This is a genomic window from Streptomyces sp. NPDC092370 (assembly GCF_044755265.1).
Classification (GTDB): domain Bacteria; phylum Actinomycetota; class Actinomycetes; order Streptomycetales; family Streptomycetaceae; genus Streptomyces.
On the sequence record NZ_JBIVQO010000014.1, the window covers coordinates 55,316 to 110,704 of the forward strand.

Annotated in this window: 55 protein-coding genes and 1 pseudogene (2 of these 56 only partly in view); 30 read left to right on the top strand and 26 right to left on the bottom strand. The window is 71.7% G+C overall.

What is annotated here, in order from left to right:
- Window positions 1-570 carry the end of a PH domain-containing protein gene (locus ACIQHQ_RS32140; RefSeq protein WP_402618728.1) on the top strand. 765 nt of this gene lie to the left of the window's left edge, so 570 of the gene's 1,335 nt are visible here — the last part of the coding sequence; its start codon lies off the left edge, out of view; it ends in the stop codon at window positions 568-570.
- A gap of 58 nt (window positions 571-628) precedes the next feature.
- On the opposite strand, the gene ACIQHQ_RS32145 is transcribed toward ACIQHQ_RS32140, so the two are convergent.
- Both ACIQHQ_RS32145 and ACIQHQ_RS32150 read right to left on the bottom strand, forming a co-directional pair.
- Window positions 629-1,930: a hypothetical protein gene (locus ACIQHQ_RS32145; RefSeq protein ID WP_402618730.1), complete on the bottom strand. Its 1,302-nt coding sequence runs from the start codon at window positions 1,928-1,930 to the stop codon at window positions 629-631.
- A 134-nt stretch (window positions 1,931-2,064) separates the two neighbouring features.
- Entirely contained in the window at window positions 2,065-3,183 is a 1,119-nt protein-coding gene (locus tag ACIQHQ_RS32150) for an alpha/beta hydrolase (RefSeq protein WP_402618733.1), read from the bottom strand.
- A gap of 233 nt (window positions 3,184-3,416) precedes the next feature.
- Between ACIQHQ_RS32150 and ACIQHQ_RS32155 the strand changes: the two genes are divergently transcribed.
- The 6 genes from ACIQHQ_RS32155 (at window position 3,417) to ACIQHQ_RS32180 (ending at window position 8,470) form a co-directional block, all read left to right on the top strand.
- The gene (locus ACIQHQ_RS32155; protein ID WP_402618735.1) at window positions 3,417-5,252 is read left to right on the top strand and encodes a phosphatidylglycerol lysyltransferase domain-containing protein; all 1,836 of its coding nucleotides are present in this window, start codon (window positions 3,417-3,419) and stop codon (window positions 5,250-5,252) included.
- Between the two features lie 73 nt (window positions 5,253-5,325).
- Entirely contained in the window at window positions 5,326-6,216 is an 891-nt protein-coding gene (gene folP / locus ACIQHQ_RS32160; RefSeq protein ID WP_402618737.1) for a dihydropteroate synthase, read from the top strand.
- Window positions 6,213-6,719, top strand: a complete 507-nt coding sequence (locus ACIQHQ_RS32165; RefSeq protein WP_402618739.1) for a nuclear transport factor 2 family protein — start codon at window positions 6,213-6,215, stop codon at window positions 6,717-6,719. Before folP ends, ACIQHQ_RS32165 begins: the two co-directional genes overlap by 4 nt.
- 235 nt (window positions 6,720-6,954) lie before the next feature.
- Window positions 6,955-7,314 (top strand): dihydroneopterin aldolase, encoded by a 360-nt coding sequence (folB, locus tag ACIQHQ_RS32170; protein WP_402618741.1) that lies wholly within the window; start codon window positions 6,955-6,957, stop codon window positions 7,312-7,314.
- On the top strand, window positions 7,311-7,922 hold the full coding sequence (gene folK, locus ACIQHQ_RS32175; protein ID WP_402618743.1) for a 2-amino-4-hydroxy-6-hydroxymethyldihydropteridine diphosphokinase: 612 nt from the start codon (window positions 7,311-7,313) through the stop codon (window positions 7,920-7,922). The genes folB and folK overlap by 4 nt, the downstream gene beginning before the upstream one ends.
- Window positions 7,923-7,981: 59 nt before the next feature.
- Window positions 7,982-8,470 carry a DUF3180 domain-containing protein gene (locus ACIQHQ_RS32180; RefSeq protein ID WP_402618745.1) on the top strand — a complete coding sequence of 163 codons (489 nt, stop codon included), beginning with the start codon at window positions 7,982-7,984 and terminating at the stop codon, window positions 8,468-8,470.
- Window positions 8,471-8,479: 9 nt separating this feature from the next.
- On the opposite strand, the gene folE is transcribed toward ACIQHQ_RS32180, so the two are convergent.
- From folE to dacB, 6 genes are all read right to left on the bottom strand, one after another.
- Window positions 8,480-9,085: a GTP cyclohydrolase I FolE gene (folE, locus tag ACIQHQ_RS32185; protein ID WP_402618748.1), complete on the bottom strand. Its 606-nt coding sequence runs from the start codon at window positions 9,083-9,085 to the stop codon at window positions 8,480-8,482.
- 126 nt (window positions 9,086-9,211) lie between these two features.
- Entirely contained in the window at window positions 9,212-11,251 is a 2,040-nt protein-coding gene (ftsH, locus tag ACIQHQ_RS32190; RefSeq protein ID WP_402619119.1) for an ATP-dependent zinc metalloprotease FtsH, read from the bottom strand.
- 187 nt (window positions 11,252-11,438) lie between these two features.
- The gene (hpt, locus tag ACIQHQ_RS32195) at window positions 11,439-11,999 is read right to left on the bottom strand and encodes a hypoxanthine phosphoribosyltransferase (protein ID WP_030845937.1); all 561 of its coding nucleotides are present in this window, start codon (window positions 11,997-11,999) and stop codon (window positions 11,439-11,441) included.
- Between the two features lie 62 nt (window positions 12,000-12,061).
- Window positions 12,062-13,105 carry a tRNA lysidine(34) synthetase TilS gene (gene tilS / locus ACIQHQ_RS32200; RefSeq protein ID WP_402618751.1) on the bottom strand — a complete coding sequence of 348 codons (1,044 nt, stop codon included), beginning with the start codon at window positions 13,103-13,105 and terminating at the stop codon, window positions 12,062-12,064.
- 195 nt (window positions 13,106-13,300) lie between these two features.
- A complete protein-coding gene (locus ACIQHQ_RS32205; protein ID WP_352115571.1) occupies window positions 13,301-14,428 on the bottom strand; it encodes a zinc-dependent metalloprotease in 1,128 nt (375 codons plus the stop codon).
- A gap of 92 nt (window positions 14,429-14,520) precedes the next feature.
- Window positions 14,521-16,107: a D-alanyl-D-alanine carboxypeptidase/D-alanyl-D-alanine-endopeptidase gene (gene dacB / locus ACIQHQ_RS32210; RefSeq protein ID WP_402618754.1), complete on the bottom strand. Its 1,587-nt coding sequence runs from the start codon at window positions 16,105-16,107 to the stop codon at window positions 14,521-14,523.
- 79 nt (window positions 16,108-16,186) lie between these two features.
- On the opposite strand from dacB, the gene ACIQHQ_RS32215 reads away from it, so the two are divergent.
- Together ACIQHQ_RS32215 and ACIQHQ_RS32220 are read left to right on the top strand one after the other, a co-directional pair.
- On the top strand, window positions 16,187-16,678 hold the full coding sequence (locus ACIQHQ_RS32215) for an inorganic diphosphatase (RefSeq protein WP_402619121.1): 492 nt from the start codon (window positions 16,187-16,189) through the stop codon (window positions 16,676-16,678).
- 120 nt (window positions 16,679-16,798) lie between these two features.
- Window positions 16,799-18,496, top strand: coding sequence for a threonine/serine exporter ThrE family protein (locus ACIQHQ_RS32220; RefSeq protein WP_402618756.1), 1,698 nt, complete (start codon window positions 16,799-16,801; stop codon window positions 18,494-18,496).
- A gap of 57 nt (window positions 18,497-18,553) precedes the next feature.
- Here the strand turns inward: ACIQHQ_RS32220 and ACIQHQ_RS32225 are convergent, their stop codons facing one another.
- Window positions 18,554-19,411 carry a VTT domain-containing protein gene (locus tag ACIQHQ_RS32225; protein ID WP_402618759.1) on the bottom strand — a complete coding sequence of 286 codons (858 nt, stop codon included), beginning with the start codon at window positions 19,409-19,411 and terminating at the stop codon, window positions 18,554-18,556.
- 134 nt (window positions 19,412-19,545) lie between these two features.
- On the opposite strand from ACIQHQ_RS32225, the gene ACIQHQ_RS32230 reads away from it, so the two are divergent.
- Complete coding sequence (locus ACIQHQ_RS32230; protein WP_283967952.1) at window positions 19,546-19,911, top strand: YbjQ family protein; 366 nt, start codon at window positions 19,546-19,548, stop codon at window positions 19,909-19,911.
- Window positions 19,912-19,930: 19 nt separating this feature from the next.
- On the opposite strand, the gene ACIQHQ_RS32235 is transcribed toward ACIQHQ_RS32230, so the two are convergent.
- Window positions 19,931-20,692: a MerR family transcriptional regulator gene (locus ACIQHQ_RS32235; protein ID WP_402618761.1), complete on the bottom strand. Its 762-nt coding sequence runs from the start codon at window positions 20,690-20,692 to the stop codon at window positions 19,931-19,933.
- Between the two features lie 102 nt (window positions 20,693-20,794).
- Between ACIQHQ_RS32235 and ACIQHQ_RS32240 the strand changes: the two genes are divergently transcribed.
- Complete coding sequence (locus tag ACIQHQ_RS32240; protein ID WP_402618764.1) at window positions 20,795-22,081, top strand: ion channel protein; 1,287 nt, start codon at window positions 20,795-20,797, stop codon at window positions 22,079-22,081.
- A 44-nt stretch (window positions 22,082-22,125) separates the two neighbouring features.
- The gene (locus ACIQHQ_RS32245) at window positions 22,126-23,532 is read left to right on the top strand and encodes a glutamate decarboxylase (RefSeq protein WP_402618767.1); all 1,407 of its coding nucleotides are present in this window, start codon (window positions 22,126-22,128) and stop codon (window positions 23,530-23,532) included.
- A gap of 16 nt (window positions 23,533-23,548) precedes the next feature.
- Here the strand turns inward: ACIQHQ_RS32245 and ACIQHQ_RS32250 are convergent.
- The 5 genes and pseudogenes from ACIQHQ_RS32250 to ACIQHQ_RS32270 all read right to left on the bottom strand — a co-directional run.
- Window positions 23,549-23,729: pseudogene (locus ACIQHQ_RS32250) on the bottom strand (ABC transporter permease); the annotation flags it as partial.
- A 78-nt stretch (window positions 23,730-23,807) separates the two neighbouring features.
- On the bottom strand, window positions 23,808-24,449 hold the full coding sequence (locus tag ACIQHQ_RS32255; RefSeq protein WP_402618769.1) for a PadR family transcriptional regulator: 642 nt from the start codon (window positions 24,447-24,449) through the stop codon (window positions 23,808-23,810).
- A 10-nt stretch (window positions 24,450-24,459) separates the two neighbouring features.
- Window positions 24,460-25,011, bottom strand: a complete 552-nt coding sequence (locus tag ACIQHQ_RS32260; protein ID WP_402618772.1) for a DinB family protein — start codon at window positions 25,009-25,011, stop codon at window positions 24,460-24,462.
- 104 nt (window positions 25,012-25,115) lie between these two features.
- The gene (locus ACIQHQ_RS32265; protein ID WP_402618774.1) at window positions 25,116-26,579 is read right to left on the bottom strand and encodes an aldehyde dehydrogenase family protein; all 1,464 of its coding nucleotides are present in this window, start codon (window positions 26,577-26,579) and stop codon (window positions 25,116-25,118) included.
- A 114-nt stretch (window positions 26,580-26,693) separates the two neighbouring features.
- Window positions 26,694-27,518, bottom strand: a complete 825-nt coding sequence (locus ACIQHQ_RS32270; protein ID WP_402619124.1) for a helix-turn-helix domain-containing protein — start codon at window positions 27,516-27,518, stop codon at window positions 26,694-26,696.
- A 363-nt stretch (window positions 27,519-27,881) separates the two neighbouring features.
- Here ACIQHQ_RS32270 and ACIQHQ_RS32275 point away from each other — a divergent pair, with 363 nt between their 5' ends.
- Complete coding sequence (locus tag ACIQHQ_RS32275) at window positions 27,882-28,376, top strand: ATP-binding protein (protein WP_402618776.1); 495 nt, start codon at window positions 27,882-27,884, stop codon at window positions 28,374-28,376.
- Window positions 28,377-28,461: 85 nt separating this feature from the next.
- Here the strand turns inward: ACIQHQ_RS32275 and ACIQHQ_RS32280 are convergent, their stop codons facing one another.
- Window positions 28,462-28,701 (bottom strand): DUF397 domain-containing protein, encoded by a 240-nt coding sequence (locus ACIQHQ_RS32280; RefSeq protein WP_402618778.1) that lies wholly within the window; start codon window positions 28,699-28,701, stop codon window positions 28,462-28,464.
- A 709-nt stretch (window positions 28,702-29,410) separates the two neighbouring features.
- On the opposite strand from ACIQHQ_RS32280, the gene ACIQHQ_RS32285 reads away from it, so the two are divergent.
- Window positions 29,411-29,536 carry a hypothetical protein gene (locus ACIQHQ_RS32285; protein ID WP_402619138.1) on the top strand — a complete coding sequence of 42 codons (126 nt, stop codon included), beginning with the start codon at window positions 29,411-29,413 and terminating at the stop codon, window positions 29,534-29,536.
- A 179-nt stretch (window positions 29,537-29,715) separates the two neighbouring features.
- Here ACIQHQ_RS32285 and rpsR read toward each other — a convergent pair whose 3' ends face one another.
- Genes rpsR through rpmG form a run of 4 tightly spaced genes read right to left on the bottom strand, consistent with a single transcriptional unit; the run spans window position 29,716 to window position 31,566 of the window.
- Window positions 29,716-29,949, bottom strand: coding sequence for a 30S ribosomal protein S18 (gene rpsR, locus ACIQHQ_RS32290; RefSeq protein WP_402618781.1), 234 nt, complete (start codon window positions 29,947-29,949; stop codon window positions 29,716-29,718).
- Between the two features lie 3 nt (window positions 29,950-29,952).
- Entirely contained in the window at window positions 29,953-31,146 is a 1,194-nt protein-coding gene (locus ACIQHQ_RS32295) for a CobW family GTP-binding protein (RefSeq protein ID WP_402618784.1), read from the bottom strand.
- A gap of 4 nt (window positions 31,147-31,150) precedes the next feature.
- Entirely contained in the window at window positions 31,151-31,399 is a 249-nt protein-coding gene (locus ACIQHQ_RS32300; protein ID WP_390983467.1) for a type B 50S ribosomal protein L31, read from the bottom strand.
- A 2-nt stretch (window positions 31,400-31,401) separates the two neighbouring features.
- The gene (rpmG, locus tag ACIQHQ_RS32305) at window positions 31,402-31,566 is read right to left on the bottom strand and encodes a 50S ribosomal protein L33 (protein ID WP_003991959.1); all 165 of its coding nucleotides are present in this window, start codon (window positions 31,564-31,566) and stop codon (window positions 31,402-31,404) included.
- A 63-nt stretch (window positions 31,567-31,629) separates the two neighbouring features.
- Here rpmG and rpmB point away from each other — a divergent pair, with 63 nt between their 5' ends.
- The 5 genes from rpmB (at window position 31,630) to ACIQHQ_RS32330 (ending at window position 34,096) form a co-directional block, all read left to right on the top strand.
- Complete coding sequence (rpmB, locus tag ACIQHQ_RS32310; protein ID WP_402619127.1) at window positions 31,630-31,866, top strand: 50S ribosomal protein L28; 237 nt, start codon at window positions 31,630-31,632, stop codon at window positions 31,864-31,866.
- Complete coding sequence (gene rpsN / locus ACIQHQ_RS32315; RefSeq protein ID WP_390983461.1) at window positions 31,866-32,171, top strand: 30S ribosomal protein S14; 306 nt, start codon at window positions 31,866-31,868, stop codon at window positions 32,169-32,171. The genes rpmB and rpsN overlap by 1 nt, the downstream gene beginning before the upstream one ends.
- A 127-nt stretch (window positions 32,172-32,298) precedes the next feature.
- Window positions 32,299-32,805 carry a hypothetical protein gene (locus ACIQHQ_RS32320; RefSeq protein ID WP_402618788.1) on the top strand — a complete coding sequence of 169 codons (507 nt, stop codon included), beginning with the start codon at window positions 32,299-32,301 and terminating at the stop codon, window positions 32,803-32,805.
- A gap of 313 nt (window positions 32,806-33,118) precedes the next feature.
- Window positions 33,119-33,352 (top strand): hypothetical protein, encoded by a 234-nt coding sequence (locus tag ACIQHQ_RS32325; RefSeq protein ID WP_402618790.1) that lies wholly within the window; start codon window positions 33,119-33,121, stop codon window positions 33,350-33,352.
- A 216-nt stretch (window positions 33,353-33,568) separates the two neighbouring features.
- A complete protein-coding gene (locus ACIQHQ_RS32330) occupies window positions 33,569-34,096 on the top strand; it encodes a DUF4232 domain-containing protein (protein WP_402618792.1) in 528 nt (175 codons plus the stop codon).
- Window positions 34,097-34,118: 22 nt separating this feature from the next.
- Here the strand turns inward: ACIQHQ_RS32330 and ACIQHQ_RS32335 are convergent, their stop codons facing one another.
- The gene (locus ACIQHQ_RS32335; protein WP_402618794.1) at window positions 34,119-35,258 is read right to left on the bottom strand and encodes a DUF2786 domain-containing protein; all 1,140 of its coding nucleotides are present in this window, start codon (window positions 35,256-35,258) and stop codon (window positions 34,119-34,121) included.
- A 97-nt stretch (window positions 35,259-35,355) separates the two neighbouring features.
- Here ACIQHQ_RS32335 and ACIQHQ_RS32340 point away from each other — a divergent pair, with 97 nt between their 5' ends.
- On the top strand, window positions 35,356-36,096 hold the full coding sequence (locus ACIQHQ_RS32340) for a Clp protease N-terminal domain-containing protein (RefSeq protein WP_402618796.1): 741 nt from the start codon (window positions 35,356-35,358) through the stop codon (window positions 36,094-36,096).
- 51 nt (window positions 36,097-36,147) lie between these two features.
- On the top strand, window positions 36,148-37,854 hold the full coding sequence (locus ACIQHQ_RS32345; RefSeq protein ID WP_402618799.1) for a bifunctional 3'-5' exonuclease/DNA polymerase: 1,707 nt from the start codon (window positions 36,148-36,150) through the stop codon (window positions 37,852-37,854).
- A 21-nt stretch (window positions 37,855-37,875) separates the two neighbouring features.
- On the opposite strand, the gene ACIQHQ_RS32350 is transcribed toward ACIQHQ_RS32345, so the two are convergent.
- A complete protein-coding gene (locus ACIQHQ_RS32350) occupies window positions 37,876-40,818 on the bottom strand; it encodes a BTAD domain-containing putative transcriptional regulator (RefSeq protein ID WP_402618802.1) in 2,943 nt (980 codons plus the stop codon).
- Between the two features lie 334 nt (window positions 40,819-41,152).
- The gene (locus tag ACIQHQ_RS32355) at window positions 41,153-42,046 is read right to left on the bottom strand and encodes a glycosyltransferase family 2 protein (protein ID WP_402618805.1); all 894 of its coding nucleotides are present in this window, start codon (window positions 42,044-42,046) and stop codon (window positions 41,153-41,155) included.
- A 509-nt stretch (window positions 42,047-42,555) separates the two neighbouring features.
- Here ACIQHQ_RS32355 and ACIQHQ_RS32360 point away from each other — a divergent pair.
- Genes ACIQHQ_RS32360 through ACIQHQ_RS32375 form a run of 4 tightly spaced genes read left to right on the top strand, consistent with a single transcriptional unit; the run spans window position 42,556 to window position 47,757 of the window.
- Window positions 42,556-43,743 carry a LeuA family protein gene (locus ACIQHQ_RS32360; protein ID WP_402618808.1) on the top strand — a complete coding sequence of 396 codons (1,188 nt, stop codon included), beginning with the start codon at window positions 42,556-42,558 and terminating at the stop codon, window positions 43,741-43,743.
- Window positions 43,740-44,606: a prephenate dehydratase gene (pheA, locus tag ACIQHQ_RS32365; protein WP_402618811.1), complete on the top strand. Its 867-nt coding sequence runs from the start codon at window positions 43,740-43,742 to the stop codon at window positions 44,604-44,606. The genes ACIQHQ_RS32360 and pheA overlap by 4 nt, the downstream gene beginning before the upstream one ends.
- Window positions 44,603-46,537 (top strand): FAD/NAD(P)-binding protein, encoded by a 1,935-nt coding sequence (locus ACIQHQ_RS32370; protein WP_402618814.1) that lies wholly within the window; start codon window positions 44,603-44,605, stop codon window positions 46,535-46,537. Before pheA ends, ACIQHQ_RS32370 begins: the two co-directional genes overlap by 4 nt.
- On the top strand, window positions 46,534-47,757 hold the full coding sequence (locus ACIQHQ_RS32375) for a pyridoxal phosphate-dependent aminotransferase (protein WP_402618817.1): 1,224 nt from the start codon (window positions 46,534-46,536) through the stop codon (window positions 47,755-47,757). The genes ACIQHQ_RS32370 and ACIQHQ_RS32375 overlap by 4 nt, the downstream gene beginning before the upstream one ends.
- A 203-nt stretch (window positions 47,758-47,960) precedes the next feature.
- Here the strand turns inward: ACIQHQ_RS32375 and ACIQHQ_RS32380 are convergent, their stop codons facing one another.
- Entirely contained in the window at window positions 47,961-48,689 is a 729-nt protein-coding gene (locus ACIQHQ_RS32380; RefSeq protein ID WP_402618819.1) for a LuxR C-terminal-related transcriptional regulator, read from the bottom strand.
- Window positions 48,690-49,094: 405 nt separating this feature from the next.
- Between ACIQHQ_RS32380 and dhaL the strand changes: the two genes are divergently transcribed.
- The gene (gene dhaL, locus ACIQHQ_RS32385) at window positions 49,095-49,790 is read left to right on the top strand and encodes a dihydroxyacetone kinase subunit DhaL (RefSeq protein WP_402618822.1); all 696 of its coding nucleotides are present in this window, start codon (window positions 49,095-49,097) and stop codon (window positions 49,788-49,790) included.
- 54 nt (window positions 49,791-49,844) lie between these two features.
- Here dhaL and ACIQHQ_RS32390 read toward each other — a convergent pair whose 3' ends face one another.
- Both ACIQHQ_RS32390 and aroH read right to left on the bottom strand, forming a co-directional pair.
- The gene (locus tag ACIQHQ_RS32390; RefSeq protein ID WP_402618825.1) at window positions 49,845-51,041 is read right to left on the bottom strand and encodes a 3-deoxy-7-phosphoheptulonate synthase; all 1,197 of its coding nucleotides are present in this window, start codon (window positions 51,039-51,041) and stop codon (window positions 49,845-49,847) included.
- 26 nt (window positions 51,042-51,067) lie between these two features.
- Window positions 51,068-51,451, bottom strand: coding sequence for a chorismate mutase (gene aroH / locus ACIQHQ_RS32395; protein ID WP_402619130.1), 384 nt, complete (start codon window positions 51,449-51,451; stop codon window positions 51,068-51,070).
- 298 nt (window positions 51,452-51,749) lie between these two features.
- Between aroH and leuC the strand changes: the two genes are divergently transcribed.
- The 4 genes in view from leuC to ACIQHQ_RS32415 are tightly spaced (at most 14 nt apart) and all read left to right on the top strand, a layout consistent with a single transcriptional unit that may run on beyond the window.
- Window positions 51,750-53,153, top strand: a complete 1,404-nt coding sequence (gene leuC / locus ACIQHQ_RS32400) for a 3-isopropylmalate dehydratase large subunit (protein WP_402618828.1) — start codon at window positions 51,750-51,752, stop codon at window positions 53,151-53,153.
- A 14-nt stretch (window positions 53,154-53,167) separates the two neighbouring features.
- Window positions 53,168-53,767 (top strand): 3-isopropylmalate dehydratase small subunit, encoded by a 600-nt coding sequence (gene leuD / locus ACIQHQ_RS32405; RefSeq protein WP_402618832.1) that lies wholly within the window; start codon window positions 53,168-53,170, stop codon window positions 53,765-53,767.
- Window positions 53,764-54,384 carry a cysteine hydrolase family protein gene (locus ACIQHQ_RS32410; RefSeq protein WP_402618834.1) on the top strand — a complete coding sequence of 207 codons (621 nt, stop codon included), beginning with the start codon at window positions 53,764-53,766 and terminating at the stop codon, window positions 54,382-54,384. The genes leuD and ACIQHQ_RS32410 overlap by 4 nt, the downstream gene beginning before the upstream one ends.
- Window positions 54,385-54,389: 5 nt before the next feature.
- A protein-coding gene (locus ACIQHQ_RS32415) for a TauD/TfdA family dioxygenase (protein ID WP_402618837.1) crosses the window boundary here: on the top strand, window positions 54,390-55,389 show its 5' portion. Its footprint extends 5 nt past the window's final position; only the first 1,000 of its 1,005 coding nucleotides appear in the window; its start codon is at window positions 54,390-54,392; its stop codon lies off the right edge, out of view.

The window sequence follows — 55,389 nt, forward strand, 5'->3', positions numbered from 1 at the left end:
CTGCGCATCGACCACGGGCTGCTGGACCGGGCCCACGAGACGGTGCCGCCGGGGCGCGTGCAGACCGTGCGGATCGTGGAACCGCTGCTGTGGCGGCGGCGCGGCTGGGTGCGCGTGGAACTGGACGTGGCGGGCTCGTCCAACTCGGTGCTGGTGCCGGTGGCTCCGCGCGAGATCGCCGAGAACGTGGTCGGGCGCGTGCTGCCCGGGGTGAGCGTGCCGGACGCCGCGGCCCTGTCGCCCGCGCCGCGCAGCGCCCGCTGGTGCGTGCCCCTGTGGTGGCGCGGTTACGGACTGGCCGTCACGGACGCGGTGTTCGCGGCCCGGTCCGGGCTGCTGCGGCGGAGCCTGGCGCTGGTGCCGCACGCCAAGGTGCAGAGCGTGCGGATGACGCAGGGGCCGTGGGAGCGGGCCCGGGGCGTCGCCGACGTGTGTGTGGACACGGGCGCGAACAAGACGGTACGGGCCCGGCTGCGGGAGGCCGGTGAGGCACGCGCGTTGCTGGCGGCGCAGGCGGAGCGGTCCCGGACGGGGCGCCGGGGCGCGCGGCCGGACCGCTGGATGGCCTGATCTCCGCACGCCGAGGGCCCCCCGGCCGTAGCCGAGGGGCCCTCCGTCGCGACGAGCGTCAGGACACCGCGCTGCGCAGTCCCTGCAGGTCGATCTGCTCCGTCTCGTCGTGCGCCGTCAGGTCGATGACCTGGCCGATGCCGCGCGACTCCTCGTCGGCCGGCTTGTACCGGGCCTCGGTCTCCGCCTTGTGCAGGGCGAGCGCCTCCTGGCCGACGACATCGGCGAGGTCCTCGTTCTGCACGGCCTCCAGGGCCGCGCGCGAGGTGCCCGCTTTGGTGCCGAAGAAGTCGAATCCGCCCTCGGTCAGCGGACGCCGTACCGGCGGCTGCGGCGGGACGGCCACGGCGGTCGGCACGGTGTAGTGCCCGGAGAGCCGGCCTCCGGTCTGCTCGGCCCGGGCGGTCTGCTCGGCCCGCGCGGACTCCGGAAGCCGACCGGCCTCACCGCCCGGGACGGAGGTCTCGCCGCCCGGGACGGAGGCCTCGCCGCCCGGCGCGGGCATCTCGGCGCCGGGCGCGGGCATCTCGGCGCGAGGCGCGGGCGTCTTGGCGGTCGCGCGCTCGTGCCCGTCGGCGGCCGTCTCGGACCGCCCCTGCGTCTCGTCCTCCCGCGCCTGCTCCCGCTGCTCCGCCCGCTCCTGCTTCGGCTCCTGCGCGGGCTCCGCGTCCTCGCCCCTCGGCACGCCGTCGCCGTCACCGCCGCCGTCCGGGTCCGGGGCCGGGGCCGTCTCACCGTCGAACCGGGCCAGCGCGGCCGCGGCCCGCAGGAACAGCCGGGAACCCTCGGGCGAGAAGACGGCGGGAACCGCGGGCTCCTCCTCGGCGGCGCGAGCGGCCGGCGCCTCCTCCGGCCCCGGCGCCGCGTCCGCCGTCCCCGCCGGCAGCGCGGCCCGTGCCGGAACCGTCGCCTCTATCTCGAGCACCCGGCGTTCCTCCAGGACGCTCGCGCGCTCGGTCTCCGCCGTGGCGTACCGGCGCAGCAGCGCCGCGTGCTCGTTGCGCAGCCCGGCCAGCTCCGTGCGCTTGGCCCGCAGCCGCTGCTCCAGCTTGCCGCGCAGCTCGCGCGACTCCTCGAGGTCGGCCTCCAGTTCGGCGACCCGCTCCTCGAAGCGCCACTCGTCGCTCGCACGCGCGCGCGTGAGGTCGGCGACGCGCTTGCCCGCCTGGGTGTCCCAACGGCGCAGCACGACCGCGCCGATGACCGCCGTCGCCGCGGCGGCAGCGGCCAGAGCACGGAGCACCATCGGTTCCGTGAACACCCAGGGCCCCAGGGCGCAGACGAGGGAGACGCCTGCGATCGCCGACGGGGGCAGCAGCCTGTGCAGGGGCGGGGAATGGCGGTGACGTCCACGTGGCATGGCCAGAAACTTACCGCGCGTAGGCGAATCATGGTGACCCACCCCGCAAAAACAAAGCCACACCGAAACGTTCACAGAGCATCAGAACTCGCGGAGAAGTGGAATCGGCCGCTCGGGCAATTCCCAAGATCATTTCAGCGGCCGCCCAGCCGCCCGCTCATCCACTCCAGCGCCGCCGGAATCTCGCGCCGCCAGGTGTTGAAGTTGTGCCCACCGCTTTCCAGGATGATCGACGAGATGCGCGTCCGTCCGTTGCCCTCCACCCGTTCGATGAACCTCAACGTGTCCTTGTAGTTGGTCTCTCCCCGCTTACTGCTGCTGACCAGCAGGGACGTATCGGGAGCGGGCATGTGCGCGAGGTACCACCACAGATCGGCGCGATTGCGCAGCCCCTTGTCGCCCTGGAAGAGATCGCCTGTCGTGGCGTCGATCGGCGCCTTGTAGTACGCGGACAAGCCCGCCCCGGCGGCGTACACATCGGGATGATGCAGGGCGATCTTCAACGCGCAGTAGCCGCCGGTGGAGTTGCCGATGATGCCCATACCGCCCGGCTTTTCGGCCACCCTGTAGTGGGTGCGCAACGCGTCGGGGAGATCCTTCGCGAAGAACGACTCCGTCTGCGGTCCGCCCGGGACGTCGACGCACTCCGTGTCCCGGGGCGGCGCCACCGTGGGCCGCAGCATCACGAGGATCATCGGCTCCGCCCGTCCCGCCCGGGCCAGTTCCAGAGCCGTACGCGGATAGTGCAGCTTCTCCACCAGCGCCGACGCCGTTCCCGGGTAACCCGTCAGCACGACGGCCGTCGGGAACCTGTGGGTGCGGTACCGCGGCTGGTAGTACTCCGGCGGCAGATAGACGTACGCGGGCGTGGCGATGCGGGTCGTACGGCCCACGATGTCGACCTGCTGGACCCGGCCGCCGGCCTGGGGCAGCGCCCCGCCCGCCCCGGGCACCCGGCGCGATGCGACCACCTCCAGCGGGCCACCGCCCGGCATGTGGTCGACGACCACACCCTGGTCCTTCTCCTGCCCGAACAGGTCCGCCCAGCTCGCGTAGAACCCGAAGGCCTGGTTGGCGGCGAGGCCCGCCGCGGCGAACAGCGCCACCTGGGTGCCCAGCAGCAGCCCGACACGCCCGCCCACCGCGCGCCAGCTCCGCCGGGCCAGCCGTGGCCACAGCCAGACCGTGCCGGCGAACAGCAGCACCGCGGACAGAACCGCCAGCGTCAGCACCTTGTTGCTCGTCAGACCCATGGGTCGGTCACCTGCGCACGCTCTCCGCCCGGACCCGACCCGCGCCGACACCTTCGCACGAGCTTGTCCCGGACTTTCCTTGGCCTTTGAAACGGCTTTGACGTGAGGAGTGAACCTCTCCCCCCGAGACACCGTCCTAGAGGACGCAATGTCGCCGGATGACCGAAACGGCACCGGATTCAAGGTCTCTCGCAGAACTACAGGATGCGATGTCTGTCAGGACAGATGCGGAAATGTCGGGTGAGGTTCCGAGTCGCGGCAGCGGCACGGCTCGTCCGGGCCGGGTGCACCGGATACTGAGCGGACCACGCCCCGAGGCGGTCCCCCTCCTCGTCGGCAGAGCCTGCGCCCTGGTGGGCGTCCTGGACATCGCCGCCGGCGTCTTCCCCCGCTTCCGGCACAGCCGGATGCACGCCATCGCCGAGGTCCTGCCCGGCGCGCTCGGCCCGTTCGCGGCCGCCCTCTCCCTCAGCACCGGCGTGCTGCTGCTGCTGCTCGCCCACGGCCTCAAGCGCGGCAAGCGCCGGGCCTGGCGGGCCGCGGTGGCGCTCCTGCCCGCCGGTGCCGTCGCGCAGTTCACCTACCGGCACTCGCTGGTGGGCGTGCTGATCTCCCTGGCACTGCTGGCACCCCTGCTGCGCCACCGCGACCAGTTCAACGCCCTGCCCGACCCGCGCAGCCGCTGGCGGGCGCTGGCCAACTTCGTCCTCATGAGCGCCGGTTCGCTGCTGCTCGGCCTGCTCATCGTCAGCGTCCACGGCGAGCGCATCGTCGGCGACCCGAGCCTCGCCGACCGCATCACCCACGTCATCTACGGCCTGTTCGGCTTCGAGGGCCCGGTCGACTACCGGGGCACCACCTCCTGGACCGTCGCCTTCTCCCTCGGCGCCCTCGGCCTGCTCACCGCCGTCACCACCATCTACCTTGCCTTCCGCCCCGAACACCCGGCCGCACAGCTCACCGAGGAGGACGAGGCCCGGCTGCGCGCCCTGCTGGACAAGCACGGCCGCCGCGACTCCCTCGGCCACTTCGCCCTGCGCCGTGACAAAGCCGTCGTCTTCTCCCCCAGCGGCAAGGCCGCGGTCACCTACCGCGTCGTCTCCGGCGTGATGCTCGCCAGCGGCGACCCGATCGGCGACGTCGAGGCCTGGCCCGGCGCCATCGAACGCTTCATGGACGAGGCCAAGGCCCACTCCTGGACCCCCGCCGTCATGGGCTGCTCCGAGACCGGCGGCGAGGTGTGGACCCGCGAGACCGGGCTCGACGCCCTGGAACTGGGCGACGAGGCGGTGGTGGACGTCGCGGATTTCTCCCTCGCCGGCCGCGCGATGCGCAACGTGCGCCAGATGGTCAAGCGCATCGAGCGTGCCGGTTACGAAACCCGGGTACGACGTGTCCGTGACCTCGGCGAGGCCGAACTGGACCGCATCCGCCGGGCCGCTGACGACTGGCGCGGCACCGACACCGAACGCGGCTTCTCCATGGCGCTCGGCCGCGTCGGAGACCCCGCCGACGGCGACTGCCTCATCGCCACCGCCCACAAGCAGGACGAGCACCCCGGCCCCTACGGCGACCTGAAGGCGATCCTGCACTTCGTGCCGTGGGGCACCGACGGCGCCTCCCTGGACCTGATGCGCCGCGACCGCTCGGCCGACCCCGGCATGAACGAACTGCTCATCGTGGCCTCCCTCCAGGCCGCCCCCAAGCTCGGCATCGCGCGCGTCTCGCTCAACTTCGCCATGTTCCGCGCGGCACTGGCCCGCGGCGAGAAGATCGGAGCCGGACCGGTGCTGCGTGCCTGGCGCGGGCTACTGGTCTTCCTCTCCCGCTGGTTCCAGATCGAGTCCCTGTACAAGTTCAACGCCAAGTTCCAGCCGCGCTGGGAGCCGCGCTTCGTCGTCTACCGCGCCTCCGCCGACCTGCCCCGCATCGGTTTCGCCGCCATGCAGGCGGAAGGCTTCGTCAACCTCGCCCTGCCCCTGCCGCGCTTCCTGCGCCGCCGGCGCCCCGCCGTCCACCGTCCGTGCGCCCACGCCACCCCGGCGGAACGCGACGTCCGGGCGGCGTGACCCGTCCCTCGCCGCAGGCCGTTCGCCCGGGCCGCAGCGCCTGACGACCCCCGCCGGGGCCTACGCTGAACATATGAGCAACCAGAGCGGACGCGGGCGCGTGGCGGGCCTACCCGAATGGGACCGCTGCGCGGTCATGGGAGTCGTGAACGTCACCCCCGACTCCTTCTCCGACGGCGGCCGCTTCTTCGACACCACGGCCGCCGTCAAACGCGGCCTCGACCTGGTCACCGGGGGCGCGGACCTGGTCGACGTCGGCGGCGAGTCCACCCGTCCCGGAGCCACCCGGGTCGACGAGGCCGAGGAACTGCGCCGCGTCATCCCCGTCGTCCGCGGCCTGGCCTCCGAGGGGGTCACGGTCTCCGTCGACACCATGCGCGCCTCCGTCGCCGAACGGGCCCTCACGGCCGGTGCCGCCCTCGTCAACGACGTCAGCGGCGGCCTCGCCGACCCCCGCATGATCCCGGCCGTCGCCGACGCCGGCGCCCCCTTCGTCGTCATGCACTGGCGCGGCTTCCTCCAGGGCGGCAACGTCCGGGGCGAGTACGCCGACGTCGTCACCGAAGTCGTCGACGAACTGCACGCGCGGGTCGAGGCCGTCCTGGCCGGCGGCATCACCCCGGACCGCGTCATCGTCGACCCCGGCCTCGGCTTCTCCAAGGACGCTGAGCACGACCTCGCCCTCCTCGCAGGCCTCGACCGGGTCCTCGCCCTCGGCCACCCGCTGCTCGTCGCCGCCTCCCGCAAACGCTTCCTCGGCCGGGTCCTCGCCGCCCCCGACGGCCCGCCACCCCCCGCACGCGAACGCGACGCGGCCACCGCCGCCGTCTCCGCCCTCGCGGCGCACGCCGGCGCGTGGGCGGTCCGCGTCCACGAGGTGCGCGCCACGGCGGACGCAGTCCGGGTCGCTCGCGCCATCAGCGGGGCGCGCGCAACGGGCACCGGCGCAGTAGGCGCCCGGTGAGCGCCCCGCACACCGACGTCGAGCAGGTCGAGGCCGCCAACACCGCCTTCTACGAGGCACTGGAACAGGGCGACTTCGAAGAACTCGCGTCGCTCTGGCTGACCCCCTCCGACCTGGGCGTCGACGAGACCTACCACGACCCGGCCGACACCGGCGTGGTCTCCTGCGTACACCCCGGCTGGCCCGTGCTGACCGGCCGCGGCGAGGTCCTCCGGTCGTACGCGCTGATCATGGCGAACACCGACTACATCCAGTTCTTCCTGACCGACGTGCACGTCTCGGTCACCGGCGACACCGCCCTGGTGAACTGCACCGAGAACATCCTCAGCGGCGGCCCCGCCCCCGAGGGCGCCGACGAGGAGCTCGGCCCTCTCGTCGGGCAGCTCGTGGTCGCCACCAACGTGTTCCGGCGCACGCCCCAGGGGTGGAAACTCTGGTCGCACCACGCATCCCCCGTCCTCGCCGAAACCGACGAGGACGAGCAGGACGACACCCCCGCCTGAGTGGGTACGCGCCCGGTAGGGGTTGGAATCGAGCACCCACGGGTAGGGGCGGCTACCAGTTTGTGAGCCGACGGGTTCCCCCGGGGAAACGCCGGATGAATCCTGCCGGACCCGGCCGCAGCCCCCACCCGTGGCCCGGCCCCGTCCGTGCTCGCGGGTAGATTCGACCGAGGCCGGTGTGCCGACCGCACACGGCACCGCCCGGCCCTGACCGACGATTGCAGGAGTGATTCGCGTGGATCGTGTCGCGCTGCGCGGCCTGAAGGCCCGCGGGCACCACGGGGTGTTCCCGAAGGAACGCGAGGAGGGCCAGACCTTCATCGTGGACCTCGTCCTCGTCCTGGACACCCGTCCGGCCGCGGCCGACGACGACCTGGCGAAGACCGTGCACTACGGCATCGTGGCGGAGGAGGTCGTGGCCGCCGTGCAGGGCGAGCCCGTCGACCTCGTCGAGACCCTCGCCGAGCGCATCGCCCAGGTCTGTCTGAAGCACGAGGTGGTGCAGGAGGTCGAGGTCTGCGTCCACAAGCCGGACGCCCCGATCACCGTCCCCTTCGACGACGTGACCGTCACCATCACCCGGAGCCGAGTATGACCGCGCCCTTCATCAAGGGTCCGACCGACCCGACCGTACAGCCGGTGCCCGCCTCCGTCGTCGAGAAGGTCGACGCCGCCGATACGACCCTGTCCAACCCCAAACGGGCCGTGGTCGCCCTCGGCTCCAACCTCGGCAACCGCCTGGAGACCCTCCAAGGGGCCATCGACGCCCTGGAGGACACGCCCGGCGTCCGCGTCAAGGGCGTCTCCCCGGTCTACGAGACCGAGCCCTGGGGCGTGGACCCCGGCAGCCAGCCCGCCTACTTCAACGCCGTCGTCGTCCTCAAGACGACCCTCCCGCCGTCCTCGCTCCTGGAGCGCGCGCACGCGGTCGAGGAGGCCTTCCACCGCGTCCGGGACGAGCACTGGGGCCCCCGCACCCTCGACGTCGACATCGTCTCCTACGCCGATGTCGTCTCCGACGACCCGAGCCTCACCCTCCCCCACCCCCGCGCCCACGAACGCGCCTTCGTCCTGGCCCCCTGGCACGACCTGGACCCCGAGGCGCGGCTGCCCGGCCACGGCCCCGTCGCCGGGCTGCTGGACGCCGTCACCCGCGACGGCGTGACGCCCCGCGCGGACCTGGAACTCCGGCTGCCCGAGTAGCCGTTAAGGTCGAGACGGCCGCGAACCGGGCCGAAAGCCGGGGGAACCGAAGGGACACCGTGAGAGAGCTGCGTATCCGGGTACTGGCCGGCGTCTTCGTCGTGGCCGCAGTCCTGTCCTGGGCGGGCGCCCGCCTGTGGAACTCGGTCGGAACGCTCCCCAGCGTCCCCCTGGCCGCCCCCGTCGTCCTGGCGGTGATCGCCGTGGTCCTGCTGGCCACGGCGCTCTCGATCCGCGCCCGTCTCAAGGCCCAGCGCGAGCGCCGCCCCGAGGCCAAGGGCGTCGACCCCCTCATGGCGGCCCGCGCGGTCGTCTTCGGCCAGGCCAGTGCCCTGGTCGCCGCCCTCGTCTCCGGCATGTACGGCGGCACCGGCGCCTTCCTCCTGGAGTCCCTCGACATCCCCGCCCGCCGCGACCAGGCCGTCTACGCCGGCCTCTCCGTCCTCGCGGGCATCGGCGTCATAGCGGCAGCGATCTTCCTGGAGCGCGTGTGCAAGCTCCCGGAGGACGACGAGAACGACGGCACAGGGGTGGCGCCGACGGTCTGACACAGACCGTCAGCGCGCCATGATCAGGCTCATGGCCTCATTACGGGTCGCCGGATCACGAAGCTGACCTCGGACCGCCGAAGTGATCGTTTTCGCACCCGGTTTGCGGACCCCGCGCATCGACATGCACATGTGCTCGCACTCGACGACGACGATCACGCCCCGCGGCTCCAGGATCTGCATCAGGGAGTCGGCGATCTGCGTGGTGAGTCGCTCCTGCACCTGTGGGCGCCGGGCATAGACGTCCACGAGGCGAGCCAGCTTCGACAGGCCTGTGATCTTGCCTTCGACGGACGGAATGTAACCCACGTGCGCCACGCCGACGAACGGCACGAGGTGATGCTCGCAGGAGCTCAGGACTTCGATGTCCTTCACGAGCACCATCTCGTCATGCCCGAGGTCGAACGTCGTGGTCAACACGTCCTCCGGCTGCTGCCACAACCCCGCGAATATCTCCCTGTACGCCCGCGCCACCCGCGCCGGCGTCTCCCGGAGGCCCTCGCGGTCCGGATCCTCGCCGACCGCGATCAGGAGTTCGCGTACGGCGTTCTCGGCGCGCTTCTCGTCGAACTCGCCGATCCGGCCGTCGCCGTCCAGCGTCACGGGGTCGGTCATCTGGTGCCTCGTTCCTGTGTCCTTCACGGGGCGGCCTGCGGAAATGGCGAAAAGCCGCGCCCCCCAGGCTAAAACCTGGGGGGCGCGGCATCCATTCCGGGGGCGTGGGCCGCCGGGGGAGCCCGGTCAGCTCTCGGGGCGGTCCTCCGGGGTCAGCTCGGGCGCCGGGGCGGGCTCCGCCGCGGTGCTCTTCGCGGTGGAGATGGCCGGCGACGCGCCGTTCGCCCCGTTCGTCAGGGCCAGCTCCTTGGGGGAGAGGACCGGCGGGCGGGTGGACGGCGTGCGGCGGGAGGAGCCGGTCCAGGCGGGCCTGGGCGGGCGCTTGACGATGGGGGCGAAGATCTCGGCGATCTGCTCCTTGCCCAGCGTCTCCTTCTCCAGCAGCTGCAGCACGAGGTTGTCGAGGACGTCGCGGTTCTCGACCAGGATCTCCCAGGCCTCGTTGTGCGCGGTCTCGATGAGCTTCTTGACCTCTTCGTCCACGAGCGCGGCGACCTCTTCCGAGTAGTCGCGCTGGTGAGACATCTCACGGCCGAGGAAGGGCTCGGTGTTGTCGCCGCCGAACTTGATCGCGCCGAGACGCTCGGTCATGCCGTACTGCGTGACCATCGCGCGGGCCAGGCCGGTGGCCTTCTCGATGTCGTTCGCGGCACCCGTGGTGGGGTCGTGGAAGACGAGCTCCTCGGCCGCGCGACCGCCCAGCATGTAGGCGAGCTGGTCCAGCATCTCGTTGCGCGTGGTCGAGTACTTGTCCTCGTCCGGCAGCACCATCGTGTAGCCGAGGGCACGGCCCCTCGACAGAATCGTGATCTTGTGGACGGGGTCGGAGTTCGGCGAGGCCGCCGCGACCAGGGCGTGTCCGCCCTCGTGGTACGCGGTGATCTTCTTCTCCTTGTCCGACATGATCCGGGTCCGCTTCTGCGGGCCCGCGACCACACGGTCGATCGCCTCGTCCAGCATGTGGTTGTCGATCAGCTTCTGGTCGCTGCGGGCCGTCAGCAGGGCGGCCTCGTTCAGCACGTTGGCCAGATCGGCACCCGTCATACCGGGCGTACGGCGGGCGACGGCCGACAGGTCGACGTCGGGCGCGACCGGCTTGCCCTTCTGGTGGACCTTGAGGATCTCCAGACGGCCCTGCATGTCCGGGCGGTCGACGGCGATCTGCCGGTCGAAGCGGCCGGGGCGCAGCAGCGCAGGGTCGAGGATGTCGGGCCGGTTCGTGGCGGCGATGAGGATCACGCCGCCCTTGACGTCGAAGCCGTCCATCTCGACGAGGAGCTGGTTCAGGGTCTGCTCGCGCTCGTCGTGACCGCCGCCGAGGCCGGCGCCGCGGTGGCGGCCGACCGCGTCGATCTCGTCGACGAAGACGATCGCCGGGGCGTTCGCCTTGGCCTGCTCGAACAGGTCCCGGACTCGGGAGGCACCGACACCGACGAACATCTCGACGAAGTCGGAACCGGAGATCGAGTAGAAGGGGACGCCCGCCTCACCCGCGACGGCACGCGCGAGCAGGGTCTTGCCGGTGCCGGGAGGCCCGTAGAGCAGGACGCCCTTGGGGATCTTGGCACCGACGGCCTGGAACTTGGCCGGCTCCTGGAGGAACTCCTTGATCTCGTGGAGCTCCTCGACGGCCTCGTCGGATCCGGCGACGTCGGAGAAGGTGGTCTTGGGGGTGTCCTTGGTGATGAGCTTCGCCTTGGACTTCCCGAAGTTCATGACCCGGGAGCCGCCGCCCTGCATCTGATTCATCAGGAACAGGAACACGACCACGATCAGCACGAAGGGCAGCAGGGAGAGCAGGATGCCGACGAACGGGTTCTGCTTGGACGGCGAGACCGTGTAGCCGTCCGGGATCTGCTTGTCCTGGTACTTGTTCTGCAGCGTGTTGGCGAGGTCCACGCCTTGGTTGCCGATGTAGCTCGCCTGGATCTTCGAGCTGTCCTCGACCTTGACGCCGTCCTTGAGCGTGACCTTGATGATCGACTCGTCACCGGTGGTCAGCTTGGCCGACTCGACCTTGTTCTGGTTGATCGCCTGGACGACCTGGCCGGTGTCCACCGTCTTGTAGCCGCCGGACGAGCCGACGACCTGCATCAACACGACCACGGCAAGGACGGCCAGCACGATCCACATGACCGGCCCACGGAAGTATCGCTTCACGTCCATCCATACGGAGCGGTGCCGCCCCGTCCCTCCTGCCATCGTGAGTTTGATAAAGACTGTTCTTCGGACGGTACCCCAGCATTGTCACCTGAAGCCGCGTGGGACGGCTGGCGATCCGCCTACGCCTGCTCCAACGGCGGGAAGTCCGCTGGGGTTCCCGATCACCCTCACGGGCACACCGGCCGGGGTTTCAGCCGCCGTACACGTGGGGCGCGAGCGTACCGACGAACGGGAGGTTGCGGTACTTCTCGGCGTAGTCGAGGCCGTAGCCCACGACGAATTCGTTGGGGATGTCGAAACCGACCCATTCCACGTCGATGGCCACCTTCGCGGCCTCGGGCTTGCGCAGCAGCGTGCACACCTTGAGGGAGGCGGGCTCGCGCGAGCCGAGGTTGGAGAGCAGCCAGGACAGGGTCAGGCCGGAGTCGATGATGTCCTCGACGATCAGGACGTGCTTGCCCTTGATGTCGGTGTCGAGGTCCTTGAGGATCCGCACCACACCGGAGGACTGGGTGCCCGCCCCGTACGAGGATACGGCCATCCAGTCCATGGTGACGGGGGTGGACAGCGCCCGCGCGAGGTCGGCCATGACCATCACCGCGCCCTTGAGGACTCCGACGATCAGAAGGTCCTTGCCCGCGTACTCCGCGTCGATCTTCGCTGCCAGCTCGGCCAGCTTGGCGTCGATCTCTTCCTTGGTGATGAGCACCTTCTCGAGGTCGGCACCCATGTCTTTCGCGTCCACCCGCATCACTTTCGGTCGTCCCACCGGCCGAGCGGCCCCTCCTGGCGACTGCGGGGAGGGGTCGTGGTTCAGCCTTGCCGAATCACCAGTCTGCCACCCTGCCGCTGTGCCACGACCTTGCCGGGGAGGTTGATGGCTCCCTGACCGCGCCAGCCGGTGATCAGCCGGTCGACTTCCTCGATGTGGCGGGCGAACAGCGACCCGGCGGGCGCACCGGCCGCGATGGCGGCCCGGCGCAGGATGCGGCGGCGTACGGCGGGCGGCAGGGCGTAGAGCTTGGCGCACTCCAGGAGCCCGGCGTCGTCGCGGACGGTGGCCTCGGCCTGGCCGGCCCAGGAGTCGAGGGCGTCGGCGTCGTCGCGGGAGAGCCGGGCCGTACGGGCGAGGGCTTCGACGACGCCTTTGCCGAGGGCCTTCTCCAGGGCGGGCAGGCCCTCGTGGCGCAGCCGGGAGCGGGTGTAGGCCGGGTCGGCGTTGTGGGGGTCGTCCCAGACGGGCAGGGACTGGACCATGCAGGCCTTGCGGGCGGTCTGCCGGTCGAGTTCCAGGAAGGGGCGGCGGTAGCGGCCGCCGGCCCCCGAGACCGCGGCCATGCCGGACAGGGAGCGGATGCCGGAGCCCCGGGCGAGGCCGAGCAGGACGGTTTCAGCCTGGTCGTCGCGGGTGTGGCCGAGCAGGACCGCGGCGGCGCCGTGGCGTTCGGCGGCGGTGTCGAGCGCGGCGTAGCGGGCGTCGCGGGCGGCGGCTTCCGGTCCGCCGGCGCGGCCGACGGTGACGGCGACGGAGTCGACCGGGTCGAGGCCGAGTTCGCGCAGGCGCTGGACGACCTCAGCGGCGCGGGCGTCGGAGCCGGGCTGGAGTCCGTGGTCGACGGTGACGCCGCCGGCCCTGACGCCGAGCTTGGGGGACTCGAAGGCGAGGGCGGAGGCGAGGGCCATCGAGTCGGCGCCGCCGGAGCATGCCACGAGCACGAGCGGCCGAGAGCTCGGGGGATGCTCCGGCGGGGAGGCGTGCGGGACCGCGGCGGGGCCGCGGTGGTGTTCGGTGAGGAGGTCGTGGAGGACGCGGCGGACCGCCAGGCGTATCGCCGCGACCGCAGGATGGGGACCCATGTCCGGTTCCCTTCATGAAGTTTTCGGGGGGTGAGCCCGCGTGCCGGTCACGCAGAGTGTGTAGATGGTGACAGAACCGGGCCGTTCCCCGAGCATTGCACGCCTACCCGTGCCTCACGGTCCCTCGGACGGGTGATTGAAGGGGCGTTCGTCTGCCGTCGGCCGGTTTCCTTTCACGGCCTTCCGCGATGTTCACTACTCGGCCCTGCGATGCACCCGCGCGACCCAGTCCGCCGGTTTGGCGATCTCCGACTTGGTGGGGAGGGTGTTGGGCGAGGTCCACACGCGGTTGAAGCCGTCCATGCCGACCTCGTCGACGACGGCCCGCACGAAGCGTTCGCCGTCCCGGTACTGGCGGAGTTTGGCGTCCAGGCCGAGCAGCTTACGCAGGGCCAGGTCCAGGCGGGAGGCGCCCTTGGCGCGGCGCTGCTGGAACTTCTCGCGGATTTCGCCCACGGACGGCACGACGGACGGGCCGACGCCGTCCATCACGAAGTCGGCGTGGCCCTCCAGCAGGGACATCACGGCCGTGAGGCGGCCGAGGATCTCGCGCTGGGCGGGGGTCTGGACGATCTCGACGAGGGAGCGGCCGCCGTCGTCCTCCTCGGCCTCGGGGCGGCCCCCGGCGAGGGTCTGGGCCGCCTCCCGGACGCGTTCCAGGACGGTCATGGGGTCGACGTCGGTCTCCGTGAGGAACGACTGGATTTCACCCTCAAGGTGGTCCCGCAGCCAGGGCACGGCGGTGAACTGGGTGCGGTGCGTCTCCTCGTGCAGGCACACCCAGAGCCTGAAGTCGTGCGGGTCGACGTCGAGTTCGCGCTCCACGTGCACGATGTTCGGGGCGACGAGCAGAAGCCGGCCGCCGCCGTTCTCGCCGGAGGGGAGTTCGCGGGTGGCCGGGGCGAAGGTCTCGTACTGGCCGAGGACGCGGGAGGCCAGGAAGGACAGCAGCATGCCGAGTTCGACGCCGGTGACCTTGCCGCCGACGGCGCTCATGACGGAGCCGCCGGGGGTGTCGCCGCGCCGTTCCTGCATCTTGTCGAGCAGGGGCCTGAGGATTTCCCGGAACCCGGCGACGTTGGCCCGGATCCAGCCTGCCCGGTCGACGACGAGGACGGGGGTGTCGTGCCCCTCCTCGGTGCCCAGCCGGGTGAATCCGCGGACGTGTTCCTCCGAGGCCTTGGCATGCCGGCGCAATTCCGCGACGACGGCCCGGGCCTCGTCGCGACTGACCTCGGGGCCCGGCCGTACGAGCCGGGTCGCGGTCGCGACCGCGAGGTTCCAGTCGACCATGCCGGTTGAAGCACCACCGATGCTCGTCATGCGTCAACCGTACGTGAGGGCCGCGCGCTGGGGCAGGGCGGCGGGGGCCGGGTGACGCCGGTCCGTCTTCCGGTGCCCGGCGCCGGTGGCCGTCACCTGCAGCCGCACGCCGCCAGGGCGCTGGCCACTCGGTCCAGGGCCTGCTGGGTCGCCGCCGGCCGGCCGGGGTCCGTGTCCGCGGCCATGAACGCGAAGGCCAGCAGGCGGCCGTCCTCGTCGACGAGGGTGCCCGCGAGGGCGTGGACGCCCGAGAGGGTGCCGGTCTTGGCGCGCACGACGCCGGCCGCGCCGTCCGTGTAGCGGCTGGTCAGGGTGCCGGTGAAGCCGGCGACGGGGAGGCCGGTGAGGGCCGGGCGGAGTTCGGGGTGGGCGGGGTCGGCCGCCTTGGCGAGCAGCGCGGTGAGGAGGCCGGGGGTCAGCCGGTCGGCGCGGTTGAGGCCGCTGCCGTCCTTGAAGGCGGCGCCTTTGAGGGGGAGGCCGAGCTCACGCAGCCGGGAGCTGACGGCCTTGCCGACGCCGGCGAAGTCGGCCCGGTCGCCCGTGGCGATCGCCGTCTGGCGGGCGAGGGCCTCGGCGATGTCGTTGTCGCTGTTGGTCAGCATGCGTTCGACGAGGGCGGAGAGCGGGGGCGAGGAGACCGCGGCGAGGGTTTCGGCGCGGGTCGTGGCCTTGGACGGGCCGGGGGCCGTGGTCTTGACGCCGTGAGCCTTCAGGAAGCCCCCGAACCGGCGGGCCGCGTCCGCCGCCGGGTCCTGCACGCGTTCGGCCGGGCCGCTGGTCGAGTCGTTCGTGCGGCCCTCGTCGGCCATCAGGGGGGTGACGGGGGCGAGGTTGCCGTCGACCCCGATCGGGTGGGTTTCGTCGCCCGCGTAGAGGGTCGTGTCGTAGGACAGGGTGACCTCGCGGACGCCCCGGTCGGCGAGGGCGGTGGCCGTTTCGGTGGCCAGGGTGCGCAGACTCGCCGAGCCGCCGGCCTTCTCGCGGGCGGTGAGCGTGGGGTCGCCGCCGCCGACCAGGACGACTTCCTTCGTGTCGGGTTCCAGCGCTGCGCGGGTGGTGAGGCGGTGGTCGGGGCCCAAGGCGGACAGCGCGGCGACGGCTGTGGCGATCTTCGTGGTGGAGGCGGGGGTGAGCCCGGTGTCCGGGGTCTTGCCGTACAGGCGCCTGCCGGTGGTCACGTCGATGACCGAGGCGGCGGGCCGAGGCCCGAGGGCCGGGTCCTCCAGCAGGGGCGTGAGGGCACCGGCGAGAGCCTTGCCGTCCGGGGCGGACTTCACGGTGCTGACGCCTCCGAGGCCGGTGAGCACCGGTCCGGCGCTGGGGGCGGGCCGGGGCCGGCCGGGCGTGCCGGGGGCGCTGCCGTGATCTGTGCCACCCGTGCGGCCCAGGGCCACTGCCCGGTCCCGCTCGGCCGTACGCTGACCCGAGGAGTCCCAGGGACCGGCGGCGGTCACGGCACCGGCGGCCAGTGCGAGCCCGGCGGTGGCGGCGCCCGCGGTGTACTGCCAGGACTTCGGCCGCGTGACCTGCGCGACCTGCGGTTTCCCGGCTCGCGCGAGCCGTGCGAGGTGTGGTTTCGTGGCCGCTGCGGCCCGGGCCAGGCCCGGTCGTACGGCGTCCGCGAGCCGCACCACATGCGGTCTCGCGGCCCGCCAAGGCCTCAGCTCTGGCACGACCACCAGCCCCTTTCGCGATCACACACCTGCGTGAGGGACACTTAACCACCAGAACTATGTGTTGATCATGGAGGAGCCACCGGTGGAGTTCGACGTCACGATCGAGATTCCGAAGGGTTCGCGCAACAAGTACGAGGTGGACCACGAGACCGGTCGGATCCGCCTGGACCGTCGCCTCTTCACCTCGACCAGCTACCCGGCCGACTACGGCTTCGTCGAGAACACGCTCGGCGAGGACGGCGACCCGCTGGACGCGCTGGTCATCCTGGACGAGCCGACCTTCCCGGGCTGCCTCATCCAGTGCCGGGCGATCGGCATGTTCCGGATGACGGACGAGGCCGGTGGCGACGACAAGCTGCTGTGCGTGCCCGCGCACGACCCGCGCGTGGAGCACCTGCGGGACATTCACCACGTGTCGGAGTTCGACCGTCTGGAGATCCAGCACTTCTTCGAGGTCTACAAGGACCTGGAGCCCGGCAAGTCGGTCGAGGGCGCCAACTGGGTGGGCCGTACGGACGCCGAGATCGAGATCGAGCGTTCCTACAAGCGTTTCAAGGAGAGCGGCGGTCACTGACCCCCTGCTCCTGATGCTCACGGGCCGCACGCCTGCGCGTGCGGCCCGTTCCTCCGTCTGTGCGCATACTGAGCCTGTGGGGGGTACGAGCCTCCCGTGTCGTACAGGGAGCGCCAGGCAGTGACGGACGCGGAGGACCGCAAGCCGAGGTCGGACGAGGTGCGGAGCGCGTTTCTGGCTCCGGCCGGGACCGGCGTCGACGGTGACATGTCGACGACGTCGGAGTTCGCGATCCCCGAGGGTCTGGCCCTGCACAGAGCGGCCGGTACGGAGTCCGAGGCGACGTCCGAGTTCGCCCTGCCGCAGGGGCTGGACGTCCAGGCGGTGCCCTCGGTGGAGCAGGAGGGGTCGGCGTTCACCCCGCCGAGCACCTACAGCGCGAAGCACCCCCCGACGGCTTTCACCCCGCCGAGCGGGATCCCCGTGGTCAGTCTGACCAAGGACGTGCCCTGGCAGGACCGGATGCGCACCATGCTGCGCATGCCGGTGGCGGAGCGGCCGGCACCGGAGGCGATCCAGCGCGGCAGCGACGAGAGCGGGCCCGCGGTGCCGCGCGTGCTCGACCTGACGTTGCGTATCGGCGAGTTGCTGCTGGCGGGCGGTGAGGGCGCCGAGGACGTGGAGGCGGCGATGTTCGCCGTCTGCCGGTCGTACGGCCTGGACCGCTGCGAGCCCAACGTCACCTTCACGCTGCTGGCGATCTCGTACCAGCCGTCCCTCGTCGACGACCCGATCACGGCGTCCCGGACCGTGCGCCGCCGGGGCACCGACTACACGCGGCTGGCGGCCGTGTACCAGCTGGTGGACGATCTCAGCGACCACGAGACCGCGGTCTCCCTGGAGGAGGCCTACCGGCGGCTGGCGGAGATCCGCCGCAACCGGCACCCGTACCCCGGCTGGGCGCTCACCGGTGCGAGCGGGCTGCTGGCCGGTGCGGCCTCGGTGCTCGTGGGCGGTGACCTGATCGTGTTCGTCGCGGCGGCGCTGGGCGCGATGCTCGGTGACCGGCTCGCGTGGTTGTGCGCGGGGCGGGGGCTGCCGGAGTTCTACCAGTTCACGGTGGCCGCGATGCCGCCGGCCGCGATCGGGGTCGCGCTGACGCTGGGCCACGTGGACGTGAAGGCGTCCGCGGTCATCACCGGTGGGCTGTTCGCGCTGCTGCCCGGGCGGGCGCTGGTTGCGGGTGTGCAGGACGGGCTGACGGGCTTCTACATCACCGCGTCCGCGCGGCTGCTGGAGGTCCTGTACTTCTTCGTGGGCATCGTCGCGGGTGTGCTGCTGATCCTGTACTTCGGCGTGCAGCTGGGAGCGCGGCTCAACCCCGACCAGGCGCTCGGGGCCTCCGACGACCCGGTGATGATGATCGGGGCGTCGATGCTGCTGTCCCTGGCGTTCGCGGTGCTGCTCCAGCAGGAACGATCCACCGTGGTGTGGGTGACGCTGAACGGCGGTGTCGCGTGGGTCGTGTACGGCGCCATGCACTACGTGGGGGGCATCTCGCCGGTGGCGTCCACGGCGGCGGCCGCGGGGCTGGTGGGGCTGTTCGGGCAGTTGCTGTCCCGGTACCAGTTCGCCTCCGCCCTGCCTTACACGACGGCGGCGATCGGGCCCCTGCTGCCGGGTTCGGCGACGTACTTCGGGCTGCTGGCGATCGCCCAGAACGAGATCGACGAAGGGCTGGTGTCGCTGTCGAAGGCGGTGGCGCTCGCCATGGCCATCGCCATCGGGGTGAACCTCGGGTCGGAGATCTCCCGGATGTTCCTGCGCATCGGGTCCGCGGAGAAGCGGCGGGCCGCCAAGCGGACCAGGGGTTTCTAGCCGTCGGCGGCCGTGGGCCGTGGGAGGTGAAGCGGTTCAGTAGCCGTTGTTGTACGGCTACTGGTGGCCGCCGCCCTGCTGCTGGTGGCCGCCGCCCTGCTGCTGGTGGCCGTAGCCCGGGGCCTGCGGGTACTGGCTGTAGTACTGCTGGTCGTCGTAGCCGTTCTGGTGGCCGTACGGCTGCTGCGGCTGGTGGTGGGACGGCTGGTCCTGCGGGGTGATGCGGCGGAGCTGGGTCGTGGCGTCGTCCATCACGGGGGGCTGCTGCCGCCCCGCGGGCGCCTGGGCCGCCTCGCGCTTCTTCTTCGAGCGGTCCCGCAGGTACTCGATGATGATCGGCACGACGGAGAGCACGACGATCAGGATGAGGATCGACTCGACGTTCTTCTTGATGAAGGCGATCTGGCCGAGCCAGTAACCCGCGAGGGTGACACCGGTGCCCCAGGCGATGCCGCCGATGACGTTGTACGTGAGGAACGTGCGGTACTGCATGCGGCCGGCGCCGGCCACGATGGGCGCGAAGGTGCGCACGATGGGCACGAAGCGGGCCAGGACGATCGCCTTGGGGCCGTACTTCTCCATGAACTCGTGGGCCTTGTCCAGGTTCTCCTGCTTGAAGAGCTTGGAGTTGGGACGGTTGAAGAGCTTCGGGCCCAGGAACTTGCCGATCATGTAGCCCACTTGGTCGCCGATGACGGCGGCGAGCACGATCAGCGTGCAGACCAGCCACAGCGGCTGGGTGATGTAGGTGCCCTCGGCCACGAAGAGGCCGGCTGTGAACAGCAGGGAGTCGCCGGGCAGGAAGGCGAAGAGTCCGGATTCGGCGAAGACGATGAGCAGGATGCCGGGCAGGCTGAACGTCGAGATCAGGTAGTCCGGGCTGAGCCACTCGGGGCCGAGCGCAAGCGTGGTCACGGGTTGTGGCTCCTGCTGCTGTGGGGGTACGGGTGGGACTGGCTGCCTCAAAGTATCAACGCAGCCGTCATGGCCCAGGTTCCATGGGCGTACTCAGGATGCACTGTGCGTGGTCCCGGGCAAAGCTGTGCACCATGGGCATCGATGAATACGGCGGCGGACAGGGCCCGGAGCCCGACGTCCTCGTCGTCACCACGAACGACATTCCCGGCTACCACGTGCGCGAGGTGATCGGCGAGGTCTTCGGCCTGACCGTGCGCTCCCGGCACCTGGGGAGCCAGATCGGCGCCGGGTTGAAGTCGATGGTCGGCGGCGAACTGCGCGGGCTCACCAAGACGCTCGTACAGACCCGCAACCAGGCCATGGAGCGGCTCGTCGAACAGGCACGCGCGCGGGGCGCCAACGGCGTGCTCGCCTTCCGCTTCGACGTGACGGAGGCGGCGGACGTGGGCACTGAGGTGTGCGCGTACGGCACGGCGGTGGTCCTGACCCGGGAGTGAGACACCCCCGGGCCGGGGATCAGGAGGTGTGCCGCGCGGCGTTCGCGGCGATCGCGTCCTTCAGGTGCTCGGCGAGGCCCGGGCGCAGCGCGTCGTAGAACGCCTTGAAGCGCTCGTCCGAGACGTACATCTCGCCGAGGCAGCGGTGGAGTTCGTGGGAGCACTCGTAGAACCACGTGCAGATGTGCTGCCGGTGCTCCTCCGCCAGGGCCATGGCCGCCTCGCCGGTGGGCGGCTCGTCCGCCGACATCAGGGCGCCGTAACGCTCACCCCAGTCGGCGGCCTCGGCCTGGATGCGCTTCCAGTCCTCCTTGGTGTAGCTCGCGGTGCGGCGCTGCGACTCGGCGTACTCGTCCGTGTCGCCCCAGCGCTCCTCCACCTCGTCTGCGTACTGCTCCGGGTCCTTGCCCCCGAAGACCTCGAACTTCTCCTCGGGCGTGAGGTTGAGTCCCACTTTGCGTGCCTCCATGGCGTGCTCCACGGCCGCCGCCATCTTGCGCAGCTTCTCGATCCGGGCGGTCAGCAGCTCGTGCTGCCGGCGCAGGTGCGCGCGCGGATCCGCGTCCGGGTCGTCCAGCAGGGCGGCGACCTCGTCGAGCGGGAAGCCGAGCTCCCGGTAGAACAGGATCTGCTGCAGCCGGTCGAGGTCGGCGTCGTTGTAGCGCCGGTGACCCGCACGGCTGCGCTCGCTCGGGAGAAGCAGGCCGATGTCGTCGTAGTGGTGCAGTGTGCGCACCGTGACGCCGGCGAAGCCCGCGACCTGTCCCACGGAGTAGCTCACTTCCGCTCCCTTCTTCTTCCGTGCTCCACGGTCGGGCCTCACGCCACGTGAGGTGCAAGCGTGTTCCCCGTTTGTCCCCTTTATGCCGTTTAGGGTGTGCGCGTGGTCCAGGATCCCGCGCAGCAGGCGCCCTCCGTCACCCCCGCGACTCCCGCCCGCGCCCTGGTGCCGACGATCCTGCCCGCTCTGGCCGTGGGGATCCTGTCGAGCCTGGTCCTGGTGGGGGTGGAGGTCGCCGCGGGGGAACTCCAGCACGTGCTCTGGGGGCCGCTGCCGGACGCGCTGGGCATCGGCCGCTACTCCGTGGCGTGGATGTTCGTCATGCTCTTCGCCACGGGGGTCGCGGTCGGGCTGGTGGTGTGGAAGGCGCCGGGGCACGCCGGTCCGGATCCGGCGACCGTCGGACTGGACGCCCCTGTGCTGCCGCCCGTGGTGCTGCCGGGACTGCTGCTGGTGACCGCGCTGATGCTGGCCGGCGGGCCCAGCCTCGGCCCGGAGAATCCCCTCATCACCGTGAACGTCGCCCTGGCGGCCTGGCTGGGCGCCCGGCTCGTGCCGCGGGCGCCGGGCCGGGTCTGGCCGGCGCTCGCCGAGGCGGCGACGATCGGCGCCCTGTTCGGCACGCCGGTCGCGGCGGCCCTGGTGATCTCAGAGGCGCTGGCCGTGCGGGAGACCCGCGGGCTGCTGTGGGACAACGTCTTCGCGCCGCTGACCGCCGGCACGGCCGGTGCCCTCACCGCCACCCTCATCGACCATCCGAGCTTCGACCTGGACCTGCCCTCCTTCGGCCGGCCCGGCTGGGGCGACCTGCTGTCCGCGATCCTGGTCGCCTCGGTGGGCGCCCTGCTCGGCATGGCCATCGTGCGGGCCTTCCCGTACGTACACGCGGTCTTCCGCCGGCTGCGCCACCCGATGCTGATGCTCCCGGCGGGCGGCCTCGTGCTGGGCGCCCTCGCGGCCCTGGGCGGTCATCTGACCCTGTTCAAGGGACTGGACGAGATCGCCGAGCTCGCGCGGGACCCGGGCAGCCGGTCGGCCGGGGAGTACGCCCTGCTGACGGTCGTGAAGCTGGCCGCGCTGCTGGTCGCGGCGTCCTGCGGCTTCCGGGGCGGGCGCATCTTCCCGGCGGTGTTCGTCGGCACCGCCCTCGGTCTGGGCGCCCACGCCCTGGTGTCCGCGGTGCACCCTTCGATCGGGGTCTCCGCCGCCGTGCTCGGAGTGCTGCTGGCCATCACCCGGCAGGGCTGGGTGAGCCTGTTCGTCGCCGCGGTCCTGGTCGACTCGCCGGGGATCATCGCCGTGCTCTGCATCGCCTCACTGCCGGCCTGGCTGCTGGTGACGGGCCGGCCGCAGATGCAGCTGCGCGACGACGGCACCTCCGTCCGCTGAAGCCCTCTCCTCCCCCCTTCCCCCTTCAACTCCTGGAGGCATTCATGCCGTTCACCGAAGGCTCCCCCCGGCCCGGCGACCGCCGCCTGTCCGTCAACCCCTTCTACGGCCCCGCCAACCCGCTCGGCGACATGGCCGAGGCCCCGCCCACGCACCGGCTTCCGGACCAGCCCATGGCCCCGGCGACCGCCCACCAGCTGGTGCGCGACGAGCTGATGCTCGACGGCAACGCGCGGCTGAACCTCGCCACCTTCGTCACCACCTGGATGGAGCCGGAGGCGGGAGTGCTGATGGCGGAGTGCCGGGACAAGAACATGATCGACAAGGACGAGTACCCGCGCACCGCCGAACTGGAGCGGCGCTGCGTGGCGATGCTCGCCGACCTGTGGCACGCGCCCGACCCGGCGAGTGCCGTGGGATGCTCGACGACCGGGTCGAGCGAGGCGTGCATGCTCGCCGGGATGGCGCTCAAGCGGCGCTGGACCACGCGCAACGCCGACCGCTACCCCGGGGCCCGGCCCAACCTGGTGATGGGCGTGAACGTGCAGGTGTGCTGGGAGAAGTTCTGCAACTTCTGGGAGGTCGAGGCCCGGCTGGTGCCCATGGAGGGCGAGCGCTTCCACCTGGACCCGCAGGCCGCCGCCGAGCTCTGCGACGAGAACACCATCGGGGTCGTCGGGATCCTGGGCTCCACCTTCGACGGCTCCTACGAGCCGATCGCCGAGCTCTGCGCGGCGCTGGACGCTGTGCAGGAGCGCACCGGGCTCGACATCCCCGTACATGTCGACGGGGCATCAGGCGCCATGGTCGCGCCGTTCCTCGACGAGGACCTGGTGTGGGACTTCCGGCTGCCGAGGGTGGCGTCGATCAACACCTCGGGGCACAAGTACGGGCTGGTCTACCCGGGCGTCGGCTGGGCGCTGTGGCGGGACGCGGAGGCCCTGCCGGAGGAGCTGGTGTTCCGGGTGAACTACCTGGGCGGCGACATGCCGACGTTCGCGCTCAACTTCTCCCGGCCGGGCGCGCAGGTCGTGGCCCAGTACTACACGTTCCTGCGGCTGGGCAGGCAGGGCTACCGGGCCGTCCAGCAGGCCGCGCGGGACGTGGCCACGGAGCTGGCCCGACGAGTCGAGGCGCTCGGCGACTTCCGGCTGCTCACCCGGGGCGACCAGTTGCCGGTGTTCGCCTTCACGACGGCGCCGGACGTCACGGCGTACGACGTCTTCGACGTCTCCCGGCGGCTGCGCGAGAGCGGCTGGCTGGTGCCCGCGTACACCTTCCCGGAGAACCGGGAGGACCTGTCCGTGCTGCGGGTGGTGTGCCGCAACGGCTTCTCGGCCGACCTCGCGGAGCTGCTCGCGCAGGACCTGGAGCGACTCCTGCCCGACCTGCGCCGGCAGCCGCGCCCGCTGACCGAGGACAAGGGTGCGGCGACCAGCTTCCACCACTAGGGGGTGTCCGCGGGCTTCAGCGGCTCAGGCGGCCGAACCGGCGTACGGCCGGCGGGAAGAACACCGCGAGCAGGGCCGGGGGCCAGACGACCGCCTCCACGCGTGCCCGGGCTCCGTGCCGGGCACGCCGAACAGTCCCGTACGGCCGTGGCGGTGTGGGACATCGGGTTCCACTCGACGACCGTGCCCGGCCGGCCGGCGATCGCCGACCGCATCCGGTCGTCGACGCCTTGACCACACGCTCGGAGGCAACCCCGTCCGAGCTATTCGTCGTATCAGTGGGCGTCCCCGGGATGCGGCTCCCCCGTCGCGTACGGGTTCTCCTCGCCCGGGGCCAGGACCCCGACGAACGGATCGCCCTCGTCGGCGAAGGTGTAGGCGCCGCCCTCGATGCGCTCGACGAGACCGCGGGTCCACTCGGCCTCCGAGTCGGCCGTGTGGACCCACATGTTCATGATCTCGCCGATGTGCCCGAGCTGCTCGGGACCCCCGTCGGGCACGTAGTGCTCCAGGACGGAGGCCCGCCACTGCTCGATCCTGAGGGTCCGCTCCTTCAGCAGCGCGACCGCCTCGGCCCGCGGCAGGTCGACGACGAAGCCGACGGCGGCCGTCTTCACGTCCCCGCGCTGGTCGTAGGTGACCAACGCGTCCCGCAGCAGCCGGAAGTACTCCTCGGTGCCCGGCCCGGTGATCTCGTACTCCGTGCGCGGCGGGCCGCCGGCCGTGGAAGGGGCGATCTCGTGCGCGTGCAGCAGCCCCTGCTTCGCCATCTGCTTCAGGGCGTGGTAGATCGAGCCGGGCTTGGCGCTGGACCACTCGTGCGCGCCCCAGTACTCCAGGTCGTTGCGCACCTGGTAGCCGTGGGCCCGCCCGTGCATACGAACCGCGCCGAGCACGAGGAGACGGATCGCTGACATGCGGCCAAGTTTATGACCCGGCCATCGCCTGCTGCTCCTCGGCCACCAGCTCAAAAGCGGTCCTGCCGTCCAGGGACTCGCGGACGATGTCGGCGTGACCGGCGTGCCGGGCCGTCTCGCGGATGAGGTGGAGACACAGCCAGCGATGGGAGACCCGGCCGTCCGGCGGGAACCAGGGCTGGGCCGGCAGCGCGAACGTGTCGTCGAGGCTCGGGACCGAGTGGATGTACGCCTCCGTCTCGGCGGCGACCTTCTCCCAGTAGGCCAGTTGCGACGCGACGGTCTCGCCCTCGACCAGCCGGAAGCACTCGTGCCAGTTGCTCTGGTCCCGCACGACGGCCGGCGGCTCGCCCTTGGCCAGGGAGATCCACATCTGCTCGACCTCGGCGACGTGTTTGACCAGCCCGGCGAGGGACAGCTCGCTGGCACTGGGAGTGCTCGCGGCCTGCTCGTCGGTCAGCCCCAGCACCGCCCGCCGGATACCGCCGCGCTGCTCCTCGATGAAGGAGAGCAGCGCCCCGCGCTCGTCGCCGTGTGCCTCAGCCGGAACGTGAGTGACCATGACCGCCGCCTTTCAACAGGCCCGGGGGCCTCCCCCTGACACCGACCACGCTACGGACCCTTGCGGTCAGGTTCTGTCCGCAAGGGACCGGGCGCCGGAAGGCTCTAGAAGGGGAACCCGCTGCGGCCGTGCTGCACCGAGATCCACTTGGTCGTGGTGAAGGAATCCAGCATCGTGTCGCCGTTGAGCCGGCCGATGCCCGAGTGCTTCTCGCCGCCGAACGGGACGATCGGCTCGTCGTGGACCGTGCCGTCGTTCACGTGGAACATGCCCGTGTCGATCCGCTTGGCGAAGGCGACCCCGCGCTCGATGTTCCCGGTGTGCACGGCGCCACTCAGCCCGTACGGGGTGTCGTTGACGAGACGTACGGCCTCCTCCTCGCCGTCGAACGGGACGAGGAACGCGACCGGCCCGAAGACCTCCTGCCTGAGCAGCGCCGAGTCGGCCGGGACTCCGGTCAGCACGGACGGCTCGACGAGGTTGTCGGTCCGCCCGCCGCGCACCAGGGCCGTGGCACCCTCGGCGAGGGCCTGCTCGACCACACCGGAGACGGCGTCGGCCTGCGAGGAGTTGATGACCGGGCCGATGACGGTCTCCGGGTCGCGCGGGTCGCCCGCCTTGAGGGTCCTCACCTTGGCGACGAACTTCTCGGTGAACTCGTCCGCGACCGCACGGTCCACGAGGATCCGGTTGGCGGCCATGCACACCTGGCCCTGATGGACGTACCGGCTGAAGACGGCCGCGTCGACCGCGTAGTCGACATCGGCGTCGTCGAGGACCACCAGCGCGCTGTTGCCGCCCAGTTCGAGGACCGAGCGCTTGAACAGCCGGGCGCAGACCGTCGCCACGTGCCGGCCGACCTGGTCGGAGCCGGTGAAGGAGATGACCTTGGGGACCGGGTGCTCGATGAACGCGTCGCCGATCTCCGCGATGTCGGTGATGACGACGTTCAGCAGACCGCCGGGCAGCCCCGCGTCCTCGAAGAGCTTCGCGACCAGGGAGCCCCCGACGATGGGCGTGTTCTGGTGCGGCTTGAGCACCACGGCGTTGCCGAGCGCGAGCGCCGGAGCGACGGACTTGATCGACAGCAGGAACGGGAAGTTGAAGGGGCTGATCACGCCCACGACACCGACCGGCACGCGGTAGACGCGGTTCTCCTTGCCGTCCACCGGCGAGGGGATGATCCGGCCCTCGGGGGCCAGCGCCAGATGGACCGCCTCGCGCAGGAACTCCTTGGCGAGGTGCAGCTCGAAGGCGGCCTTCAGGCGGGTTCCCCCGAGCTCGGCGATGATGGCCTCGGAGATCTCGGCCTCGCGCTCCTCGATCAGGCGCAGCGCCTTCTCGAAGACCGCCCGGCGGGCGTAGGGGTTGGTCGCGGCCCACTGCTTCTGGGCACGGGCGGCGGCCCGGTACGCCTGATCGACCTCGTCGGCCGTGGCTATCGTGATCGACGCGAGCTTCTCGTCGTCGTACGGGTTGAAGTCGATGATGTCCCAGGAACCGGTACCCGGGCGCCACTCACCGTCGATGTACTGCTGTGCAAGGCCGGTGAAGCAGGACGACGACAATGTGATCCCTCGATCCCTAAGCAGACCCCTGATCGCGCCTCACGATCTGATCACACGTCATCGTACTTGCGTTTGAGGCGAGTTGGCGGGGTCCTTCGGGACAGGAGGGGCCCTTCAGGAGAGCTGGAGGAGCCCTCGCAGGAGGTCCCGGCTCTCCGAGGGTCCCGGGCTCTCGCTCTGGAGCTCCTTGAGGGCCTTCTCGTACTGGGCGACGTCCTCGGCCTTGTCCAGGTACAGCGCGCTGGTGAGCTGCTCCAGGTAGACGACGTCCGACAGGTCCGACTCCGGGAAGCTGAGGATCGTGAACGCGCCACTTTCGCCGGAGTGGCCACCGAGGCTGAACGGCACCACCTGGAGCCGTACGTTGGGCCGCTCGGAGATGTCGATGAGGTGCTGGAGCTGGCCGCGCATCACCTCGCGGTCGCCGTACGGGCGGCGCAGGGCGGCCTCGTCCAGGATGATGTGGAAGTCGGGCGCGCGCTCGTCCACGAGGTGCTTCTGGCGCTCCAGACGCAGCGCCACGCGGCGCTCGACGTCGGCCTCGCTCGCCCCCTGCATGCCCCGCCGGACCACCGCGTGGGCGTACGCCTCGGTCTGCAGCAGTCCGTGCACGAACTGCACCTCGTAGGCCCGGATCGACGACGCGGCGCCCTCCAGGCCGACGTAGGTCGGGAACCAGCTGGGCAGCACGTCCGAGTAACTGTGCCACCACCCCGCGACGTTGGCCTCTTTCGCCAGGGACAGCAGGGAGGCGCGCTCCTGCTCGTCCGTGATGCCGTACAGGGTCAGCAGGTCCTCGACGTCTCTGGTCTTGAAGCTCACCCGGCCCAACTCCATCCGGCTGATCTTCGACTCGGAGGCGCGGATCGAGTAGCCCGCCGCCTCGCGCGTGATGCCCCGAGCCTCACGCAGTCGCCTGAGTTGTGATCCGAGCAGCATGCGCCGCACCACCGATCCCGGCTCTCCCGCGCTCACGTTCGCCAGCCTCCCCAACGTCTTCAACGGCCGCAGTCTGCCACTAAAACACTCCGAGCAGTACTCGTCCGGTTACGGAAACGGAATCAAGTCGGTCGACGCTCGCGCGCGGAGCGAGAAGAAGGCAAGCGAACGGCCAAAGAGAGACGCGGAGATGACGGAAAAATTGACCAACAAGCGGTACGGGACGTCGCATTCCGGTCACGTGCACGTGCATCTGCCCTTGCATCTGCTGTACGCATCCGAAACCATGGTGCCGCACCACCGCCGCATCGCACCGACCGCGAATTCCCGGGAGTGCCTCGCATGGGGACGAATGGATCGACCATGCTCGAGCCGTTACGGCAGGGCCTTCCACCACTGGACCCCGCGGCCGTGTCGGACGCCGCCTCCTGCGCTCTGCCCGCCCGCTACGAAGCGGTGCGCGAGGCGCGGCGGTTCACCCGCAGAACCCTCGACCAGTGGGACATGGGCGACCGGTTCGACGACGTCTGCCTGGTGGTCTCGGAACTCGTCACCAACGCCCTGCGGCACGGCCTGCCGGCGAACAACGCGTGTCTCAACGGGCGGGAACCTCCCGTGCGGCTGCACCTGATGCGCTGGGCCGAGCGGCTGGTGTGCGCGGTGCGTGACCCCAGTCACGACAGCCCGGTCGCCCGGGAGACCGACGACTTCTCGGCCGAGTCGGGCCGCGGACTGTTCCTCGTCGACTCCTTCAGCGACAGCTGGGGCTGGCACCCGCTGGCGGGCGCGCTCGACGGCAAGCTGGTCTGGGCGCTGTTCCGGCTGCCCCGGGCCGATTCACGGTCGAACGGGGAATGAGAAACCGCGGCGCTTCATCGCGCCGCGGTTCTACGCGCGTCACTGCGCAGTGGCCATCGAGTCCGCCCCGCCGGAGTCAGGGCGGTCATCCCACCAGGTGGTCGAACTCGCCGTCCTTCACACCCAGGAGCATCGCCTCGATCTCCGCACGGGTGTAGACCAGTGCGGGACCGTCGGGAAAGCGGGAGTTGCGGACAGCCACCTCCCCGCCCGGCAGCCGGGCGAACTCCACGCACGACCCCTGCGAGTTGCTGTGCCGGCTCTTCTGCCAGGCCACACCGTGCAGCCCGGCGGCCGCCATACCGTTGTACACGTCATGGTCCACAGGTCGCTCCCCGATGGTGCACTGGCTGGTGTGGCCATTGATGCAGTGGTCAACTGACCCGGATCATAGCCCTGTTCACGTGCAGGTGCATGGGCAGATGCACGTGCACGTGGGGTGGTCCTGCGGTTACAGCTTTGACGACCGCTTTACCGAAGTCCTTGACTGTTTGACGGCTCGACCCCGCCTCTCGTTCCCGAAGGCCCGCGACGGAGTCGGTGGGTTCGGCGGAGGTCCCGTGGAGGCGGAGCATCCGCTCGGCGGCCGGACGCGGGGCCGCGCGGGGTCCCCCACCGGAGAAGCGGGAGCTGGGGCGCGGGCCCGGAAAGAGCCGTTCGGTCGGCCGAACCGCATCCGGAAGACGGCCGCGGCCTGCGAAGACGGGGAGAAATGGGCCAGTCGCAGGAGGGCGGGGTCCTCTGCGCGTCGGGTGCGGTGCTCAGCACACCGCCGGACACGCACCCGGCTCCCGTCCCCGCCCGACCACGCGGCACGCCTCCCGGCTCACCCCGGCGGACGACCTCCGTGAGGCCGCTCCGACCGGCCGAGCTCCCGGTCCGGCCACCCGCCACACGCTCCGTCGCCGACCGGCCGGCGTCCATGTCCGGCCCCGTCGCCGCATGGCCCGGAGACCCCCCAGCCGTCAAGCGTGGGGAACCTCACCTGGGCCGGACGGTCTCAGGGGGGCGGCGGGGCGGCAGGGTGCTCGCCCATGACTGACAGCTGCGACCGGTTGCTGGCCGAACCCGGCGACACCCTCAGCGTGCCCGGCACCGCCCGCGAGCTGACCGTCGTGGGCCTCGCCGACAGCGCCGAGCCGCGCTACCGGCCCGGCTGACCGGGACCCCGGCGCGCACTCGCCGGTCGCCACGGCCGACGCGGACCCCGGCATAGACCGACAGCCGACGCGGACCCCCGCGCAGACCGACAGCCGACGCGGCGTCCGGCCGGACGCATGCATGCACAGGAGACCCCCCGGCCGTCAGGCGTGGGGTGCCTCACCGGGGCCGGGCGGGCTCAGCGGGTGGTGTAGGGCAGCAGGGCCATCTCGCGTGCGTTCTTGATGGCCTTGGCCAGTTGCCGCTGCTGCTGGGACGACACCCGGGTGACGCGGCGGCTGCGGATCTTGCCGCGGTCGGAGATGAACTTCCGCAGCAGCTCGGTGTCCTTGTAGTCGATGTAGGTGATCCCGGCCTGATCCAGGGGATTGGGCCGGTCCTTGACGGGTTTGCGGTCGGGCTTGCGCGGCATGGGTCAGACCTCCAGGAGGGTGTCGAAGGCGTGCGGCAGTCGCTGCCAGGCATCGCGCCCGGCGGCGTACTCGGCATCGGTGAGCAGGCAGGACTCCAGCAGCCGCTCCAGGCCGTCCCGGTCGAGGCCGGGCGAGGTGAAGACGAGGTGCTGGCCGCGGTCACCGTGCTCGGGGTGCCAGTCCAGTGCGGCGGCGGCGCGGCGCACCGGCGGGACCATCTCCCAGGCCGCGTCCGGCAGGGAGGCCAGCCACGGGCCCGCGCTCTCCACGCACAGGGCCCCGCCCGCCGCGTCCCAGTGGAACAGCGTGTCGGGCTTGTCGGCGAGCCAGAACCGGCCGCGGCTGCGGGCGGCCGCGCAGGTCAGGTCCTCCAGTGCGGCGTAGAGCCGCTCCGGATGGAACGGGCGGCGCCGGCTCCAGACCAGGGTGGAGACGCCGTGCGCGTCGGCCTCGGCGGGCAGCAGGGCGCAGGCCGGGTGCTGGGCGGCGGCGGCCGCCTCGACGTCGAAGCCGGCCAGGGCGGCCTGGGCCAGGGACGAGAGCGGGCGCCGGCGTGGGGTCGGCACCGTCAGACCGTCGTCGGAGGGGCCCGCGGGTGCCTCTTGCCCGATCGGGGCCTGGCGGGCCGTCGGATGCAGTTGCGCGAGCAGCTCGCGGTCCTCGTCGTCGGCCTCCGGGGAATCGGCGACCGCGAGGACGGGGGCGTACTCCAGTTGGCGTGCGAAGGTGTCGGCGACCGTGCGCTGGTCGGTCGCGGCGGCGGCGAGACCACCGTCGGCCAGGTCGTCGCCGTTGCCGAGGTACGGCAGGACCAGGGCCGGGTCGACGGCGGTGATCACGCCGCTGACGGTGAGCCCGCCGGCCGTGACGACCTCGGCCATGGCCTTGGGCTCGACGGAGTCCCACAGCTCGACGACCGCGAGCCGGGTGGCTCCGGCGTCCCGCAGCCGCTCCAGCTCCGGCACCAGGTCCTCGCGCAGGGCGCAGCACGCGCAGTCGTTGACGAGCGGCGCCTCCCCCGCGTCGAGGAGTCCGGAGGCGTCCCTGACGGTCCGTACGACCGTGCCCGCGGCGGCCGTCGACAGGTCGTGGTGGAGGACCACACTGCCGGGCACGTCGGCGAGCAGCCGCGCGACGGCCGCCCTGCGGGCGTCGGCGTGCAGCCCGCCGACGATCACGACGGGAAGCTCGGGCACCGGGTCAGCCCTTCTTTCCGTACCGGCGCTCGAAGCGCTCCACGCGGCCGGCGGTGTCCAGGACGCGGGCCGTGCCGGTGTAGAAGGGGTGGCTGACGTCGGAGATCTCGACGTCCACGACCGGGTAGGTCCGGCCGTCCTCCCACTCGATCGTCTTCTCGCTCGTCATGGTCGAGCGGGTGAGGAAGGCGTAGTTCGCGGCACGGTCGCGGAAGACGACGGGACCGTACTCCGGGTGGATTCCCTGGCGCATGGTCAGCGCTCCTCTCGGAAGTCGACGTGGCGGCCGGCGACGGGATCGAACTTGCGCAGGGTCAGTCGGTCCGGGTCGTTGCGGCGATTCTTGCGGGTCACGTAGGTGAAGCCGGTCCCGGCGGTGGACCGGAGCTTGATGACCGGCCGGAGTTCGTTGCGTGCCATGCCGCTATGATACTGAAAATGAAATCCATTTCCATCACTTGGCCAGAGAGGTACGTCACCACCATGTCCGCGCACTGCATGCTGACCGGCACCCGGCCCGGCTTCGGCAACCGCATCTCGCACTCCCACCGGCGCACGTCGCGCCGGTTCGACCCCAACATCCAGTCCAAGCGCTACTGGCTGCCGAGCGAGGGCCGTTACGTCCGGCTCCGGCTGAGCGCCAGGGGGATCAAAACCGTCGACACGATCGGGGTCGAGGCGGCCGTCGCCCGGATCCGCGCCCGGGGAGTGAGGGTCTGATGGCCAAGAAGAGCAAGATCGCGAAGAACGACCGGCGGCAGGAGATCGTCGCGCGTTACGCCGCCCGGCGGGCCGAACTCAAGGAGATCATCCGGCGGCCCTCGTCGACGGAGGCCGACCGGCTCGCCGCGCAGGCGGAGTTGCGCAGGCAGCCGCGCGACGCGAGTGCCACGCGCGTGCGCAACCGCGACCAGGTGGACGGCCGGCCGCGCGGCTACTTCCGGGCGTTCGGGCTGTCCCGGGTGAGTCTGAGGGAGCAGGCGCACGCGGGGTATCTGCCCGGCGTGCGCAAGTCGTCCTGGTAGGAGGCGTTCCCGAAAGCTCTTGACGTGCCCTGGTAGCTTGCTGCGATCGTTCCGGCCAGGAGGCCGGCCGGTGCCGTCAGAACCGGCCGGCCGGCCGGCTACAGCTTGGGGGCTTGCAGTGTCATCGGTGATCTTCTCGCGCCGCTCCGGCGCCGTGCGTGTCGCGGCGGCCGTCGCCGGGCTGGCGGGCGCGCTCGCGCTGACCGCGTGCAGCAGCGGCGACGACTCGGGCGGCGACTCGGCCTCCAGCCCGGCCCCGTCCCTGTCGGCGTCCGCCGGACCGGTCGGCGGCTCGGGCGACACCGGCTCCGGTGGGCCGGCCGGCGAGCTGGAGGGCAGCTGGCTCGCGACGACCGGGGGCAAGGCCGTGGCGCTGGTGATCACCGGCAAGCAGGCCGCGCTGTTCGCCACCGGCGGGAGCGTGTGCAGCGGCACGGCGGGTGAGGAGTCCGGGATGCGGATGATCCGCCTGAAGTGCACGGACGGTTCCAAGGACCGGGCGTCCGGCACGGTCGGCTCCGTGAACGGGAGCAGCCTGAAGGTCACCTGGGAGGGCGGCCTCGGCGCGGAGACGTACACGAAGGCGGAGGGCGGCAAACTCCCCACTGGCCTGCCGACGGCGAGCCTCGGCTGACACCTGACCTCATACGGACGGGCCGCGACCGCCTGCGGGCACTGCGGCCCGTCCGGTGTTGGAGGAGGATTGGCGGGGCCTGGCGGTCGGCGGGGCGACACGGTCCGGGCGGTGGCCCGGCGGCCAGTCGCTCGCCGAGCCCGGCGGGGCGCGCTTCCGCCTGGTGCCGGGCGGCCACCGGGGACGCGTGACCGCCCGGCGTCCGGTGTCCGGGGCAACCGGCAGCGTGCCGGGAAACCGGCCAGGCAGCACCGGCTCAAGGCCGAGGGCATAGGTTCGTGTGGTCGAGGCAGGCCGAGCCGTAGGGGTGTGCATGAGTGGGAGCCAGGTCACGATCGAGCTCACGAGTGACGAGGCGCTGGTGCTGTCGCACTGGCTGGAGAAGCTCCAGATGACGGATCTCAGCGAGGTCGTCGACGATCCGGCGGTCTGGGCGCCGATTCACAGGATCGCCGGAACGCTCGACAAGACGCTTCCTGAGCTGTTCGCTTCCGACTATGACGAGCGGCTTGAGGCGGCTCGGCAGAGGCTTCGGCCGGAGGACTGATGGAGCGGTCCGGACCGCTCAGCCGACCGCGGCGGGCCGGGGTTTCACAGACGGCTCCGTCGCGGAGCCACGCAAAGGAAAACGGGTGGGGCGTGCGCGGTGTCCGCTCGTCCGGCGTTCGGGGGAATCGTAGGGGGTGCGTGCCCCTGCGGCAGGCGCGTGCGTGATGATCCAGGGGCCCGAAGCCGCTTTCGCTCGACACGCCCAGAGGACCCCATGCGCACCTACCCCCTCACCCTGGCCGCCGCCCTCGCCGCGACGGTCCTGCTGACCGGCTGCAGCGACGACAAGGCCGGTGGCGACGACGTCAAGAACGCGGACCGGCCGAGCGACTCGGCCTGCGCGATCGGCGACATGGGCGTGGAGGTGGGCGCCGGTGCCGCCCCGGCCGCCGGCGACACCGGCACCGTCACCGTCACGCTCACCAACAAGGACGCTCAGTGCACGCTGAAGGGCTTCCCCGGCGTGGACCTGTGGTTCGAGGGCGGCACGACGTCCGTCTCCCCCGACGAGGGCGCGAAGGCACAGTCGCTGACCCTCGTGAAGGGCGGCACCACGTCCTTCACGATCACCTACGTCCGGGGCGAGGCGGGCTCCGCGGAGAGCCTCGACGTGCACAAGGCGTCCTTCACGCTGCCCGGCGACACCAGGACGGCGCACGAGCTGGAGTGGACGTACGGCGAGGTCGCCCGGACGGATGGAACGGAGGCCTCGGTGAGCGGCTTCGAGACCTCGGGCGACTGACGGGAGATCGGCGCGGAGGGGATCAGCGCAGCGGCGGCCGGTGCCGGACCTGGGCCCGGTCCGCCGCCTGCGCGCCCTCCGTCCAGCCCGCCGCGTCGCTCGCCCCGCGCAGCCGGGTCGTGGTCGTCTGCGGGAACATCCGGTCCAGCCGCCCGGTGACCGCCACCTCGCGGGAGGCGAGGACCGGGAGCAGGTCGTCGGTCACCTCGGTCTCCGCGGCCGCTGTCAGGCGGGTGCCGATGCGGTGGGCATAGGCCGCGAGGAAGGACTGCCGGAACGTCTTGGTGCGCTTGCGGCCGCCCGCCCTCCCCCGAGCTCTCGGCTGCGCTCGGGCAGGGGGCGCCCCCAGCGCGGTCTCCGCCTTGGTCATCGCGGCTGTGGCCTGCACGAGGAGTGAGGTGTAGAGGAGTTCGACCGCCTCCAGGTCGGTTTCGAAGCCGACGACGGTCGAGAAGCCGAGGGGCTCGTTCCACACCGTCCGGCAGTGGTTGGCACGGGCGACGGCGTCCAGCAGCACCGCCTTGGCCTGCTCGTACGGCGGCTCGACGCCGATCCGGCAGGCCCCGGGCGTGTCCGGCGAGGGCGCCCGCGCCGCGAGCAGCGCCTCGTCGACACTGTGCCGGGCCATCAGCTCCTGTGCCTTGGCACTGAGCGCCTCGGCCTCCTGCGGGAAGCCGGTCGCCTCCGCCTTGGCGAGCAGCGCGCGGATGCGGGTGAGCATGCGGGACTCGGTGCGCGCCTCCCCGGTGGCCTCGTCGAGCGCCTCCAGCGTCGGCAGCCGCAGCAGCAGGCGGTACAGCTCCAGCACGGCCGTGGCGTGCGAGAAGCGGTCGGTGCGGGGCGGGGCGTCGGCGGGAAGGTCCGCGAGCTGCGCGTTCCAGCGGCGGCCCCGGGGGCCGTCGGCGGGTGCCTGTGCGCGTATCAGCGCTGCGGCGAGGAGCACGTGCACGTCGTCCAGCTCGCGCCGGACGATCCGTACGACGTCCGCCGGCTGCCAGCCGCGACGCCAGGCCGCCTCCACGAACTCCTCTCCGCGCAGGGCGAGTTCGGCGTCCGCCGCCGGGTCGGAGGCGAGCAGGGACGCGCCGGTGTCGAGGGCCGTCTCGCCGGTCGCGTAGAGGGCCGCCGCGAAGGCGCGGTCGACGGTGCTGGACGTACTCACGGGCCGATGGTGCCACGCCGTCGGGGAAGGGCCGGCACCCCCGGCAGGTGTCAACCCAAGGTTGACACCGAGGGGGGGCGCAACCTACGGTTGACACATGACGAACCCCGACACCACGTCATCCGTCCGCCTCGACGACCTGATCGCGGCCATCAAGAAGGTGCACGAGGAACCGCTGGACCAGCTCCAGGACGCGGTGATCGCCGCCGACCACCTGGGCGACGTGGCCGACCACCTGATCGGCCACTTCGTCGACCAGGCCCGTCGGTCCGGCGCGTCCTGGACCGACATCGGCAAGAGCATGGGCGTCACCCGGCAGGCCGCTCAGAAGCGGTTCGTGCCGAAGGAGTCGGCCGACCTCGATCCCAGCCAGGGCTTCAGCCGCTACACCGTGCGCGCGCGGAACGTGGTCATGACCGCCCACAACGAGTCCAAGGCCGCGCGCAACGCTGAGGGCGTGCCCGAGCACCTCGTCCTCGGACTGCTGGCGGAGCCCGAGGGCCTCGCCGCGAAGGCGATCGTCGATCAGGGCGTCTCCCTCGACGCGGTGCGCGAGGCGGCGACGGCGGCTCTCCCGCCCGCCGTCGACGAGGTCCCGGAGCTGGTGCCGTACGGCCAGGCCGCCAAGAAGGTCCTGGAGCTCACCTTCCGCGAGGCCCTGCGCCTGGGCCACAACTACATCGGCACCGAACACATCCTCCTCGCCCTGCTGGAGCACGAGAACGGCGAGGGCGTCCTCAGCGGCCTCGGCGTCGACAAGGAGCGGACCGAGCGGTACGTCGCGGCGGTGCTGGAGAAGATCGTGCAGGCGCAGAAGCAGGTGCTGGAGGAGTCCTGACGGGGCCTGCGCCGGCAGGGCGTTGTCAGACCCCCCTGGCACACTCGCGGCATGGCCGACCGGTGGGCGCTCGCTCCGGCCGAGGACGGCGGCGTGGACATCGCCCCCCTCGGCCCGGACGGGCTGCCCTCCGGCCCGGTGCGGCGGGAGGCGGATCCCGCCGAGGCCGTCCGGAGCCGTCCCGGCGTCTCACGCTGGGTGTGGCGGTCCACCGCCGAGGTCTACCCGCGCCTGCTCGCCGCGGGGGTGCGAGCCGAGCGGTGCTACGACATCGAGGCCGCCGAGACCCTCCTCCTCGGCCACGAGGGGCGGTACGGGGAACCACGCTCGGCCGCGGCCGCCCTGGCCCGGCTGCGCGGCGGCCCCGTACCACCCGATCCGCTGCAGCGGTCCGCCGAGCCCGGCTCCCAGTCCTCCCTGTTCGAACCCCAGGGTCTCCACCTGTCCCTGCCGGACCTCCTCGCGGTCTACGCCGAGCAGCAGCGGCGGCACGAGAGCGCCGAGCACCCCGACCGCATGCGGCTGCTGACGGCCGCCGAGTCGGCGGGCATGCTGGTGGCCGCCGAGATGAACCGCTCCGGGCTGCCCTGGAGCGCCGAGGTGCACCGCGCGCTGCTGCACGACCTGCTGGGCGAGCGGTACGCGGGCGGCGGTGAGCCACGCCGGCTGGCCGAGCTGGCCGACGAGGTGTCCGCCGCGTTCGGCAGACGGGTCCGGCCCGACCTGCCCGCCGACGTGGTCAAGGCCTTTGCCCAGGCCGGTGTCAAGGTCTCCTCGACCCGCCGCTGGGAGCTCGAGTCGGTCGACCACCCTGCCGTGAAGCCCTTGATCGAGTACAAGAAGCTGTACCGCATCTGGGTCGCCCACGGCTGGTCCTGGCTCCAGGACTGGGTCCGCGAGGGCCGCTTCCGACCCGAGTTCCTCGCGGGTGGCACGGTGACGGGGCGCTGGGTCACCAACGGCGGGGGCGGCCTCCAGATCCCCAAGGTGATCCGGCGGGCGGTGGTCGCCGACCCCGGCTGGCGGCTCGTCGTCGCCGACGCCGACCAGATGGAACCGCGCGTCCTCGCGGCGATCTCCCGCGACCCGGGCCTGATGGAGGTGGCCGGCCGGGAGAGCGACCTGTACCAGTCCGTCTCCGACCGCGCCTTCTCCGGTGACCGCGCCCAGGCCAAACTCGCCGTGCTCGGCGCGGTCTACGGCCAGACCTCCGGCGACGGCCTGAAGAACCTCGCCGCACTCAGACGCCGCTTCCCCCAAGCGGTCGCCTACGTCGACGATGCGGCCCGGGCCGGTGAGGAGGGCCGGCTCGTGCGGACCTGGCTCGGCCGGACCTGCCCGCCCGCGGCCCGGGGGACGGACGACGCGACCGAGGAAGCCGGCATCCCCTCCGACTCCGTCGCCCCCGAGGACGGCGGCCAGCCCGGCACCGGCGCCGCGTGGGTGCCCGGTTACGCCTCCACCAACGCCCGCGCCCGCGGTCGCTTCGCCCGCAACTTCGTCGTCCAGGGCAGCGCCGCCGACTGGGCGCTGCTGCTGCTCGCCGCGCTGCGCAAGAGCTGCGCGGGCATGGCGGCCGAACTGGTCTTCTTCCAGCACGACGAGGTGATCGTGCACTGCCCCGAGGAGGAGACGGAGGCGGTCGTCGCGGCGATCCGCGAGGCGGCGGCCCTGGCCGGGCGGCTGACCTTCGGTGAGACGCCGGTCAGGTTCCCGTTCACCACGGCGGTGGTGGAGTGCTACGCGGACGCCAAGTGATCAGACGAGGGATCAGAGGGATCAGACGAGGGAAGCCAGCAGCTCCCGCAGTTCGGTGACCACCGCCCGTTCGTCCGTCCCCTCCAGCGCCGCGAGAGCCGAGCACCACTCCTCGCGTGCCTGGCCGAGGTGCCCGCGCTCGCGCAGCAGCAGTCCGTGCTGGTGGCGGGCGAGAGCGCCGGTGTAGTGGTCGGCGCGGGCCTCGGCCCGTCGGAGCAGCTCGGCGCACTCGCGGGCGGCCCGGCGGCTGCGGCCCAGCAGCCGCAGAGCGCGAACCAGGCCGAGCCGGGTCCGGGACTCGCCGTGCCAGTCGCCGTGGCCGCCGAGGAGGCGCAGGCTCTCCTCGAAGTGCGGGAGCGCGGCGGCCGGTTCCCCGAGCCGCAGATGCGCGTACCCGATGTTGCAGTGCGCGCCGTGCCGCACGATGACGGCGCCGATCTCGTCCCCGAGGGCGAGCGAACGCCGGTGCCGCTCGATCGCGGCCCGCGGATCGGTGTGCTCGATGAGGTTGCCGAGGTGGCTGTGGGTGACGGCCTCGCCGTACGGGTCGTTCAGCCGGCGTGCGTACTCCAGGCTCCGCGTCAGCGCCTCGCCCGCCTCGACGCGCCGGCCGAGCCCGCCCAGCAGCAGGCCCCGGTTGTTGAGGCAGCGGCGGATCCGGGAGGGGTGGTCCAGCCGGCGCCAGATGGCGAGCGCGAGGTCGTTGAGGGCGAGGGCCTCGTTTCGCCGACCGGTGAGGAAGTGCAGTCCGGCGAGGTCGACCAGCGCGTACGCCTCCGCCGCAGCGTCACCGAGCCGTCGCGCCACACGGAGGCCGGCCTGCCCGAGCACCTCCATCTCGGCGACGCGGCCTCGTCTATGCGCGTAGGGGGCGATCAGCCGGACGAGCGTGCAGACCAGGCCCGCCCGCCGCGCGCAGGGGTCGTCCGCGTACCGCTGGACCAGGGTGACGACGTTCTCCAGCTCCCTGTCACCCCAGGCGAAGGCCTCCTCGGGGGCGGCGAAGGGGGCGACGGTGCCGAGGTGGGCGGCGTGGCCGCCCGGCCGGCTCGCGGTGGGGCGACGGCGGTCGTCCTGGTCGGGGCCGGGCTCGACGATGGCGACGAGGACGCGCTCGGCGACGGCGGCGTACCAGTGCAGTGCCGTGTCGGCGGTGTCGTCGGTGTCCCGTTCTCCGGTCAGTTCGCGGGCGAAGTCGCGCACCAGGTCGTGCGGTGCCCAGTGGCCGTACGTGGTCTCCTCCAGCAGGGCCACGTCGAGGAGGCGGTCCAGAGCGGCCTCGGTGCGGGGTTCGCCGATACCGGTGAGGCGGGCGAGCAGAGGGGCGCCGTACGCGGGCAGGTCGAGCGCGCCGATGCGGCGCAGGGTGCGGGCCGCGTCCCGGTCGGCCTCGCGCTCGGAGGCGGAGAGCGCGTCGTAGGCGACGGCCAGGGAGCGCCGAACGCTCAGGTCGTCGTAGTCCAGGTGGTGCAACCGTCCGTCGGCGGCGGCCAGTTGCCCGGCGAGGACGTCGGGGGTCAGGGCCCGGCGGGCGGCGAGCCGCGCGGCGACGACGCGCAGGGCCAGCGGGAGACGGCCGGTGAGTTGGACGAGGAGGCGGGCGGCGTCCGTGCCGTCCAGCCCGTCGCGGCCCGAGGCGGCGCGCAAAAGCTCGGCGCTTTCCTCGTCCGACAGCGGGACGAGCGGGAACCGGGCCGCGCCGTCGAGGGCGGTCAGCGGCGAACGGCTGGTGACGATCACCCCGCATCCGGGGCCACCCGGCAGCAGCGGCCGTACCTGTGCGGCGCTCGCGGCGTCGTCCAGCACCAGCAGCGTCCGGGTCGGCGCGAGCAGCGAGCGCAGCAACGCGGAGGCCGCATCCACCTGTTCCGGGATGCGGCAGGGTTCGGTGCCGAGGTCGCGCAGCAGGGCGGTGAGCGCCTGACCGGGGGCGAGGGGGGTCATGCCCGGGGTGGCGCCGTGCAGGTCGAGGTGGAGCTGCCCGTCAGGGAAACGTTTCGCCAGCCGATGGGCGACATGCAGCGCGAGCGCGCTCTTGCCGACACCGGCCATACCGCTGATGACGACGGTGGGGTGCGGATCGGGTGCCGTGAGAACGCGGCACAGGGAAGCGCGCACGGCGGTGCGTCCGACGAAGTGAAGCGGCGGTGGAGGCAGTTGGGCGGGCGAAGGTCCCGGTTCACACGGCTGCGCCGCACCGCCCTCCCCCACAGCTCCCCGCAGCACTTCCACATGCGCCTCCCGCACCCCCGGCCCGGGCTCGACGCCGAGCTGGCCGACGAGGCGGGTGCGCAGGTCGCGGTGGACGGCCAGGGCCTCGGCCTGCCGGCCGGTGCGGTACAGGGCGAGCATCAGATGCCGGTGGAACACCTCCCGAAGCGGATACTCCCCGGTCAACGCGACGAGCTCCGGCACCAGTTCGTGCACCCGTGGTCCACCCAGTGCCAACTCGGCGTCGTAGCGCCACTCCAGAAGCAGCAGCCGGGCCTCGCACAGCCGCTGCGCGAAGGCGTACCCGCCCACCTCGGACGGCACTCCGGCCAGCGGCGCGCCCCGCCACAACTCGAGCGCGGCCTCGCACTCGCGCACGACCCGCTCCCAGTCCCGGCCGGTGTGCGCGGTACGCGCCGCGGTGAGGTGGGCGTCGAAGACGTGGACGTCGAGCTCACCCTCCTCGAGCCGCAGTACGTACCCGGACGGCACGGTGCGCAACCGCTCGGGATCGTCGAGCAGCCGCCGCACCCGGGCGATGTGATTGTGCAGCGAGGCCTGGGCGGAAACGGGCGGTGCCCCGCCCCACAGGGCGTCCTTGAGTACGTCGACGGAGACGACCCGCCCGGCGTCGAGGAGCAACGCGGCCAGCAGGACACGGGACTTGGGGCTCGCGACGACCCGGGCTTCACCACGTCCGCCGCCCCGGACGTCGTAGATCAGCGCCGGCGGCCCCAGCAGCCCGAACCGCATACCCCCGTGCCCCCCGCCTTGACGCGTTTCCACCCCCGGGCGGCGGATTCCCGCCACCTCGACCTTGATCTGCTCCACCGGGATCGGCTGCCGTCCCGGCCCTCCCGGAATCCGGTTCGGCGGCTTCAGGCCAATCGGCGGACGACGCAACGGCGAACCGTGGGCCACATGTTAGCGATCGGTTGGCAAAGCCTGATGTGATCACTACATCGGATCTGGCCCCGGCGGTACGCGCGTCTGGACGCGCAACTCGGGGGAGTGTCGCCGCCGCGGCCGGGTCCGGGTCCCGGTCGGCGGAGGTGAACGGCCGGGGCCTCTCACTCTCTCCGGCACGTCAGATGACGGGCGGCCGCCCCAGCCGGGTGAGCCGCCACACCGTCCGCCACCGCATGGGCCGCCGCTCCCCCGCCGGCTCCCGTACGCCTTCCACGAATCCGCCGCACCACGCACGCAGCCCGGCGCCCGACCGGTTCCGGGCCAGGGTGAGCAGCACCCACACACCCAGATGGACCGGGACGAGCGGGAGCGGAAGCCGGCGACGGGCCAGCCAGACCCGGTTGCGGGCGTTCACCCGGTAGTAGATGGCGTGCCGGGCGGGCGAGGTCTTCGGATGCCGCAGCAGCAGCTCCGGCGCGTACAGGATCCGCCACCCGGCGTCCACCGCGCGCCACGCGAGGTCGGTCTCCTCGTGCGCGAAGAAGAACTCGGCGGGCCAGTCGCCGATCTCGTCGAGCATCGCCATGCGCAGTGCGTGCCCGCCGCCGAGGAAGCCGGTGACGTAACCACCCCGGCCCGGCTCCGCGTTGCCGATCCGCGGCACGTGCCGCTGCTGCGTCTCACCGAGCTCGTCGACGATACGGAAGCCGACGATGCCGAGCCGCTCGTCGGCGGCGTAGAGGTCGCGTACCCGGCGCAGCACATCGGGGTCGACGAGCAGACCGTCGTCGTCCAGGTCCACCACGACGTCGATGTCGCCGAACTCCCGCAGCCGCGCCAGGGCCACGTTGCGCCCGCCGGGGCAGCCGACGTTCTCGTCGAGCTCGACGGCGGTGACCTCGCCGGGCAGCGACAGCCGCCGGGCGAAGTCGGGCAGCGGGCAGCCGTTGCCGACGATGACGATCCGCTCGGGCGGCACATCCTGCTTGGCCACGGACTCCAGCAGGGCGTCGACCTCTTCGGGCCGGTTGCCCATCGTCACCACGGCGACGGCGATCCTGGGTGCCCCCATGTCCTCACCTCATCCGGTCGGCAGCTGACGGGTCGACGGGCGATGTTAGCCGTTCACGGCGAGGACGACTCGCGTACGCCTGACCGACGGCGGTTCGTCCTGCGCCGATCAGCGCAGGCGGCACCCGACCGGAGCGGGCACAGGATGTCGGGTGCGGCGGGACCCGCGCTGCCCAGCGTGAGGGCACGAATGGACAGCACACCGTGTACCGCGCCGTCCGCTCACGCAACGCTCACGCGCTGAGTAGCCGTGTCCGGCCCTGGCCGCATACCTGCCCGAAGTCCGCCCCTTCGCCTTCCGAGGGCGGGCATCGGCCTGGGGAGGAGGCGATGTGCGGACCACGTCCTTTGGTGGAATCCCGCTGCACCAAAGGGGCGGATGTCATGCGGAGTGTGCGGTGCCACGCCCGGTGCTCCTCCATCGGTGGATGACGCCAAGCCGCCGGTTCCCAAGGATCGGTGACCGTTCGGCTGAGGAATCCGAGCGCATCCCAGGCCCTTGGGGGAGAAGTGAACGAGCACGCAACACCCCGTCGTATAACCGTTTTCGACACCACGCTCCGCGACGGCGAACAGGCGCCGGGCAATGCGATGAACCCGGAGCAGAAGCTCGAACTGGCCCAGCTGATCGCCGGTTTGGGCGTGGACACCATCGAGGCCGGCTTTCCCGCCTCCTCGCCCAGCGACTTCGAGGCGACCCGGCTGATCGCGCGGCATCTGTCCGGCACCAAGTTCGCCACGTTCTCCCGCACCACCCACCGGGACGTCGAGCTCGCCGTCGAGGCCGGCGGCACCGCCAACCACCAGGTGCAGATGGTGGCCACCGGCAGCCAGATCCACCTGACCCACAAGCGCGGCATCACTCACCACGCGGCGGTGCGGGAGGTCGTGGACACGGTGAAATTCGCCGTCTCCCTGGGCGTCACCGACATCGCCGTCGGAATCGAGGACGCCAGCCGCGGCGACGACGACCTGCTGCGCGCGCTGACCGAGGCGGCCGTGGACGCGGGCGCGACCTGCATCATCCTGGCCGACACGACCGGGTGCCACACGCCCGAGGAGTTCGGCACCCTCATCGGCAAGATCCGCCGGTGGGCGCCGCCGCCCATCGTGGTCTCCACCCACTGCCACAACGACTTCGGCCTGGCCACCGCCAACACACTGGCCGGCCTCGCGGCCGGTGCGGACGAGGTCCAGGTCGCCCTCGGCGGCATCGGCGAGCGGGCCGGCAACACCTCGCTGGAGGAGGTCGCCGCGGTCCTCGCGTACAAGACCGATCTGCTCGGGATGACCACCGGTGTCCGGCTGGAGCCGATGTACGCGGCGTACAACCGGCTGCGCGAGATCATCCGGCTGGAGGAGCCCCGCAACAAGCCCCTCTTCGGCAAGTACGTATTCGGCACCGCGGCCGGCATCCACCAGCAGGGCATGCTCAGCGACCCGAGCACCTACGAGTACGTGGAACCCGCGCGTTTCGGCCGTGAACGCTCGCTGCTCATCGGGCGCCACTCCGGGCGGAGCGTGCTGCGCCACCTCATCGAGCAGCTCGACGTGAAGGTCGACGAGGCCGAGCTGGACGAGCTGTACCGCGTCCACATCGCCGAGCGTGAGCGGGGCGACTGCGAGGACCTGTCGGACGTCCGTGAGCGGCTCGCCCGTGAACTGGGCACGCGCGTGGCGGTGGCAGCGGCGCGATGAGGTACTCGTATCTGGGCCCGGAGGGCACGTTCACCGAATCCGCCGTCCGGCGGCTCGCGCCCTCCGCCCGGCAGGCCGCCCCCTACCCCACTGTCCCGGCGGCGGTGGGGGCCCTGCTCTCCGGCCGGTCCGGCCGGGCGGTGGTACCGCTGGAGAACTCCGTCAGCGGCGTGGTGCCGCCCACGCTCGGGGAGCTCGTCGCGCACGCCGGGGAGCTCAGGATCGACGCCCAGGTGGCGATCACCGTCACCTTCGCCCTGATGGCCGCCGAGGGCACGCGGCTTCGCGACGTACGGCGGGTGGTGAGCCATCCGCACGCGCACAGCCAGTGCCGGCAGTGGCTGGAACGGCACGTTCCGCACGCGGAGCCCGCCCTCGCCGACTCCACCGCGGCAGCCGCCCGCGCCCTGGCGGAGGGCGGGCCGGGCACCGACGCCGCGATCGCCGCACCCGAGACCGCCGCACGCTACGGGCTGACCGTGCTGGCCCGCGACATCGGCACACGGCACGACGCCATGACCCGGTTCGTGTCGCTGTGCCGCACCGGCCCGCAGGGGCCGCCCACGGGCCATGACCGCACCTCGTTGCTGATCACCCCCGACCGCTCGGCACCGGGCGTGCTCACCGGTGTGCTCGGCGAACTGAGTCGGCGGCAGGTGTCCATCACCTGGATTCAGTCCTGGCCCCGGCAGACCGAGCGGGGACGCCACCACTTCCTGATCGAGGTCGACCAGCACATCCAGTACCCGGGTCTCGCTGAGGCGGTCGCCGCGATGCGCCGCGGCGTCGACTCGCTGAGCCTGCTCGGAAGTTATCCGTACATCGTCGATCGTGAGGTCGAGGGGGAGAGGGCCGCCGCATGAGTGCGACGCGCATCGCTGTGATCGGCAGCGGGCCCAGAGGAATGATGGTGCTCGAGCGGCTGGCCGCCCGCCTCGCGCAGGAGCCGGGGCCCCTGGACGTCCAGCTGTTCCTGGTGGACGAGGTGGAGCCGGGGGCCGGCCGGATCTACCGGACCGACCAGCCCGACTGGTTCCTGATGAACACCGTGGCGGGCCAGTGCTCCGCCTACTCCGGCGAGCCCGACGGCGGCCCGGCGCGGGCCGGGGCCGGTCCGTCGTTCGGCGAGTGGTGGGAATCCGTCGGGAACTACCCCGGCCCGGACAGCTACGCACCACGCGGGCAGTACGGCCGCTACCTGTGCTCGGTGCTCAGCGCGGTGGAGAAGACCCTGCCGACCGGTGTACGGCTGCGGTGCATCAAGGAACGCGCCGAGGAAGTCGTCAAAGCCGGCGGCCGCTACCTGATCACCCTGTCCGGTGGTGAGCGGCTGGACGCCGACCGGGTCGTCCTGACCACCGGGCACTCCCGCAACCAGCTCACCGGCCGGGAGGGTGCCTTCGCCGACTTCGCGCGGCAGCGCCCGGAACTTGGCTACATCCAGGGTGATTCGGCGGCCGACATGCCTCTGGACGAGATCACGCCAGGCTCCGGCGTCGGCGTGATCGGGCTCGGCCTCTCCTTCTACGACGTGATGGCCGCCCTCACCATCGGCCGGGGTGGGCGTTTCGCCCCGGGCGAGGACGGCAGGCTCGTCTACCACCCCAGCGGCGAGGAACCTCTGATCGTGGCCGGCTCCCGCAGCGGGATGCCCTTGCCGGCCCGGGGCCGCAACCAGAAGCCTCCCCGGTACTCCTACCGCCCGCTGCTGTTCACCCCCGAACGCGTCCGTGCCCATCAGCCCCGGGGGCCACTCGACTTCACGAGCCACGTCTTCCCCTGGCTGCTGGCCGAGATCGAATGGGTGTACTACGGAACGGCCCTGCGGCGTGCCTTCGGCGGCAAGGTCGCCGCACGGTTCCGTACCCAGGTGGAGCTCGCCGCCGAGCAGGGGGTGCCGCCGACGGCGGCCATCGCCGGGCGGCTGGGGCTGCGGGACGTTCCTCCGGTGGACATCGACGCGCTCGCCCGGCCGTTCGCGCACCGTACCTTCGCCGGTCCGCAGGAATTCGCTCGCGTGCTCCGAGAGGAGATCGAACAGGACCTCGCGCACGCCGCCGAGGGAAACGTCGACTCCCCGATCAAGGCCGCGCTCGACGTCATGCGCGACACCCGCTGGGTCATCCGCGAACTGGTCGACTTCTCCGGACTGACGGGTCGCTCGCAGCGGGAGGACTTCCTCGGCTGGTACGTGCCCAGGGCCTCGTTCCTCGCGGCCGGCCCGCCGAGGGAGCGGCTCCACCAGGTACTCGCCCTGATGGACCAGGGGCTGCTGCGCATCGTCGGGCCGCGGACCCGCTTCGACACCGACCCGGGCGAGGGCCGCTTCGTGGTGTCCTCGCCCCAGGTCCCCGGCTCCGCCGTCCCGGTCACCACGGTGGTCGACGCGCGGATCCCCGACCCCGATCTACGCCGGGACCTCAGCCCGCTCACCGTGCGGCTGCGCGAGTCAGGCGTGTGGACGAGCTATGTCAATCGCAGCGGCGGCACGGGCTACGACACCGGCGGGGTCGCCGTCACCGGCAGGCCGTTCCACCCGGTGGACAGGGACGGCGGCGCCGACGAGGGCATGTACGTCCTCGGCATCCCCACCGAGCACACCCGGTGGTTCATGCAGGTCGGCAGCAGCCGGCCGGGCATGTGGAGCGACTTCGTCCATGACGCCGACGCCATCGCGGCGCACGCGCTGCTCCCGGTGACCCGGACGGAGGTGCCCCGGGCGCGCACCCCTGAGCTGTTCGGCCCGGCAACGAAGACGGCGGGCGAGCGATCGCCGGAGAGGAAGGCGGGATGAGCATGCGCGTCGCACAGCGTTTCTCGGCTGTCGAGCGGTCCGCGACCGTCGCCCTGCTGGAGACGGTACAGCGACTGCGGGCCGCCGGTGTCGAGGTGCTGGACCTCAGCGGTGGCGAACCGGACTTCATCACGCCGCGGACAGTCGTCGCGGAGGCCGTCTCAGCACTGGAAGGCGGGGACACCCACTACACCGCGAGCCGGGGCGTCCCCGAACTCCGGCGAGCCGTCGCGGACAAGCTGGCCGCCGAGAACGGCATCCACGTAGATCCGGCCACCGGCGTCATCGTCACCCCCTCGGCCAAGCAGGCGCTGTTCACCGCGCTGATGACCATGCTGGATCCGGGTGACGAGGTCATCGTGCCCACTCCGGCGTGGGTGAGCTACCCGGCGATGGCGGGCCTGCTGGGTGCCCGCCCGGTGTCGGCCGAGCTCAGCGCGGAGGACGGGTTCCGGCTGTCCCGGCGGCTTCTGGAGGACCGGGTCACGGGCCGTACCCGGGCGCTGGTCGTCAACACACCGGCCAACCCGACGGGGCACGTACTGGACCGCGAGGAGGCCGAGGAGATCGTGGCATTCGCGGTCGAGCACGACCTCGTACTCATCGTGGACGAGATCTACGAGAAGATCGTCTACGACGGCCACGGTCACCTCAGCCTGGCGAGCCTGCCCGGCGCGGCGGAGCGCACGCTCACGGTCAACGGTTTCTCCAAGGCGTACGCGATGACGGGCTGGCGGCTCGGCTATCTGGCGGGGCCCGAGCCACTGATCTCACAAGCCCTCAAGGTTCAAGAGCACACGGTGAGTTGTGCCGCGTCCTTCGTACAGCGCGGTGGTGTGGCGGCGTTGATCCGGACGGCCGACGACGTCGCCGCGATGCTGAAGGAGTACGCGGTGCGACGGGAGATGACGGTCTCCGCGCTGAACGCGCTGCCCGGCGTGACCTGCGCCTCCCCCGAAGGCGCGTTCTACGCGTTCGCCGATATCCGGGGCACGGGGCTCACGTCGGCCGCCTTCGCCCAGCGGCTGCTCGACGAGGCCGCGGTCACGGTGGCTCCGGGCTCGGCGTTCGGGGAGGGTGGCGAGGGGTACGTGCGGCTGTCGTTCGCGGCGTCCCGCGAGGTCCTGCAGGGGGCGGTGGAGCGGTTGTCGCGACTGGCCGCCCAGTGGGCGGGGAACAGGGCGTTCTCCACCAGTACGCCCGCGCCCGGGGGCGGTTAGCAGCGAGGGGCGGGCCACCTGCCCGCCCTGATGCGCGCGATGCGCAACGTGGCCGGGGTGTACGACGTCAGCCGGGCGCAGTCCCAGCCGCAGCCGCAGAGCGCCTGACCGGGCCGCAGCCGGTGATCGCGAGAGACAGGAACGAAGGAGACCGGCCGCCCCGTTCGGGGCGGCCGGTCTCCTTCTCGTCCGTCGGGCCCTTTTCAGGCCACCTCAGCCGACCGGCGGGGGGCGGGCACGGCCTCCCCCTCGGCGGGCCAGGACTGCTGGAACAGCAGCACGGCCTCCAGTCGGTTGCGGGCGCCGAGCTTGGTGAGCGCGTGCGAGACATGGCTCTTGACGGTGGCAGGCGACACCCTGAGCCGAACCGCCGTCTCGGCCGTCGACATGCCTTCCGCCAGGTTCCGCAGCACTTCCTGTTCGCGGGACGTCAACGTGTGCAGGAGGCTCTTGGAACCGGCGGGGGCCGGCACCGGCGGGACGGACGTCTGCCGGGTGTACAGGGCGCGCAGTTCCGGGGAGAGCACCGTGTGGCCGGAAGCCACCGCGCGGATGGCAGCAGCGATCTTGGCGACCTTGATGTTCTTCACCAGGCAGCCGGTGGCGCCGGCCGCGAAGACCGCGTCGAGGCGCCGCTGGGTCCAGCCGGTGCCGACGACCAGCACCCGCACCCGCCGCAGGTCCAGCTGCCGGATCAGGCCCGTGGCGTCTTCGCGCGGGGCGACCGCCAGGACGGCCACGTCGACGCGGTCGAGTGGCCACTGCCGCAGGGGCTGCTGGTTGTTCACGCCGCCCACCACGTCGAGGTGGGCCGAGGTTGCCAGGACGCTTGTCAGGACGTGGCGGGAGATGGGGTCGTGGTCCGCGACCAGCACGCGAGCTCTGTCATCCTCGGCCTGTTCGGCGCCGAAGAGATCTCGCTCCAGAGACATGATGTGCACCCCTCATGAGAATGTGCGATCGACCCCGGCACGAAGAAGCTTAATTCCTGGAACATAATTCAGCAATACTGAACAGGGTTTGCCGAATCTTGATGGCCGGATTTTGCACTTCCCTCCGCACCTCCAGCCTGTGAAGTCCCTGCGTATGCCCATCGTGCGGGGTGAACTCCCGGTGCGCGGGCGGAGCCTGCACTCCGTGCGGTTGAGAGTTTGAACTTCCTTTATGTTGCCGTTTGTTGACGGTCGGTGAGGCTGCCGTTACGGTCTGGCTCCTGTGGGGAAGACCGGTCCTGTCGCGTGAGCACACAACAGCTCATCGAGGGCCTCTCCAACGGGCTCGCTCGACAACGCCGTCGAGGGTCGGTGTCCGGGTGTCGCTGCAGCGGAGGGGGAAGCGTGGACAAAGCGCTGGCCAGGGCTTGGCTTTGGGCGTTCGCAATGGCAGTCGAGGAAGGGGAGGCACGACTCACCGCCCTGGATTCCGCGATCGGGGATGGGGACCACGGCGTCAACATGCGTCGTGGCATGCTTCACGTCCGCCGGCTGCTGCTGAAGGACGAGCCCCCGGGCACCGTGGGTGAACTGCTCGGCATGACGGGACTGTTACTGCGGGACCATGTGGGCGGAGCCGCCGGGGTGTTGTACGGGAGCACCTTCCAGGCGATGGGCGCCGCGCTGCCGGTCCACCGGGCCGGGGTCGCCCAGCTCACCGCCGCCCTGGAGGCGGGACTCGCCACCGTGGTCCGGCTCGGAGCAGCGGTCCCGGGCGACAAGACCATATTCGACGCCTTCGCACCCGCTGTGGCGGCCTTCCGCGACGCGAGCACGGCAGGCGGGGACCTGAGGGCCGCGGTGACGGCGGCCGCCGAGGCCGCCGAGGCGGGCGCCCGGTCCACGGTCCCGATGCAGGCGCGCAAGGGCCGCGCCTCCTACCTCGGCTACCGCAGCATCGGCCACTTGGACCCGGGGGCCGCCTCCACCGAGATGCTCTTCAGGTCACTCGCCGATGAGGTGACGCAGGGCCCACTTCGCCCCGCGGACGGAAGGGACCTGCCGGACGTGGTGAACGAGAGCTCGTCGGCCGGAAAGTGACGAGGGCCGCTCCCGCCGGACCCCGCCAACGCTCCGCGGCCACGGCATGACGTCCTACTGAGGAGCCCTCCACGCGCCCGCCACGGTGCACGCCTGCTGGGGATTGAGTCGTGGACCGCACAGTGCGGTGGAGCACTCCGCCGCGTCCACGTCGACGGCTGTCCAGGCGCACTCCGTCACCGGGTCGGGCGTGGTCTCCAGCAGCAGTCCCGCGGCCACCGCGCCGGACTCGGTGACGGCCTGCCGGAAGGCCACGGTCTCCTCGATCAGCATCGACACCAGCCGTGTCCGGCGGCCCGAGGAGGCGGTGAGCGTGTTCCCGTGCATCGGATCGCACAGCCAGGCCACCGGGTGCCCGGCCTCCCGTACCGCGGTGACGAGGCGGGGCAGCTCCGACGCCACGCGGGAGGCGCCCATGCGGGAGACGAGGGTGAGGCGGCCCGGCTCGCGGTCGGGGTCCAGCACGGCGCACAGACGGAGCAGGTCGCCTGGGGCGGTGCCGGGGCCGACCTCACAGGCCACCGGGTTGGCGATGCCGGCGAGCAGCCGGACGTGCGCCCCGTCCGGCCGGCACGTGTGTGCGCCGAGCCACGGCAGATGCGTGGAGGCCAGCAGGGTCCGGCCCGTGGGCATGCGCCGCAGGAAGGGCAGCTCGTAGTCGAGGACCAGGGCCTCGTGACTCGTCCACACGGGCGCCGCGGTGACCGGGTTCCGGTCGTCCGCCCGCACCCGCAGGAACTCGGTGGCTCGCCGCGCCGCGGCGTAGCAGTCCAGCATGTGCTCGGCGCGCGCCCTCCGGGCGTCGGCGTCCGGCTCCGGGCGGTTCACCAGGTGGCCCCGGTACACCGGGATCTCGACACCGTCGACCTGTTCGGTCGGCGAGCTGTGGGGCGTGGCGAACTGGCCGGCGAAGCGGCCGATCCGGACGACCGGCCTGCCGGTATTCACCTTCATGATCCCGGCCAGTGTGTCGAGGAGCCCCGTCTTGCGAGCGACGGCGGCGGGGTCGCATTCGGCGGGGTCCTCGGTGCAGTCGCCGGCCTGAAGCACCTGGTACTCCCCGGCGGCGGCCCGGGCCAGCAGCCGCCGCAGGGCCCACGTCTCCTCCCAGCCGACCAGGCCGGGCAGCCCGGCCAGTTCGGCGCGCACGACGGCGGCCCGGACCGGATCACTCCACACGGGCTGCTGGGGCGCGGGGGCCGGCGGCCACGCCTTTGCCCGCGCCGCCTGTGACGCCGCCGAGTCGTTCACCGGGGGAGGGTACGGCGAGGACACGGTCAGGTTTCCTCGGGCCGGGCGGCGGGTGCGCCCGCGACCAGGTCCGGGCGCAGTGTGGCCGCGCCGTACAGGTACACGTGCGCGGCCTCGGACCGGGGCCGGGTGGAGTGGGTGTGGATCAGCACGCGTACCGTGCGGGGGCTGCCGCCCGCTACGTCGATCTCGCTCGCGCACATCAACGGCACGTCGACGAACCCCATCTCGCGGGCGGCGCGGGCCGGATAGGCGGCGGTCAGGTCCGGGCTGGCGGTGAACCAGATGCTGATCAGGTCCGCCGGGTCGAGCGCGTTGCGGATGATCATCTCGCGGAGCAGCTCGGTGGTGGCCCGCACGATGTGGAGCGGATCGTTCGAGGCGACCTGGGTGGCACCGCGCAGCGCCATGACCCGGGACGCGGCCGGTGCGTCCGTGGTGTGCGTGCGCCCATGGGCGAGTTGTCCGTTCACTTCTTCTCCGAAGGTGCTGACGGCGGGTCGAACAGGTGCGGAACGCGCGAACCGAACAGCAGCGGAACGCGCGCTCATCCTGAACGGCTCCGCGCCGCCGCGTCATCCACCGACGGAGGACGTGACCGGCCCCGATGGCCCCGGTGCGCCGAAGGAGGAGTGCTGTGCGTCGGTGGAGGAGGCTTCCACCATCGGCCGATGCCCTGGCGCATCCCGTGCGACGAGCCTTGCGGCCATGGGTTCAACGCTTGCGCAGAAGGTCTGGGCCGATCACACGGTCCGTAGGGGCGAGGCGGGGGGCGACGACCTCCTCTACGTCGACCTGCACCTGCTCCACGAGGTGAACACTCCTCGGGCGTTCGACGGCCTGCGGGCCGCCGGACGCACCGTGCGGCGCCCCGAGCTGACGCTGGGCACGGAGGACCACAACGTGCCCACCACGTCCCCCCTCGAGGGGTTCGACGACCCGGCGGGCCGTCGGCAGGCCGCACAACTCAGGGACAACTGTGGCGCCTTCGGCATCCCCGTGCACCGGCGCGGTGACAAGGGTCACGGCATCGTGCATGTCATCGGACCGGAGCAGGGCCTGGTCCGGCCAGGGATGACGGTCGTGTGCTGCGACTCGCACACCACCACCCTCGGCGCGTTCGGCGCAATCGCCTTCGGCATCGGTACCAGCCAGGTCGAGCACGTGCTGGCCACCCAGACACTGTGGACGCGCCGGCCGCAGGACATGGCGGTCACCGTCACGGGGCAGCTCCCGGCGGACGCCACGCCCAAGGACCTGGTGATGGCCCTGATCGCGCTCATCGGCACCGGCGGCGGCCAGGGGCACATCATCGAGTACCGGGGCCCGGCCGTCGAGGAGCTGTCGATGGAAGGCCGCATGACCCTGTGCAACATGTCGGTGGAGGCCGGGTCCAAGGCCGGACTCGTCGCCCCCGACGAGACGACCTTCACCTATCTGCGCACCCGTCCCGGCATGCCCGAGGGCGCGGACTGGGACGCTGAGGTGGCGTACTGGGAGTCGCTGCGCACCGACCCGGACGCGCGGTTCGACAAGGAGGTCGCCCTCGATGCCGGAACGGTCCGGCCGTACGTCTCCTGGGGGACCAACCCGGCGCAGAGCCTGCCGCTCGACGGCCGGGTGCCGAGTCCGGCCGACTTCACCACGGCCACCGAGCGCGCCGCGGCCGAGCGGGCCCTTGAGTACATGGACCTCGAGCCAGGCAGCCGCCTGACGGACATCGGGATCGACACCGTCTTCGTGGGCTCCTGCACCAACGGCCGCATCGAGGACCTGCGCGCCGCGGCCGAGGTGCTGCGCGGGCGCCGGGTCGCCGACACAGTGCGCATGCTCGTCGTACCCGGCTCCGCCGCGGTGCATCAGCAGGCCGTGAGCGAGGGGCTCGACCGGGTCTTCACCGGTGCCGGCGCGGATTTCCGCCCCATCGCGGGCTGCTCGATGTGCTGCGGTTTGAACGAGGACCGGCTGCGGCCCGGACAGCGCGCGGTGTCCACCAGCAACCGCAACTTCGAGGGCCGGCAGGGCAAGCGGTCGCGCACCCACATCGCCTCTCCGGCGGTGGCCGCGGCCAGCGCCGTGACCGGCCGGATCACCGCACCCACCGACCTGTGAGGCCACGCACCGCCATGGATCAGTTCACCGTGCACGTCGGCACGGCGCTGCCACTCAGGCGCAGCAACGTCGACACCGACCAGATCATCCCCGCCCGCTTCGTCCCGTACTTCAGCCTGACCGGACACGGCAACGGCCTGTTCGGGGACTGGCGTGACGACCCGTCGTTCGCCGCCAACCAACCCCAGTACCAGGGCGCGACGATTCTCGTCGTGGGCAACGAGTTCGCCACGGGCTCCTCCCGGGAATCCGCCGTCTGGGCGCTGCAGAAGTCCGGGCTGCGTGCCGTGCTCGCCCCGAGCTTCGGCGACATCTTCCGTGAGAACGCCCTCATGCGCGGCCTGCTGCCCGTCGTCCTGCCGGCGGAGGCCATCGAGCGGCTGTGGGAGCTGACCGAGGCCGACCCGACCACGTCGATCACCGTCGACCTGGAGCGGCGGCAGGTCCGGTTCGCCGACCGGGTCGAGGAGTTCCAGATCAATGAGGGCGCCCGGGACCGGCTGCTGCGCGGCGCCGACACCATCAGCGACACCCTGCGGCACGAGGCCGAGATCGTCGCGCACGAGCGGCGGCGCCGGCCGCTCCTGCCCACGACGACGAGGAGTGCGGCATGACCCGAAGCCCCGCCCTGCTGGTGCTCGATCTCATCAACGAGATCGCCCACCCCGACGGGAAGTACAACGACGTCTGCCTCGACCAGATCGAGAGCAGAGGCGTCCTCGGCCACGCCCGCCGCGCCGTCGACCGCGCCCGCGAGGCCGGCATACCGGTGGTGTACGTGGTCGTCGGCTTCTCCCCGGGACTCGCGGACTGGCCGCCCACTTCCCCGCTGTTCGCCGAAGCGGCCGACGGCGACCGGCTGATCCTGGGGACCTGGGGCACCCAGGTGCACGACTCCCTCAAACCCGAGGCCGGCGAGCCGGTCATCGCCAAGCGCAGGGTCAATCCGTTCCTCGGCACACACCTCGAACTGATCCTGCGGTCCTACGGCGTGAACACGCTGCTGCTGACCGGGGTGACCACCGACCTCGTCATCCTGTCGACCGCCCGGGAGGCCCACGACCTGGACTTCCGCGTGGAGGTGCTGGAGGACGCCACCGCCACATCGAGCCAGGAACTGCACGAGGCGGCGCTGACCCTGCTGCGCCGCACCGCCGAAGTCACCACCGTGGACGCGGCGTTGGGGCGGACACGGGATGCGGGGGAAACCGAAGCCGAAGGGGAGGGGTGAGGTAGATGCAGCCGTTCCACGTCATCACCGACCGGGAGAAGGACGAGCTGTACGGGGTGCTCGAAACCATCGAAGCCAACCCGTACGACGACTACCACGCCTTCTCCGCGGCCGTACGGCAGGCGACGGAGGGCAACGTCCCGCAGTCGCTGGTCCAGGCCGCCGAACGGATCCGAGCGGACCGCGAGCAGGGGGTATCCGACACGCACGTGCTGCGCAACTGCCCGGTGGACAAGGAGCTTCCCGAACTCGGACACGACGACCCGCAAGCGGACAAGTACGCCCGCAAGCGGACCTTCGTCGGCGAGGGCTTCCTGGAGCTCATGGCGCAGCTCACCGGCACCCCCATGATGGCGTACGCGACCCGCTTCAACGGGGACTTCTTCACCGACGTGTACTCCATCAGCAAGTACCACGGGAAGCAGACCGGTTACAGCGACGGTGAGCTCGTCTACCACAACGACCGCACCGCCCACCCCGTGCGTGCCGACTACATCAGCCTGCTGGGCATGCGCTGCCCGGTGCAGGAGTACACCTGCACCAGCCTCGTCGAGGCCCGGACCCTGCGCGCCGCGCTGCCCGAGGACACCCTGCGCATCCTGGGTGAGGCGCACTTCGTCACCCCCTTCGACGTGGTCTCCCGGGACAACAACAGCAGCCTGAGCGTCTCGGAGAAGCACGCGATCTTCCAGGGCGACTACGGCATCCGCTACCTGGACACGCACACCACGGTCGCGCCGGACGCCCCGGGCGAGGCCAAGGACGCCCTGATCGAGCTGAAGAACGCTCTCACCCGGGCGGAGAAGAAGCGGCACCGCATCCTGGAGGGCGACCTGCTGATCTTCGCCAACCAGAACGGGCTGCACAGCCGCGAGCTGATCGAGGTCAACGACCCCGAGCGATCCCGCTCGCGCTGGCTGCTGAAGACGTACACCCTGCGCAGCCAGGCCGTCGCGGACGGCTTCGCGGACCGCTGGGTGGACGGCGTGGCCGGCCGGGTCGGCG

Coding starts and splice junctions, on each gene's coding strand:
- ACIQHQ_RS32145 (WP_402618730.1), bottom strand. CDS start 1,930: ATGCCACGTGGACGTCACCGCCATTCCCCGCCCCTGCACAGGCTGCTG.
- ACIQHQ_RS32150 (WP_402618733.1), bottom strand. CDS start 3,183: ATGGGTCTGACGAGCAACAAGGTGCTGACGCTGGCGGTTCTGTCCGCG.
- ACIQHQ_RS32155 (WP_402618735.1), top strand. CDS start 3,417: ATGTCGGGTGAGGTTCCGAGTCGCGGCAGCGGCACGGCTCGTCCGGGC.
- folP (WP_402618737.1), top strand. CDS start 5,326: ATGAGCAACCAGAGCGGACGCGGGCGCGTGGCGGGCCTACCCGAATGG.
- folK (WP_402618743.1), top strand. CDS start 7,311: ATGACCGCGCCCTTCATCAAGGGTCCGACCGACCCGACCGTACAGCCG.
- folE (WP_402618748.1), bottom strand. CDS start 9,085: ATGACCGACCCCGTGACGCTGGACGGCGACGGCCGGATCGGCGAGTTC.
- ftsH (WP_402619119.1), bottom strand. CDS start 11,251: ATGGACGTGAAGCGATACTTCCGTGGGCCGGTCATGTGGATCGTGCTG.
- hpt (WP_030845937.1), bottom strand. CDS start 11,999: ATGCGGGTGGACGCGAAAGACATGGGTGCCGACCTCGAGAAGGTGCTC.
- tilS (WP_402618751.1), bottom strand. CDS start 13,105: ATGGGTCCCCATCCTGCGGTCGCGGCGATACGCCTGGCGGTCCGCCGC.
- ACIQHQ_RS32205 (WP_352115571.1), bottom strand. CDS start 14,428: ATGACGAGCATCGGTGGTGCTTCAACCGGCATGGTCGACTGGAACCTC.
- ACIQHQ_RS32230 (WP_283967952.1), top strand. CDS start 19,546: ATGGGCATCGATGAATACGGCGGCGGACAGGGCCCGGAGCCCGACGTC.
- ACIQHQ_RS32245 (WP_402618767.1), top strand. CDS start 22,126: ATGCCGTTCACCGAAGGCTCCCCCCGGCCCGGCGACCGCCGCCTGTCC.
- ACIQHQ_RS32255 (WP_402618769.1), bottom strand. CDS start 24,449: ATGTCAGCGATCCGTCTCCTCGTGCTCGGCGCGGTTCGTATGCACGGG.
- ACIQHQ_RS32260 (WP_402618772.1), bottom strand. CDS start 25,011: ATGGTCACTCACGTTCCGGCTGAGGCACACGGCGACGAGCGCGGGGCG.
- ACIQHQ_RS32270 (WP_402619124.1), bottom strand. CDS start 27,518: ATGCTGCTCGGATCACAACTCAGGCGACTGCGTGAGGCTCGGGGCATC.
- ACIQHQ_RS32275 (WP_402618776.1), top strand. CDS start 27,882: ATGCTCGAGCCGTTACGGCAGGGCCTTCCACCACTGGACCCCGCGGCC.
- ACIQHQ_RS32285 (WP_402619138.1), top strand. CDS start 29,411: ATGACTGACAGCTGCGACCGGTTGCTGGCCGAACCCGGCGACACCCTC.
- rpsR (WP_402618781.1), bottom strand. CDS start 29,949: ATGCCGCGCAAGCCCGACCGCAAACCCGTCAAGGACCGGCCCAATCCC.
- ACIQHQ_RS32300 (WP_390983467.1), bottom strand. CDS start 31,399: ATGCGCCAGGGAATCCACCCGGAGTACGGTCCCGTCGTCTTCCGCGAC.
- rpmG (WP_003991959.1), bottom strand. CDS start 31,566: ATGGCACGCAACGAACTCCGGCCGGTCATCAAGCTCCGGTCCACCGCC.
- rpmB (WP_402619127.1), top strand. CDS start 31,630: ATGTCCGCGCACTGCATGCTGACCGGCACCCGGCCCGGCTTCGGCAAC.
- rpsN (WP_390983461.1), top strand. CDS start 31,866: ATGGCCAAGAAGAGCAAGATCGCGAAGAACGACCGGCGGCAGGAGATC.
- ACIQHQ_RS32325 (WP_402618790.1), top strand. CDS start 33,119: ATGAGTGGGAGCCAGGTCACGATCGAGCTCACGAGTGACGAGGCGCTG.
- ACIQHQ_RS32330 (WP_402618792.1), top strand. CDS start 33,569: ATGCGCACCTACCCCCTCACCCTGGCCGCCGCCCTCGCCGCGACGGTC.
- ACIQHQ_RS32340 (WP_402618796.1), top strand. CDS start 35,356: ATGACGAACCCCGACACCACGTCATCCGTCCGCCTCGACGACCTGATC.
- ACIQHQ_RS32345 (WP_402618799.1), top strand. CDS start 36,148: ATGGCCGACCGGTGGGCGCTCGCTCCGGCCGAGGACGGCGGCGTGGAC.
- ACIQHQ_RS32350 (WP_402618802.1), bottom strand. CDS start 40,818: ATGCGGTTCGGGCTGCTGGGGCCGCCGGCGCTGATCTACGACGTCCGG.
- ACIQHQ_RS32355 (WP_402618805.1), bottom strand. CDS start 42,046: ATGGGGGCACCCAGGATCGCCGTCGCCGTGGTGACGATGGGCAACCGG.
- pheA (WP_402618811.1), top strand. CDS start 43,740: ATGAGGTACTCGTATCTGGGCCCGGAGGGCACGTTCACCGAATCCGCC.
- ACIQHQ_RS32370 (WP_402618814.1), top strand. CDS start 44,603: ATGAGTGCGACGCGCATCGCTGTGATCGGCAGCGGGCCCAGAGGAATG.
- ACIQHQ_RS32375 (WP_402618817.1), top strand. CDS start 46,534: ATGAGCATGCGCGTCGCACAGCGTTTCTCGGCTGTCGAGCGGTCCGCG.
- ACIQHQ_RS32380 (WP_402618819.1), bottom strand. CDS start 48,689: ATGTCTCTGGAGCGAGATCTCTTCGGCGCCGAACAGGCCGAGGATGAC.
- aroH (WP_402619130.1), bottom strand. CDS start 51,451: ATGGCGCTGCGCGGTGCCACCCAGGTCGCCTCGAACGATCCGCTCCAC.
- leuC (WP_402618828.1), top strand. CDS start 51,750: ATGGGTTCAACGCTTGCGCAGAAGGTCTGGGCCGATCACACGGTCCGT.
- leuD (WP_402618832.1), top strand. CDS start 53,168: ATGGATCAGTTCACCGTGCACGTCGGCACGGCGCTGCCACTCAGGCGC.
- ACIQHQ_RS32410 (WP_402618834.1), top strand. CDS start 53,764: ATGACCCGAAGCCCCGCCCTGCTGGTGCTCGATCTCATCAACGAGATC.